The sequence below is a fragment of the Actinomycetospora succinea genome (assembly GCF_004363095.1).
Classification (GTDB): domain Bacteria; phylum Actinomycetota; class Actinomycetes; order Mycobacteriales; family Pseudonocardiaceae; genus Actinomycetospora; species Actinomycetospora succinea.
In genome coordinates this window covers 676,514-731,217 of the sequence record NZ_SNYO01000002.1, presented here as the reverse complement: position 1 = coordinate 731,217, position 54,704 = coordinate 676,514, and the positions used below count along the sequence as shown (strand labels likewise).

Below are 54,704 nucleotides of genomic sequence, written 5' to 3'. Positions count from 1 at the left end.
ACTGGCCTGGTGGAGCGGCGACGAGGGCGCGGTGATCGTGCGGACCCCGCCGCACCGGCCGGTCGCGTCGGCAATGTCGCCGGCGGCCGCGGCGGCCTGGGCCGCGACCGCCCCGCGCCCCGAGCGTGTGCTGGGGCCCGCCGACGTCGTCGAGCACCTCGCGCGGGCCTGGGCCGCGACCGTCGAGGTCGTCGTGGCCGAACGGCTGCACCGCCTCGAGCGGCTCCGCCCGCCCGCCGACCCGCCGCCCACGCGACCGGGCACCGCGGACGACGCGGACCTGCTCTGGGCGTGGCTGCTGGAGTTCCACCACGAGGCGACGCCGGACGACCCGATGCCGCCGCGGGCCGCGGTCGACGCGGCCGCCGCCGAGGGGCGGATCGTCGTCGCGCTCGCCGACGGCGAGCCGGTGGCCTACGCCTCGGCGTCGCCGGTGATGCTGGGGACCGCCCGGATCGGCCCGGTCTACACGCGTCCCGCGCACCGGGGGCGTGGCCACGGCGCGGCGGTCACCGCGGGGGCCGTGCGCCACGCGCTCGAGAGCGGCGCCGAGGAGGTCCTGCTGTTCACCGACCTCGACAACCCGACGAGCAACGCGCTCTACGCGCGGCTCGGGTTCGTCGGCGTCACCGACATCGTCGACGCGCGGTTGGTGCCGGCGACACCCACAGCGCGGAAGAACGTGTAGCTGAAGGTCCCGCCGGGCTCGGTGGTGCGCAGGAGGTCGCGCACGCCGGCGTCGAAGCGCTCGGGGGTGATCAGCCCGGCGGCGACGGCGGGCTCGCGCACCCCGGCGACCATGGCCGTGAAGGTCCGGCGCACGAGGCTGTCGGCGAGGTCGGGGCGCCCGGCGTGGGCATGGGCGGTGCGCGGCACGACGGCGACGTCGTCGAACCCGGCCCCGGCGAGCAGCGGGTGCAGGCGCCGGCCGATCCCGGCGTCGCCGCCCGCCTGGCGCTGGAGCACCTCCTGGCACCGGATCACCGCGCGGGCGTCGGCGCTGTCGGGGTGGAACGCGGTCGCGCCGTGGTCGCCCTCGACGACCGTGATCGTCCCGCCGGGGCGCAGCACCCCGCGCAGCGCCAGCAGCGCCTCCTCGGGCCGCGGCAGGTGCTCGAGCAGGAAGAACACGACGACGTGGTCGACGGGGCCGGGCGGGTCGTGCACGTCGCCCTGCCGCACGTCCACGCGGTCGGCGATCCCGGCGGCCTCGACGCGGGCGCGGGTGGCGGTGACCTGGCCCGGCTCGCGGTCGATCGCCGTGAACCGCGCGCCCGGACTGCGCGCCGCGAGCACGACCGTCTGCGCGCCGACGCCGCAGCCGGGCTCGAGGACGTGGGCGCCGTCGGGGAACGCGACGCCGTCGTGGAGCAGGTCGGCGAGCGTGGCCGCCTGGTCGGACAGCCGCGTCGCTTCGGTCTCGTGGTAGCCGTGGACGTAGGACCCGACCATGGTCATCTCCCGGATCACGGTGGACAGGACGTCGTCGCCGGGCGCGGCGAGGACCTCGGCGAGCCGGTCGCGGACCGTCCGCCGGCGCCGGAGGTCGGCGTCGACCCCGGCGAGGTGGGCCCGCAGGGTCGCGGCGGGGTCGGGGTCGGAGCCGTCGAGCAGGGCCGCCACCTGGTCGAGCCGCAGGCCCAGCGCCCGCAGCGTGATCGCCCGGTGCAGCCGGACGACGTCGGCGGCCGAGTAGAGACGGTGGCCCGCGGGCGTCCGTGACGGCGTGACCACCCCGCGCTCGTCCCAGTGCCGCAGCACGCGCACCGACAGCCCGGTGGCCTCCGCGAGCTCACCGACCGTCCGTCCGGCTGTCATGGCGGGAACGCTAGGGCCTCACATCGTGGGAGGGGCAACCGTCATCTCAGGGTTGACGAATACCCGGATCGTCAACCTATGGTGGACGCATGGCAGACGCCCAGGTCCGTCTCGACGACCTCATCAACGCGATCACGTCGGTCCACTCCGACACCCTCGAACAGCTCCAGGACGCCGTGCTCGCAGCCGAGCACCTCGGCGAGGTGGCCGACCACCTCATCGGCCACTTCGTCGACCAGGCGCGCCGGTCCGGCGCGTCGTGGACCGACATCGGCAAGCGCATGGGCGTCACCAAGCAGGCCGCCCAGAAGCGCTTCGTGCCCAAGGGCTCCGGCGAGGAGATCGACTTCCAGGAGGGGTTCGGTCGCTTCACCCCGCGCGCCCGCAACGTGGTCGTGAAGGCGCAGGAGGAGGCGCGCTCCGCCGGCAACGCCGAGATCACCCCGGTGCACCTCGCGCTCGGCCTGCTGCACGAGCCCGAGTCGCTGGCCGTCCTGACGATGAAGGAGCTCGAGGTCTCGCCCGAGACGGTGCGCCGCACGCTCGTCGAGCAGCTGCCGGCCCGCTCCGACGAGATCGGCGCGCTCATCCCGTTCGACGGCGCGGCCAAGAAGGCGCTCGAGCTGACGTTCCGCCAGGCCCTGCGCCTCGGCCACAACTACGTCGGCACCGAGCACATCCTGCTGGCGCTGCTCGAGCAGGAGGACGGTTCCGGCACGCTGACCGGCCTCGGCCTGGGGCGCGACGCCGTCGAGAGCCACGTCGTGCGGACGCTCTCGATGCTCTCCGGCGTCCCGCAGGACCCTCAGACGCCGTAGACCCGGCTCGGCGTCACCAGCACCGCGGCGCGGCGCTCCCGCGCCATCGTCGCGTCGTACTCGATCCAGTCGTCATGCGTCCCGCCGGCGGCCTGGAAGATCTCCCGCAGCAGCGCGGGGACGTCGTCGATCCCGGTCAGCGCGTCGTCGGGCCCGGCGATCTCGGTGGAGCCCTCGACGGTGGTCCAGCGCCAGCCGGCCCGCACCGTGATCGTCGTCCACGGCCGGACGCGCAGGTGGGCGAGCTTCGCCGACCCGCCCGCCGCCACCAGCGCCACGATCGGCGTGCCGTGCACCGGGTGGTCCATCACGCCGGCGTTGACGACGCTCGACTGGATCGACCCGTCCGCGCGGGCCGTCGAGACGACGACCAGGAAGTGCTCGCCCGCCGCGCGCTCGCGGAAGCTGTCGAGGTCCATGCCGCGAGCCTGGCACGGCCTCAGTCCAGGGCGAACCCGAACGGCAGCTCGAGGCGGTGAGCGGCGAGGAAGTCCGCGTCGGCGAGCAGGTCGCGGGTCGGGCCGTCGGCGACGACCACGCCGCCGTCGATCACCACCGAGCGCGGGCAGAGCTGCAGGGCGTACGGCAGGTCGTGGGTGACCATGAGCATCGTCCGGTCCAGGCCGAGCAGCACGTCGGCGAGCTCGCGGCGGGCGACCGGGTCGAGATGGGTCGACGGCTCGTCCAGCACGAGGATCTCGGGGTCGCAGGCGAGCACGGTCGCGAGCGCCGCCCGCCGGCGCTGGCCGCCGGAGAGGTGCATGGGGGAGCGGTCGGCGAGCTCGGCGACCCCGACGGCGTCGAGCGCCTCCTTCACCCGCAGCGACAGCTCCGGCTCGGTGACCCCGAAGTTCGCGGGCCCGAACGCGACGTCGTCGGCGACCGTCGGCATGAACAGCTGGTCGTCCGGGTCCTGGAAGACGATCCCGACCCGCCGGCGGATCTCCTGGACGTTCTCCCGGGTGACCTCCAGCCCGCCGACCTCGACGCGGCCGGCGCCGGCCCGGTGCACGCCGTTGAGGTGCAGCACGAGCGTCGTCTTGCCCGCCCCGTTCGGCCCCAGCAGGGCGACGCGCTCCCCGCGCTCGATGCGCAGGTCGACACCGAACAGGGCCTGGTGGCCGTCGGGGTAGGCGAACGCCAGGCCTTCGACGTCCAGCGAGGCGGTCACGCCACCCAGTATCCGGACACCGCCAGCAGCGCCGCGACCACGGCCGGGACCAGCGCGAGCGACCAGGTGGCCGTCGACGCCGACGCCGTGGTGAACGCGGGCATGGCGCCGGTGTAGCCGCGGGACAGCATCGCGAGGTGCACCCGCTCGCCCCGCTCGTAGGACCGCAGGAACAGCGCGCCGACCGAGCGCACGGTCGCGCCGAGCTGCCAGACGAAACGCGGGTCGTGGCCCCGCGAGACCCGGGCCAGGCGCATCCGCCGCGCCTCGGCGGCGATGACCTCGAGGTAGCGCAGCATCAGCGTCGCGATCACGCAGACCATCGACGGCACCCGCAGCCGCGAGAGCCCGGAGACGAGGTCGCGCAGCGGGGTGGTGGCCGCGAGCGTCACCGACACCAGCACGCCGAGCGTGCCCTTGACCAGGATGTTCCAGCCCGCGAGCAGGCCGTCGACGGCCAGCGACATCCCCATCCACTCGACCCGCGGGCCGGTGGCGAAGAACGGCAGGAGCACCGCGAGCACGACGAACGGCGCCTCGATCAGCGCGCGCGTCGCGAGCCAGCCCGGCGGGATGCGGGCGGCGACCCAGACACCGACGAGCAGCAGGAACTGCAGGCCGAACACGGCGAACGCCTCGCGCGGCGTCGCCACCACCGCGAGCACGAACAGGAACGCGACGACGATCTTCACGTGCGCCGGGAGCCGGTGGACGACCGAGTCCCCGGCGCGGTAGAGCGGGTGGGCGTGTCCGGCGGCCACTACTCCACCCGGCTCGGCGTCTCGTCGCGCGAGGATCGGCGCCGCAGCAGCCAGAACAGCCCGCCGGCGATCACCAGCGTCGCCAGCACCCCGATGACCCCGGCGACGCCCGTGCTGCCCTCGCTGCCGCCGACGGTGTAGTCGGCGAGCGGGCTGTTCGCGGTCGCGTGCTCGCCCGCGTTCTGCGCGATGCACTCGCCGCCCGCCGGCTCGCCGGACTCGTCGAGCTGGCAGCCGGTCCGGGTCACGGCGTCGAGGCCGTCGGGGCTGCTGCTCGCGGCGTAGGAGACGACGCCGGCCAGCAGCAGGGCGACGACGAGGAAGCCGGCGTAGAAGGCGATGGGCAGCTTCTTCATGCCCGGGCTCCCTTGATCTCCAGCGACGGCGCGGCGGTCCGCGTCAGGTAGACGAGGTCGGGGCGCACGGCGGCGACGGCGCCGACGGTGAGCGCGGTGATGATCCCCTCGCCGATCCCGATCAGCGCGTGGAAGCCGGTCATCAGCCCGAACACGGTGCCGAGCGCGAGGCCCTGGCCGCCGATCGCGTACTCGAGGACGAAGCCGAGCGACGCGACGACCGTGTTCACCCAGGCCGCGACGAACGCCGTGGCGATCAGCCCGCCGCGGCTGCGGACGGCCAGCTTCCGCATCGCGACCGCGACCCCGTAGCCGACGAACGTGCCGATCAGCGCCATGTTCGTGATGTTCGTGCCGAGCGCGGACAGCCCGCCGTCGGCGAAGAGCAGGGCCTGGAGCAGCAGCACGATCGACACGCAGAGGGCGCCGACGTACGGGCCGACGAGGATCGCGCAGAGCGCGCCGCCGAGCAGGTGCCCGCTGACCCCGGGCAGGATCGGGAAGTTCAGCATCTGGACGGCGAACACGAACGCCGCGACGAGCCCGGCCATCGGGGCCGTGCGGTCGTCGAGGTCGCGGCGCGCCTTGGCGACGCACACGGCGAGGCCGAGGACCGCGACGACGCCGAAGATCACCGAGGTCGGCGCGTTCACGATCCCGTCGCTCATGTGCATGGCGACGAGGTCGGTACTCGGGTCCACGAGTCACCCCCGCGTGGTGGTCATGTCCCCCCGGACGAGGGGGACGCCACTGCAGTGTGTCGCAGGTGAAGCGCTGTCGCACTAGTCCTGCGACAACCTGAACCTGGCCGAAAAGAGGGTGTGGCCGGGGCGCTGTCGTGGTCGCCCGATTCCGGCCATGCTCGCTGCATGGCGGAGCAGCGGACGACGTGCGCGGTCGTGGGCGGCGGGCCGGCGGGGATCGTGCTGGGCCTGGTGCTCGCGCGGGCCGGCGTCGAGGTCACGGTGCTGGAGAAGCACGGCGACTTCCTGCGCGACTTCCGCGGCGACACCGTCCACCCGTCGACGATGACGCTCATCGACGACCTGGGGCTCTGGGACCGGTTCACCACGCTGCCGTGGAAGCCGATCGAGTCGGTGCGCGTGGTGCTCGACGTGGGGCCGGCGCAGATCGGGGACCTGACGCGTCTCGGGCGCCTCCCCGGCCGTGCTGCCGTGCCGCACCCGTTCGTCGCGATGGTCCCGCAGTGGCACCTGCTCGACATGCTCGCCGCGGCGGGCGAGGAGGAGCCGACGTTCACGCTGATCCGGAACGCCGAGGTCACCGACCTGGTGCGCCGCGGGGGTCGCGTGACGGGGGTTCGCTGGGGTGACGGGAACGAGCTCGCCGCCGACGTCGTCGTCGCCTGCGACGGCCGCGACTCCCGCGTCCGCGAGCTGTCCGGCCTGCCGCAGCGCGACTACGCCGTGCCGATGGACGTGTGGTGGTTCCGGCTGACCCGCCGGACACGCAGCGCAGCGGAGCTGGACCATGGAGAGAGCGAGGCCGACGACCCGGCCGGCGGGCTCGGCCGCCTCACCGACGACGGCCGCATGATCATCATGTTGGACCGTGGCGACCACTACCAGGTCGCCTACCTCATCGCCCGCGGCACGGACGCCGAGGCCCGGCGCGGCCCGGTGCAGGCGCTGCGCGACGAGCTGCGCCACGCCATGCCCTGGCTCGGCGACCGCGTCGACGGGCTCGCGACCTGGGAGGACGTGAAGCTGCTGCGGGTCACGCTGAACCGGCTGCGGCGCTGGTCGGCGCCGGGCCTGCTGTGCATCGGCGACGCGGCGCACGCGATGTCCCCGGTCGGCGGGGTCGGCATCAACCTCGCCGTGCAGGACGCCGTCGCCACCGCGCGGATCCTGGGGTCGGTGCTCGCCGCCGCGGACCCGGATCCCGCCGCCGTCGACCGCGCCGCGGAGCGGGTGCAGCGCCGGCGGTGGTTCCCGACGGTGGCGACGCAGACCGCGCAGCGCATCGCGCACCGCGTGGTGGTGCGGAACGTCCTGCGCGGCGGCGGGCTGGGCGTCGGGCGGATGCCGGTACCCGTGCGGCTGCTGCAGCGGGTGCCGGCGCTCCAGGTCGTGCCCGCCTACCTCGTCGGGATCGGTTTCCGCCCCGAACGCGCGCCCGGGTGGGCGCGCCGGGCTCAGGACGCGAGCGCGAAGAACTCGAGCGCGTTCCCGTCGGGGTCGGTGAACGACAGCGCCCAGCCGTAGTCGGCCTCGACGACGCCGCTGTGCGTGACGCCGATCTGGTCGAGGTGCGTCTGCCACGCGGCGACCGCCGGCCGGTCGGCGCACGCGAAGCCGACGTGGTCGAGGCCCGGCGCGACGACGTCGAACCGGTCGCCCGAGCGCGCGGCGTCGTGCGCGGTGAGCCCGAACAGCTGCCCGCCGGCCAGCGCGAACACTTTCCGCTCGAACGGGCCGTCGGACAGCGTCATCGCCGGCTCGACGCCGAAGAGCCGCTCGTACCAGGGCTGGCTCGTCGCCAGGTCGGTCACCGACAGCGCGACGTGGGAGATCGAGGGGAGCTCGGGCACGCGCCCACGTTAGTCCGCTCGGACGCCGAATCGCCGGGGCCCGCGCAGGACCGTCGCGACGCGCGGCACGAACCGTCCCGACGGCCGCAGGCGGGGCAGCCGCTGCGCGAGCATCTCCAGCGCCACCTCGCCCTCCATCCGCGCCAGGGAGGCGCCGAGGCAGTAGTGCGCGCCGCCGGAGAACGCGAGGTGCGTGGTCGTCTGCTCGCGGCGCGGGTCGAAGCGGTCCGGGTCGGCGTGCGCCGCCGGGTCGCGGCCCGCGCTCGCGAGCAGCACGAGCACGCCGGTGTCGCGGCGCAGCGTGCGACCACCCAGCTCGACGTCCTCGTGCGCGAACCGTGCCGTGAGCTGCACGGGCGGATCGAAGCGGAGCGTCTCCTCGATCACGGACGCGGCGAGGCCGGGGTCGGCGACGAGGTCGTCCCACGTCCCGCTGCTGTGCAGCGCGCGCACGGCGTTGCCGACGAGGTTGGTCGTGGTCTCGAACCCGGCGATCAGCAGGAGCTGGGCCAGCGAGACGAGCTCGTCGAGGGTCAGCGTCTCCTCGTCGAGCGCGTGCACGAGCTGGGAGATCACGTCGTCGCCGGGGTCGGCGCGGCGGCGCTCGACGAGGTCGGCGAACAGCAGTCGCAGGTCGGCCGTGGCCCGCGACAGCGCGTGGGCGTGGCGCACCGAGCGGACGCCGTCCAGCGCCGCGCCGACGACGCGGCCCCACGCGGCGAAGCGGGGGGTGTCGACGTCGGGGATGGCGAGCAGCTCGGAGATGACGCTGATCGGCAGCGGCGCGGCGAGCGTGCTGACCAGGTCGAAGGGCTCGTCGCGCGGCGCGGCGTCGAGCAGGCGCCCGGTGACGGTGCGGGCGGTCTCGCGGTACTGCTCGAGGCGGCGCGGCGCGAACGTCGGCTGGGCGAGGCGCCGCAGCCGCGTGTGGTCGGGCGCGTCGAGGCCGAGCAGCGAGAGGTCGATGGGCTCGAGGAGGGCGGCCTCGGGGTCGGTCGGGTCCCCGCCCGTGCTCGCGTCGTCGGTCGGGTCGAACGGCATCCGGCCGTCGGCGAGCCGGACCCCGAAGCGGCGGTCGCGCAGCACCGCGGTGCACGCCTCGTGGGTGGCGACCGCGCGGATGCCCGTGCGGCTGCGGGCCACGCCACCCTCGGCCGCGGCGTCGGCGCGGACCCGCGCGTAGGTGGGGTACGGATCGAGGCGCCACGGCCGGTGCATGAGCCGGGCCACGGCGTCGCCGCGCAGGGCCAGCGCGAGCCCGCCGGCGCGCATGACGGCGATGCGGGTGCCGAGGCGGAGGTCCGACCGCCAGCGCGGCAGCGGGCTCGGCGCGGTCCGGGGGTCCGCCTGCTGCGTCGTCACATACTCAGAGTATGACGGTGCGGCGCGTCACGCCTCCCTGCGCTGGACCGGACGTCACGCGGCGCGGAGGGTGGAGTGACCGGTCCCGGACGGCGATGTCCGATCCCGTGGACCACGATGAGCCTCGAGGCGGCACGACGGCAGGGGGAACGGGATCGTGACGAGCACCAGCCCGGCGGTACGCGCGCCGCTCGGCGCCGTCGCCGACCCGGTGCGGCTGCTGCGGTCCTGGAGGCCCGGCGAGGGCTCCTGGTTCTCGGGCCCGCAGGGCGCGCTGCTCACCCGCGGCACCCGCACCCGGCTGCCCTCCGGTGACGCCGACGCGGTGCTGCGCCACCTGCGGGGTCTGCGCGGCGGGCCCACGCTCGCCGTCGGCGCCCTGCCCTTCGACCCCACCGCGCCCGCCCACCTCGTGGTGCCCGAGCACGTCGAGCGCGCCGACCCCCTCGGCGCCGTCCTCGTCGCCGGCCCGGGCGGCGCGCCCGTGTCCGGCACCGCCCACGCCGTCCCCGCCCCGGCGGTCTACGAGAAGATGGTCGCCGAGGCGCTGGCGCGGATGGAGACCGGCGCGCTGGACAAGGTCGTGCTCGCCCGCGCGCTCGAGGTCGTCGCCGACGGGCCGGTCGACCCGGTGCCGATGCTGCGCGAGCTGGCGCGGCGCGACCCCCGTAGCTACCTGTTCGCCGTCGACCTGCCCGCCGACCGGCCCGGGGCGGCGCGCACGCTGCTCGGCGCCAGCCCGGAGCTGCTGCTCTCCCGGCGGGGCACGACCGTGACCGCGAACCCCCTCGCCGGCTCGGCCGCCCGCTCGTCCGACCCCGACGAGGACCGGCGCCGCGGCGAGGAGCTGCTCGCCTCCGCCAAGGACCGCCACGAGCACGCGCTCGTCGTCGCCGACGTCGTCGAGCGGCTGCGCCCTGTCGTCGACGACCTCGAGGTGCCCGACGGCCCGTGCCTCGTGCGCACCCCGACCCTGTGGCACCTGTCCACCACCGTGCGCGCGCCGGCCACCGACCCGGACGCGTCCGCGCTGCACCTGGCCCAGGCCCTGCACCCGACGCCCGCGGTCTGCGGGGTGCCGCGGCCCGCCGCGCACGCCGCGATCACCGAGATCGAGCCGTTCGACCGCGGCTTCTACACCGGCGCGGTGGGGTGGACCGATGCGCGCGGCGACGGCGAGTGGGTCATGGCCCTGCGCTGCGGCGAGGTCCAGGGCGACCGGGTCCGGCTCTGGGCGGGTGCAGGCATCGTGCCCGCCTCGCGCCCGGCCGACGAGCTCGCCGAGACCGCGGTCAAGCTGCGCACGCTGCTCGACGCGCTGGGGCTCGACGAGGGGTGAGCACCTGGGACGAGGTCCGCGCGGGACGCGAGCTGCTCCGCGACGACGACCTGCTCGTCCTCGACAAGCCTGCGGGCTGGTCGGTGATGGGGGAGCGCCACGACACCGACCTGGTCCGCCTCGCCGCCGACGCCGGCGAGAAGCTCTGGCCCGCCCATCGCATCGACAAGGTGACCTCGGGGATCGTGCTCTTCGCGCGCCGCCTCGAGGCGCACGGCGACCTCACCCGCCAGTTCAACGACCGCACCGTCGCGAAGACCTACCTCGCCGTCGCGTCCGGCACCGGGCTGCCCGAGCGGGGCACGATCGAGCTCCCGCTCTCGGTCGGCCGCAAGAACCGGGTGCGCATCGCCGCGCCGCGCGAGGCGATCACCTGCGTCGACGGGGTGTGGACGGTCCCCGACGACGCCGTCCTGCCCGGCGACACCTACCCGTCGACGACGACGTTCGAGGTCCTCCGGCGCGGCGACGACCGGACGCTGCTGGCGGTGACGCCGACGACGGGACGCCGCCACCAGATCCGCGTGCACCTCGCCTGGATCGGCCACGCGCTCGTCGGCGACCCGCTGTTCACCAAGAATCCCGAGACGCGCACGGGCCTGCACGCCTGGCGCCTCGCGTTCACGGGTCCCGACGGCGTCCGCCACGACCTCGAGGCGGCGCCGGGCGAGGACTTCGAGGCCCTGTGCCCTCCGGGCACGTGAGCACTGTGGACGGCTATAGCCGTTCAAAGTGCTCACATGCCGGAGGCACCTAGGCCAGCGCCTCGGCCAGGTTCCCGATCGTCAGCCGCATCTCGTCGGGCGTGACCTCGCGGATGCGCGCGAGCAGGTCGGGGTCGGTCAGCTGCGCCCAGTCGTGGTAGTGCGTGACGACGGTGCGGTCGTCGGTGTCGGACTCGAGCTCCCAGCCCCAGATGTGGCCCGACGGCTGCTGGCCGACGCGCGCCGGCATCCACGCGAGCGCGCGGTCGGGCTCGTAGCGCACGACGTGGTTCTCGACGCGGTAGCGGCCCCGGTCCGGGTGGTCCATCTCCATGACGAACACGTCGCCGACCTCGGTGATCGCGAGGTGGGTGTGCGAGGCGTGGACCGTGCCGCTGCCGTCGAGGTCGGGGTGCCGGTCGGGGTCGGCGAGGAGGGCGAAGACCCGCTCGACCGGGGCGTCGAGGGTGTCGGTCACCGAGATGCGCGTGTCGCTCACCGCGCGATCGTCCCAGGGGTGGTCGTGGTCGGCCCGCGCGCGGGGTACTCCGGGCGCATGACGGCGGAGATCACCCTGCACCGGGGCGACATCACGCAGGCCGAGGTCGACGCGGTCGTCAACGCCGCGAACTCCGGGCTCCTCGGCGGCGGCGGTGTCGACGGCGCGATCCACCGCGCGGGCGGGCCCGCCATCCTCGAGGCCTGCCGGGAGCTGCGGCGCACCACGCTGCCCGACGGCCTGCCGACCGGTCAGGCGGTCGCGACGACGGCGGGCGATCTCCCCGCGCAGTGGGTGATCCACACCGTCGGCCCGGTGTACGCGAAGTCCGAGGACCGCTCGGAGCTCCTGGCCTCGGCGTACCGGGAGTCGCTGCGGGTCGCCGACGAGCTCGGCGCGCGGACCGTCGCCTTCCCCGCGGTGTCGGCCGGCGTGTACGGATGGCCGCTCGGCGACGCCGCCCGGATCGCGGTGTCGACGGTGCGGACCACCGGGAGTGCGGTGCGGGAGGCGCGCTTCGTCCTCTTCAGCGACGAGGTCTACGACGCCTTCGCCCGAGCGGACGAATCGAGTGGGTGAAACGTCCCACCTCTCGAACCCGCTGTGCGCATGACGTTCCAGACCCACAGAGGTTGTGCGCCGAACCGGTTCCGGTGACGTGCCCCTGAGCACCGCGAACGGTGCGTGACTCCGCGGTCACTGCCTCGTTGTGCCGTTCGGATCTCGCGGTGTGGGAGCCGCGGACGCGAGCGAGGGGCAGGACGCCGATGGCGGGCAGGCATCGCAGGGGGGCGCAGCGCGGGGTGTCGTCCGGCCGGATCGCGGTCTCGGTGGCCACGATCGGTCTGGGGGCGCTCCAGCTGGGCGGGGTCGCGCTCGCCGCGCCGGCGGGCAGCGCCGATGGCGTCGGCGGCACGCCGTGCACCGACGCGCGGATCAAGGCGTGCGTCGACCTCTCGGAGAACCGGGCGTGGCTGCTCGACGGCGACGGCAACGTCACCTACGGGCCGGTGAAGAACAGCCACGGCGCCGAGGGCTACGAGACACCGACCGGCGACTTCGTGATCCAGCGCAAGGAGAAGGACCACGTGAGCCAGGAGTACGAGGGCTCGCCGATGCCGTACGCGGTGTTCTTCGACAACAACGGCCGCGCCTTCCACGGCGGCGCCACCGACCGCGAGTCCGCGGGCTGCGTGCGCCTGGGCAAGGAGGACGCGAAGCGCTTCTTCGAGCACCTCAACCCGAACGACCGGGTCCAGATCGTCGAGTAGCGGCCCGGTGACGGTCGTGGCCGGGCGCGGCGGGCGAGGGGCATCCGAGGGGGGTGCCCCTCGCCCGGCCGGTTCGCTAGGCCCGGCGACGCAGCACGAGCGCCACCGCCCCGCCGACGACGACCACGGCGATCACGACGAACACCCAGGCGGGCACGCCGCCCCCGGAGCTGTCGGGACCGGCCGCGGCGGCCGGTGACGGGGGCGCGGTGGGCGCGGCGCCGTCGTGCTGGTGGCCCGAGGCCTGGCCCGCGGGCGGGGCGGCGGCCGTGCCGGCCGGGGCCGACGGCGTCGTCAGGTCGAACGTCACCGACCCGGTCGTCGGGTGGCCGTCGCTCGAGATGATCCGATAGCCGACCTCGTAGCGACCGGCCTGCGGCAGCGGGCCCACCGGGACCGACACGACGCTGCCCTGCGTCGTGGCCTGGCCCTGCTCGTGGTGGGCGCCGTCGGGGCCGACCACCGTGAGGGTGGACAGCTGGCCCTGCGGGTTGTCGCTGAAGGTCACCGACACCTGCGTCGGCGCCGTCGGGACGGTCGAGCCGTCGGCCGGGTCGCTGCCCGTGACGACGTCGTGCGCGCTCGCCGTGCCCGCGGTGAAGAGCAGCGCGGAGAGGGCGAGCAGGCCGGTCAGGAGCGCGGCGAGGACGCCGCGCGGGCGGGTGCGGGCGGACGGGGTCCGCGATGGGGGCATGGGGGTGTCCTTCCGTGTCGGGTGTCGTCGCGGTCGTGCGCGGCGACGGGGGACCCCGACGCGGGTGGAGGGTGACGGCGGCGCGTCGTTCCCGCGGGGCGCGGGCGGGCGCCGGCGGGACGACCGCCTGGGGGGTACTCGGGGCGGGCGGGCCGCCGAGGCGGCGGACCCACACGGCGACCCGGCGACGCACGGCGCGGGCGAGCGCCCGGTCGGCCTGGGCGAGGCCACCGGCGACGAGCACGGCGACCGCCAGGTGCGCGACGAGCATCGCCGACCCGTGCGTGTCGGGGGCGGCGTGCATCGCGTGGTGGTCGTGGCCGCCCGACGGCAGCGCCAGGTGCAGGGCGAGCTGCCCGGCGGCGAGGACACCCGCGAGTCGGATGGTCGCCTGCGGCCGTGCCCCGAGCGCGGCCGTGACGGCGACGACCACGAGCCCCACCGCGAGCGCCGTCGGGCTCGCCGCGACGACGCCGCCGGCCTCCCCGTGCGCGGCGACCCCGAGGACCGCGGCGCAGGCACCGAGCAGCACGGCACGCGCCGGCGTCGCTCGGTCGGGGGTCACGGGCCTCCACGGTAGCCCCGCGCCCGCGGTGCCCAGTCCCGGACGCCAGGTGAGCGGAATTCGCGGTCATAGCCGGGAATTTCGCTCACATGGCGCGCAGGAACGCCGCGATCTCCGCGACCGCGGCCAGCGAGGTGCGCGGGGTCAGGCCGCCGGTGGCGACGTAGCCGTGCGCGGCGCCCAGGTAGCGGGTGTGGCGCACCGGGACGTCGGCGGCGTCGAGCGCCTCGACGAAGCGCTCGCCGTGGTCGCGCAACGGGTCGTGGTCGGCGGTCTGCACGAGCGCGGGCGGGAGCCCGGTGAGGTCGGCGCGCAGCGGCGAGGCGTAGGGGTGCGTGCCGTCGGCGTCGCCGAGGTAGAGCGCGTGGAAGCCGCGGATGTCGGCGGCCGACAGGATCGGGGCCACCGGGATCTCGCGCTCCGAGGGCAGCACGTCGACCATCTCCACGCCCGGGTACACGAGCGCCTGGGCGGCGATCGCCGGGGCGTCGAGGCCGTCGCGTCTCCGGTCGCGGGCCATGAGGCACACGACGGTGGCGAGGTTGCCGCCGGCGCTGTCGCCCATCACCGCGAGACGCGCGGGGTCGACGCCGAAGCGGCCGGGCTCGGCGGCCAGCGCGGCGACGGCGTCGTAGCAGTCCTGCGCCGGGATCGGGAAGCGGTGCTCGGGGGCGAGGCGGTAGTCGACCGAGACGACGACGGCCGACGCCGCGCGTGCCACGTGGGCGCAGAACCACTCGGACTGGTCGAGGTCGCCCTGCACGAACCCGCCGCCGTGGAAGTTGACGACGACGCGGGCCGGCACGTCGCACGACGGCGGCCGGTAGACGCGCACAGCGAGTCCCGCGGGAACCGCCGCCGTCGCCAGCGCCGTCTCCTCGACGACGACGTCGCGGGGCGGCGTGCCGATCACCGCCCGGCCGAGCGCACCGTGCTGCAGGCGCAGGACGGCGGCCCGGGCGGCGGGGACGTCGGCGGGGTCGAGGTGGGCGACCGACCCGCCGAGCCATCGACGGGTGGTGCCCACGACACGCAGACCGAGGGGGAGGCGCACGCCTCACACCTTGGCGGTGACCTCCACGTCGATGTTGCCGCGGGTCGCCTTCGAGTACGGGCAGAGCTCGTGCGCCCGGGCGACGAGCTGGTCGGCGGTCTCCTGGTCGGCGCCCGGGACCGTCGCGGTGATCCAGACCTGGAGCCCGAAGCTGCCGGCGTCGGGCCCGATCCCGACCCGCGCCTCGACGCTCGTGGAGTCGATGTCGACCTTCGCCTGGCCCCCGGCGAGCTTGAGCGCCTGGTGGAAGCACGCGGCGTAGCCGGCGGCGAAGAGCTGCTCGGGGTTGGTGCCCCCGCCCGGCCCGCCGAGCTCCTTCGGCATGGTCATGGCCTCGTCGATGACGCCGTCCGAGCTGCGGACGTGCCCGTTGCGGGCGTCCCCCGACGACGTGGCCTCGGCGGTGTACTTGATGTCCATACGACCCGGCGTACCCGCGATGGGCGGAGCCCACGTGAGTGTTCTGGGTCGCCCTGGCGACCCAGAACACTCACGAGGCCGAAGGCCATGACGGCGCCCGCTTCCCCAGGAACGCCGCGATGCCCTCGCGCCCCTCGGGGGACAGCCCGCGCTCGCCGATGCTCGCGGCCTCCGCGTCGAGGTGGGCGTCGGTGAGCACGCCGTTGGCCTGCCGGACGAGCCGCTTGGTGGCGGCCAGGGCGGCGGGCGGCCCGGCGGCGATCTGCTCGGCGACGGCGTCGGTCGCCAGGCGCAGGGCGTCGTCGTCGACGACCCGGGACGCGAGCCCGGCCCCGAGCGCCTCGGCGGCGCCCATCGGCCGGTTGGTGAGGAACAGCTCCATCGCCCGCGCCCGTCCGACCGCCGCGGGCAGCGTGGCCGTCATGCCGCCGTCGGGGGTCAGCCCGATCGCGGTGTACGCCGGGCGGATGCGGGCGCCCTCGCCGAGCACGATGACGTCCCCGCACAGGGCGAGCGAGAGCCCGATGCCCGCCGCCCAGCCGTTCACCCCGACGACGACGGGCGCCGCGAGGTCGAGCAGCGCTCGCTCGCCGGCGTGGATCGCGTCGGCGAGCTCGGTGAGGCTGCGGTCGGGTTCGGCGGCGAAGCCGGAGATGTCGCCGCCGACACAGAAGTTCGCGCCCTCGGCGACGATCTCGACGCACCGGGCCTCCGTCGCCGGCCCGGTCAGCGCCGCGAGGAACTGCCGCCCGAAGGCGTGGTCGACGGCGTTGTGACGCTCCGGGCTCGTGAACACCAGCCGGCAGACGCCGGCCTCCTGCTCCACGCGGATCCGTTCGGGGTCGCTCACCGGAACTCCTCCCTCTCGTGCGGCACGGCCGCCGGGATGCTGCCACGCTCGGGCCGCCCCCATCGGCCGAGATCATCGAGGACGTCGACGTGCCCGACCTGCACATCCCCGCGTCCGCGGGCAGCCACCAGTCCGCGTACCTCGCGCTCCCCGCCGTCGGCGACGGCCCGTTCCCCGGCGTCGTGGTCCTGCAGGACGCCTTCGGGGTGGGAGAGAACATCAAGGACCACGCGGACCGGCTCGCCTCGGCGGGCTACGTCGCCGTCGCGCCGGCGATCTACACCGCGCGCGGTGGCGGCCCGCGCTGCGTGGCGGCGACGCTGAAGGCGATGAACTCCGGTGAGGGTCCGGTGTTCGACGACATCGAGGCGGCGCGCGAGTGGCTCGCCGGCCGCGAGGACTGCACGGGGAAGGTCGGCGTCATCGGGTTCTGCCAGGGCGGCACGTTCGCGCTGCTCTCGGCGGCGCGCCACGACTACGCCGCCGCGGCCCCGAACTACGGCATGGTCCCGGAGGACACGGCCGACCTCGCCGGCATCTGCCCGGTGGTCGCCAGCTTCGGCGGCCGGGACTCGATGCTGCGCGGGCACCCCGAGCGCCTCGAGGCGGCGCTGACCGGGTCCGGGGTCGACCACGACGTGAAGACCTACCCCGAGGCCGGCCACAGCTTCTTCGAGCGCTTCCCGGCCAACGGCCTGCTCGTGCGCTTCGCCGGCGCGGGCTTCCACCGGCCCAGCGCGGAGGACGCCTGGGGGCGCATCCTGCGCTTCTTCGAGACGCACCTGAAGGACGCCGCATGAGCGAGCCGCTCGAGAGCTACCTGATCGACATGGACGGGGTGCTCGTCCACGAGGAGAACGCCCTGCCGGGCGCCGACGAGTTCATCCGCCGGCTCGACGAGGCGGGCAAGCGCTTCCTCGTCCTGACCAACAACTCCATCTACACCCCGCGCGACCTGCAGGCGCGCCTGCACGCGAGCGGCATCGACATCCCGGCGCAGAACCTGTGGACCTCGGCCCTGGCCACCGCGCAGTTCCTCGACTCGCAGCGGCCCGACGGCAGCGCGTTCGTCGTCGGCGAGGCCGGGCTGACCACCGCCCTGCACGACGTCGGCTACATCCTCACCGACCGCGACCCCGACTACGTCGTCATCGGCGAGACCCGCACCTACTCGTTCGAGGCGATCACGCGGGCGATCCGGCTCATCGAGGACGGCGCGCGCTACATCGTCACCAACCCCGACGCGACCGGGCCGTCGCCGGAGGGGACGCTGCCCGCGGCCGGGTCCGTCGCCGCGCTCATCACCCACGCCACGCGCCGCGACCCGTACTTCGTCGGGAAGCCGAACCCGCTGATGATCCGGGCGGGCCTCAACACCATCGGCGCGCACTCCGAGACCACGGCGATGATCGGCGACCGGATGGACACCGACATGGTCGCGGGCATGGAGGCCGGGCTGCACACGATCCTGGTGCTCTCGGGGGTCACCGACCCCACCGAGATGGACCGCTTCCCGTACCGCCCGCAGCAGGTCGTGCAGAGCGTCGCGGACCTCGAGGTAGGCGTGCGCGGGTGACCGGGTACCTGCTCGACATGCCGGAAGACTTCGAGGACCTGCCGTCCACCCTGCAGCGCTCGCCCGAGAGCGCGCGGAAGACGTACGCGGAGGCGAAGGAATCCGCGGAGGAGACCTACGGCAAGGGCGAGCGCGCCAGCCGTACGGCGTACTCGGCGCTGAAGCACACGCACGAGAAGGTGGGCGACCACTGGGAGCAGAAGGAGGAGAAGGGCCCCTCCGACTCCCGGGCGCGCAGCGGCGGCCAGGACCCGGGCGGTTCGAGTGCCGGTGGTGTGGACGCCAACGCCAGCAAGGAGCACCTGTACGAGAAGGCCCAGCAGCTGGACATCGAGGGCCGGTCCGACATGACCAAGGACGAGCTCGTCGACGCCCTGCAGAAGGAGAGCGACCGCGAGACGCGCAGGGCGCGGGGTGACTGAGCAGCCCACCGTCGCGCCCCCCGGCGCGCGTCCCGCGCTCGGCTGGCTCGAGCTCGTCGTCGGGGCGCTCGCCTACGTCGTCCTGCAGCTCGCCCTGTTCGTCGCGATCGGCCTGCTCTCCGAGGGCACGCCGCCCGCGCCGCTGCTGGTGGCCGTGTCCGCCGCGTCCGCGCTCGGCGCGGTGGCGATCGCGCTGTCCCTGCGGGTGCGCTCGGCGGCGGCCGTCGGTCTCGTGCACCCGACCCTGCGCGGGATCGGGCTCGGCGTCGGCGTGGGCGTGCTGGTGTGGCTCGCGTCGCGCGTCCTGATCGTCGTCTACGTCGCGCTGACCGGAGACCGCTCCGACCCGCAGGAAGCGCTGACGCTGTTCAGCGGCCCCGTCGCGGCGGCGCTCGTCGTCGCGATCGGCGGCCTGCTGGTGCCGCTCGGCGAGGAGCTGCTGTTCCGGGGGCTGGGCTACGGCGTGCTGCGCCGGGTCGGGCGCGTGTTCGCGGTGATCGTCACCGCGGCCGTCTTCGCGCTCGCGCACGGTCTCAATGTCGTGTTCGCGGCGGCGTTCGTGCTCGGCGTCGTCAACGCCGTGCTCTACGAGCGCACGGGGTCGATCTGGCCGCCCGTGGCGACCCACGCGACGTTCAACCTGATCTCGTTCGCCCTGGTCCTGGCGGTCGGGAGCCAGACCTAGTTCTTCTGCTCGGTCGGCCGCACGAGCACCTCGTTGACGGCGGTGCGGGCCGGGCGGGTGACCATGTAGACCACGGCGTCGGCGATGTCGTCGGCGTGGAGAAGCCCCAGTTCGGAGGCCTGCGAGGCGTCGGGCTTGTTGTCGTCGCCGGTGTTGGTCAGCTCGGTGTCGACCAGGCCCGGCTCGACGAGCCCGACGCGCACGTGCTGCTCGGCGAGCTCCTGGCGCAGCGCCTCGGAGAACGCGCCGACGGCGTGCTTGGTGGCCGCGTAGACGTTGCTGCCGGGCCCGGTCACGCTCCGCCCGGCGACCGACGAGACGGTCACGACGTCGGCGATCCCGCGGCCGCCCTGCGCGGCCTGCGCGAGGTGGCCGAGCGCCGCGTGGGTGGTCGAGAGCACGCCGTGCAGGTTGACGTCGACCATCTTCTGCCACTCGGCGAGGTCGGCGTCGCGGGCGAGGTCCATCGAGCCGTAGCCGGCGTTGTTGACGAGCACGTCCACGCCGCCGCGCTGCCGGGCGACCTCGTCGACCGCGCTGCGCACGGCGTCGGCGTCCGCGACGTCGACCTCGTGCACGCTCGCGCCGGTCAGCTCGCCCGCGAGGTCCTCGAGCTTGTCGCGGCGCCGCGCGAAGAGCGCCACGCCGGCGCCCTCGGCGGCGAGCGCGCGGGCGGTCGCCGCCCCGATGCCGCTCGAGGCGCCGGTCACGATCGCCGTGGTCCCGTCCAGTCGTCCTGCCATGCGGGAGGGGTGTCTGCGGCGTCCGGCGGCGAAACGGTGCGCGGTCGTGCTCACAGGGGAGGAGGCGTACTCGCGGGCCCGAGGTGGAACCCGGCCCCGTGACGACTACGACCGACATCGACATCGAGGTCCACGACCCGGCCACCGGCGAGCTCGTGGGACGGGTCCGGCCCGCGGACGCCGGCGAGGTCGACGAGGCCGTCGGCCGGGCCCGCGCGGCCCGTGACGGCTGGGCGCGCACCCCCGCCGCCGACCGCGCCGGGCTCGTCCGGGACGCCGCGGGCGCGCTGCGCGCCGTCGCCGAGGAGCTCGCCCGGCTCAACGAGACCGAGACCGGCCGGCCCTACGACGACGGCCTGGGCGGGGTCCTCGCGGCCGCCGGGACGCTCGAGCAGTACGCCGAGCTCGGGCCGGTGCACCGCGGCCGTTCGCTGCAGGGGTCGTGGTCGGCGACCGACCTCATGGTCCCCGAGCCGCGCGGGGTCGCCGCGGTGATCACGCCGTGGAACGACCCGGTCGCCGTCGCCGCGGGCCTCATCGGCGCCGCGCTCGTCACCGGCAACACCGTCGTGCACAAGCCCAGCGAGCGCTGCCCGCACCTCGGGCGCCGCTTCGCCGAGCTCGTCGCGTCGTTCCTCCCCGAGGGCGTCCTCGAGATCGTCGACGGCGCCGGGCCCACCGGTGCGGCGCTGTGTGGCCACCACGACGTCGACCTCATCGCGCACGTCGGCTCGATCGCCGCGGGCCAGGCCATCCGCCAGGCCGCGGCGGGCACCGGCGCGCACGTCCTGCTCGAGAACGGCGGCAACGACCCGCTGGTGATCGACGCCGGCGTCGATCCGCGCTGGGCCGCCGAGCAGGCCGCGCTCGGGTCGTACGCCAACGGCGGGCAGGTCTGTGTGTCGGTCGAGCGCATCTACGTCGCCGCGTCGGTGGCCGAGCCGTTCCTCGACGCGCTCGCCGAGGAGGCCGGGCGCTGGGTGTACCGGCCGTCGGCGGCGGGCGAGAAGGCGCTTGGCCCGCTCGTCGACCGCCGCCACCGCGAGCACGTGCACAGCCACGTCGCCGCCGCGGTCGCCGACGGCGCCACCGTGCACGCGGGCGGGTTCCTCCCGGACGGCGACGGCGCGTTCTACCCGGCGACCGTGCTGTCCGGGCTGACCCCGGCGATGTCGATCCTGCGCGAGGAGACGTTCGGTCCCGTCGCGCCGGTGCGCGTCGTCGAGGACTTCGCGCAGGGCCTCGCCGAGGCCGCCGACGACCCGCACGGGCTCGCCGCCACCGTGCTGACCGGCGACATGGCGCACGCCCAGCAGGCGTGGCGCGAGCTCCGCGTCGGCAGCGTGAAGATCAACGGGGTGTTCGGCGGCGCGCCGGGCGGCGCGGCCCAGCCCCGCGGGACGTCGGGCACCGGGTTCGGCTACGGGCCGGAGCTCCTCGACGAGATGACCACCACGAAGGTCGTCCACTGGTCCCCGCTGCCGTAGCGGCCCCGCCCCGGACGAACGAACGGCGCTCTCGCTGCTTGCGAAGCAGCGAGAGCGCCGTTCGTTTCTCGTCGGCCTCGGCGACCGGAGCACCGCCCTGCTCCGCGCCGCACTACGTGAGCGATCTTCCCGGCTATACCCGGGAAAATCGCTCACATGGGGTCAGCGCATCAGCGCCACGAGGTCGCCCGGGAGCTGCTCGAGGGTGCGGTCGACCTGGTCGTCGGGGAGCCACTCGCGCAGGAGCCGCAGGACCTGCTCCACCTGCGCCTCGACCTTCTCGGCGTCGACGGACGTCACGTGCCCGCTGACCGCGTCGACGAACGCGTCCTTGCCCACCGCGCGGGCCGCGTCGTCCTTCGGTCGCTGGGCACGCAGCTCCGCGGAGAGCTCCGGCGGCAGGCTGATCGTGAGCTCCTGGGCGAGGCCGCTGCTGAGGGCCTTGCCGAGCTCGTTGAGCGTGCTGCGGACGAGGACCTCGGCCTCCGACGGCGTCTCGAGCCCGAGACGCCGCTGGACCTGACCGCTGAACGCGGCGAGGGTCTGGCTGGAGTTCGCGGGATTCGGGTCGTTCGGGTTCTCGTCGCCCTGGATCGGCGGTGTCGTCATGGGTCCTGGGCACCCGTTCACCCCGGCGCGTCAAACCCCTCCTGCTCCGCGCGCCGCAGCCCCTCGGTCCAGCGCGCCCGGCGCTCGTCGTCGGACTGCTCCCACCACGCCGTGCCCCGTTCGCCCAGCGCGGTCTTCGCGGCGTGCACCCGGGCGCGGGCCGCCTTCTCGCCCTCGCCGGTCTTCTTGGCGGTCCCCACGTCCCGGCGCGCCGCCATCAGCCAGCGCCGCAGGACGGCCGCGTCGTGCTCGGGGATCAGCGGATCGGTCGCCCGCCAGCGCCGGCCGTCGACGACGATGTACCGCCCGTCGTCGGTGTGCTCGACCACTACACCGCCACCGCCCGCAGCCGCCGGGCCGCCGCGAGCACCTCGTCAGGGCCGATCGCCAGGCACTCCTGGCCGAACGGGCACACGAGCTGGCGGCACGGCGCGCACGACACCGGCCGCGTGAGCACTTCGGCGCGGGTGGTGCGCGGCCGGTACTGGTCGACGGTCTCGGTGCCGGCGAACAGCTCGACGACGGGCGCGCCCACGGCGTCGGCGAGGTGCACGCCGCCCGAGTTGTTGGCGACGACGACCTCGGCCCCGGCGAGCAGCGCGGCCAGGTCGCCGAGCCCGAGCCCGCCCGCCAGCGGCACCCCGACGTCGCCCGCGACCGCCTCCACCAGGTCGCGCTCGCGCTCGGTCCCGCTGACCACCACCGTCAGCCCGTCCTCGGCGAGCCCCCGGACGACGGCTGCGAACCGCTCGGCGGGCCAGCGCCGCGACGGGCAGCTCGCCCCCGGCGCCACGACGGCGTAGCGCGCACCGACCACCGCCAGGGGCGTCGCGGCGTCCTCGGGGACGCGGACCCGCAGCGCCGTCCCCCGCGACGGCACACCGACGGCCGCGAGCAGGCCGAGCATGCGGTCGACCTGGTGCTCCTCGTCCGGCGGCGACGGCACCCAGTGGGTGAGCAGGCCCCCGCCGAACTCCTTCGACAGCCCGACGCGCACCGGGATCCCGGCCCGCCGGGCGACCTCGGCGGCGGGCCACGGCGACTGGGAGAACGACGTCAGCACGACCGCGGCGTCGTACCCGCGCTCCGCCAGCTCGGCGACCAGCGCGGCGTCCGGATCGTCGCCCGGGACGAGGTCGAGCTGCTGCCACGACACGGACGCGGTGACGACGCCGTCGACCTCGGGCAGCAGGTCGGCGGCGGCCGCGCCGGCGGGGGAGGCGAGCAGGTCGAGGCGCGCCGCCGGCGCCGCGGCGCGCAGGGCGCGGAAGACGGGCCCGGTCATGAGGACGTCGCCGACGTTGTCGGGGCGCACGACGAGGATGCGGCGCGCGGCGGCCCAGTCGGGGTCACCCTGTCCCGGGCGGTGCGCGGCGGGATGGCGGAGGTCCACGGCCGCGTGTACCCGGACCTCCTGGCAGGCTCACCCGGGTGTCGTGGTTCCACGCGAGGCCCGTGGCCCGCGACGTCTGGCTGGTCGCCGAGCCGGGGCACGTCAACTCGTGGCTGGTCGCCGGGCGCGACCGCGCGGTGCTCGTCGACAGCGGTCTCGGCATCGCCCCGATCCGCCCTGTCGTGGCGGCGCTGACCGACCGGCCGATCGACGTCCTGCACACCCACGCGCACTTCGACCACGTCGGCGGCGACGCCGAGTTCGACCGGGTCGCGATCCACCCCGCCGGCGTCGCCGAGCTCCGCGCGGGCGCCGACCCCGCCGAGCGCGCCCGCTACCTGGCCTACACCCGCCGCATGCTCGCCGCGGCAGGGCGGTACCGGGCACTGGACCACGAGTTCTTCCACCTGCTCTCCGCCGACTCCGACCCGCGCCCGCTGCCCCCGGACGTCGACGCGACGTGGGCGCCCGGCCCGGCGCCGGAGCCCGATCTGCTGACCGACGGCGACGAGATCGACCTCGGCGGGCGCACCCTGCGCGTGCTGCACACCCCCGGCCACACGCCCGACTCCGTCTGCTTCCTCGACGAGCACGACGGCCTGCTGCTCGCCGGCGACACGGTCAACACCGGCCCGATCTACGCGCAGGCCCCGGAGTCCGACCTGGCGGCGTTCGCGGCCTCCACCGCCCGCCTCGCCGAGCTCGACGTCCGCCTGGTGCTCATGGCGCACTTCGGGCGCGGGGTGGCCGAAGGGCACCACGTCCGCGAGGTCGCCGACGCCTTCGCCCGGCTGCGCGCCGGCGACGCGGTCGTGCGCCCGGCGCGGGACTGCGACGACGACCCGGTGCGCGAGGCCGTCTTCGACGCCTGCTCGATCTACGTGCCGGCGGACGGCTGATGCGCTGGGAGCTCCCCGACGGCGTCGAGGTGCTCGTCGAGGAGCCCCGCCTCGCCGTGGCGCGGCGCGCGGTCGCGGCCCGCGCGGACCTCGAGGCGCGGGCGCTGCGGTTCCTGCGCGGCTGGTTGCACGACGGGTTCGAGCCCGACCGGGGCGGGTTCGAGCTCGTCACGCTCGAGGTCACGTCGTCGCGGGAGGAGGGCGCCGACGTCGTGCTGCGCTTCGTCTTCACCCTCGCCGCCGACCCGCACGAGTACGGCTACACCTGGTTCGAGGTGCTGCTCGACGAACAGGACGCGCCGCTCGACCCCTGGTGGCCGGTGGGGATGCGCCTCGGGTTCTGGTGAGGGGCCATCCGGGTAACGCCGCCCGGTGACACGCCTCCGCGTCGCGCTCGTGCACGGGCGCGCCGATCCCGCCCACGACGGGGTCGCCGACTACACGGTGCACCTCGCCGACGCGCTCGACCGCCAGGGCGTCGACGTCGTCGACGTCCCGGTCGACCCCGGTCCGCTCGGGCTGGTGCGGGCGGCGCTCTACCTGCGGGCGAGCCGCGCCGACGTCGCACACGTGCAGTTCGCCCCGTCGGCGTTCGGCTTCTCGGGCGCGCCGGGGCTGCTCGGTGACCTCGCGGGGATGCCACTGGTGACGACGGTGCACGAGTACGGGTGGTGGTCGTGCGCGCCGCGGGTGCCGGACGCGGTGTGGACGTTCCTCGAGCGCCGCCGCCTCGCCGACCGCGAGACCGGTCGCCTCGTCCCGCGCAGCGCCGCGGTGCTGACGACCAACGGCGACCACGCCGCGACCCTGCGGGAGCGCTGCGGGGTCGAGGCCCGGCGCGCCCCGCTGCTGCCGAACGTCGAGGTCGACGCCGGCGCGCCGGACCGCGCCACCACCCGCCGCGCGCTCGGTGTCCCCGCCGACGCCGAGCTGGTCGTGTTCTTCGGGTTCGTGCACCCGGTCAAGGGGCTGCGCTACCTCGTCGACGCCGTCGCCCGCCTCGCCGACGAGCACCCGGCGCTGCACCTGCTCGTGCTCGGCGGGTTCACCTCGCTCGCGCTGCCGTCCGACGAGGCGGCGGCGTTCCGCGACGAGCTGACCGCGCACGTCGCCGCCGCCGGCGCGCAGGACCGGGTGACGATCACCGGGCACCGACCCGCCGGCGAGGTCTCCGCCGCGCTGCAGGCCGCCGACGTCGCGGCGTTCCCCTTCACCGCCGGCGCGACCCTCAAGAGCGGGGCCCTGCTCGCGGCCCTGGACCACGGGCTGCCGACGCTGGTCACGCGCCGCTCCGACGCCCCCGACGACCCCGATCTCGTGGACGGCGAGACGGTGGTCGTCGCGCCGGAGGTCCGCGACGTCGACGTGCTCGAGGTCGGTGTGCGCCGCCTCCTGGACGACCAGGACCTGCGCGGTCGCGTCGCCGCGGGCGGGCACGCGTTGGTCCGGGGCCACGACTGGGACGCGCTCGCGGCGTCGCACGTGGCCACGTACCGGGAGGTGGCGCGGTGAGGATCCTCGTCGTCGACCTGCTGGGCGGACTCGGCGACCTGATCATGGTGCTGCCGAGCGTCCACGCGCTCGCCGACGCCCACCCCGGCGCTGATCTCACCGTGCTCACCCACGCGCCCGGCGCCCCGCTGCTCGCGCACGACCCCGCCGTCACCGCGGTCCGCACCGCCGAGAAGCACGACGAGCGCGCGGCCGTCGAGGCGGCGCTCGCCGACCTCGCCCCCGATCTCGTCGTGACGACGACGCGCTTCGACGGCATCGGCGAGCTGGTCGACGCCGACGCCCAGGCCCGCGGCATCCGGGCGGTGTCGAACCTGTGGCGCCGCCCGCCGGCGGACGAGAAGGTGGGCGAGCGCTACCAGCGGATCCTCGCCGCCGAGGGCGTCATCGCCGACGCCGTCCGGCCGCCCCGCGTCGTCCTCACCGACGCCGAGCGCTCGGCCGGACGCGAGTCCCTGGTGCGAGCGATGCGGCATCGCTGGCGCTCATCGCCAGGATCGCCACATGCTCGCTCGCGCGACACGCCGACCGTCCTCGTCCCCGACGCCGGCATGGCCGTCAAGCGCTGGCCCGCGCGTCGCTGGGCCGCGCTCGCCGCGAGCCTCCCCGGTCCCGTGCTCTCGGTCGGCCCGGTCGACGGCGCCGCCGAGCTCCCGCCCACCGACCTCCGCGGCCTGGCGTCCCTGTTCGCCGCGGTCGGCGAGGCGGGCGGCGTCGTCGTCGGACCCGACACCGGTCCGGTGCGCCTGGCCGCGGCCGTCGGCGCGCGCACCGTCGCCCTGTTCGGACCGACCGCGGCGTCGCGCTACGGCCTCGAGGAGGGCACCAACCTGCAGGGCCTCCCGGAGTGCCCGCACCGCATGCCCACCGCGATCACCGAGCAGGTCTGCTGGTGGGAGGCACGCTGCCCGCTCGCGAGCGAGCCCGCGTGTCTCCTCGATCTCCCCGTCGACCGGGTACGGGAGCAGGTCGTCGCCGGCGGGTAGAAACGAGGACATGCGCTACCTCGACCTCCCGACGGCCAAGAAGTGGTCCGCGATCGGCCTGGGCACCTGGCAGTTCGGGTCCCGCGAGTGGGGCTACGGCGCCGACTACGCGCAGGGCCCGGACAGCGAGGCGTCGCGGATCGTCGCCCGCGCGCTCGAGCTCGGCGTCACGGTGTTCGACACCGCCGAGGCCTACGGCTTCGGGCGCAGCGAGCGCATCCTCGGCGAGGCCCTCGACCGCGCGGACGCCGACCCGCAGACCACCGTCGTCGCCACCAAGATCTTCCCGGTGCTGCCCGTCGACCAGGTCGTCGTGCAGCGCGGCACGTCCAGCGCGGCCCGGCTGCGCCGCAAGATCGACCTGTACCAGGTGCACCAGCCCAACCCGGTGATCGGCGACACCACGACCATGGCCGGCATGCGGACGCTGCAGGCCGCGGGCGTCGTCGACGAGGTCGGCGTCAGCAACTACGGCCTCGACCGCTGGCAGGGCGCCGAGACCGCGCTCGGCACGCAGGTGATCTCCAACCAGGTCGAGTACAGCCTCGTCGCCCGCGAGCCCGACCGCGACCTGCTGCCCTACGCCCGCACCGCCGGGCGCGGGATCCTGGCCTACAGCCCGCTCGCCCAGGGCCTGCTGTCGGGCAAGTACGACGCCGACCACCGTCCGGAGAACTTCGTGCGCTCGTTGCGCCCGGTGTTCCTGCCCGAGAGCCTGCGCCGGATCACCCCGCTGATCGAGACGCTGCGCGCGGTCGCCGACGCCCACGACGCGACGCCCTCGCAGATCGCGCTGGCGTGGACCATCCACCAGCCGGTCGTCGTCGCGATCCCCGGCGCGTCCAGCGTCGCCCAGCTCGAGAGCAACTGCGCCGCCGCCGAGATCACCCTCGCCGACGACGAGTACACCGCGCTCACCGCGGCCGCGGAGTCGTTCACGCCGGTGTCGGGGTTCTCGGCGCTCGCCGGCATCGCCCGCGCACAGATCGGCGCCGGTCGCTAGAGCTGCGCCAGCATCGTCCGGTTGCGCGTGCCGGTCTTGCGCAGCAGCGAGCCCACGTGCTTCTCGACGGTCTTCGCCGAGATGGCGAGGGCGCGGGCGATCTGGCGGTCGGTGAAGCCCCGCGCGACGAGCGTGCGCACCTCGCGCTCGCGCGGGGTGATCGCCGACGCCCCGGTGGTGCGGGACGGTGCGGCGAGGCGTTCGAGCTGGTCGTCGGCGAGCAGGGTCTCGCCGCGTCCGGCGGCGCTGACGACGGCGACGAGCCGGGTGTCGTCCGCGTCCGGGTCGACGCAGCCCTTGACGCCCGCGCCGACGGCGACCCGGAGCCGCTCGTCGGGGCAGTCGCCCGCGAGGAGCACGACGGCGGGCGGGTCGGGCAGCGCGGCGAGGCGCTCGAGCATGGCGAGGAGGTCGTCGCCGAGCAGGTCGTGCTCGACGACGAGCACGTCGGGACCCAACAGGCGGCAGGTGCCGACGAGGTCGTCGGCGCCGTCGACCTCCGACACCATCCCGAGCCCCGGCGCCCCGAGCTGCAGCAGGCGCACGACGCCCGCGCGCACCACCGGGCGGACCGCGGCGACGAGCACGCCGGTCCGCGTGCGGCCGGGGACGGGCGGGGGTGCCGACGAGCAGGGCAGCGTCAGGCGCAGGCGGGTGCCGCGGCCGGGCGCGCTGTCGATCTCGAGCTCGCCGTCGAAGCGCCGCGCGCGGGCGGCCATGGCGCGCAGTCCGAGGCGGGCGCCCGCGGTGGCGTCCTGACGCTGGGCATTCTCGGCGGTGTCGAACCCGCACCCGTCGTCCTCGACGAGCACGGTCAGCGTCCCGGGGCCGTGCAGCACCCCGACCCGCACGCACTCCGCGCCTGCGTGCACCGCGGCGTTGAGCAGCGCCTCCTGGGTCATGCGGAAGACCTCGTCGGCGATCTCGTCGGGGATGCTCCCGGCGCCGACGGTGACCAGGTCCGCGCGGGTGGGCGCATAGGCCTCGACCCAGTCGAGCTCCTGGCGCACGGCCTGCTCGAGCGTGCGGCCGGCGAGGACACCGCTGTCGGCGAGCGCGAGGGCGGCGTAGTCGGCGAAGAGCTCGGCGAGGTGCACGTCGGCGTCGGAGAAGCCGCCGTCGCGTCCCGCGGTGGCGAGGCAGGCGCCGACGATGCGGGGACCGCGCCGCACCGGCACGGCGAGGACCGCGCCGTCGAGCACCGGGTCGCCGGACGCGAGGAGCCGGGCGACGACGTCGTCGGGCGCCGTCCCGTCGCCGGCGACGACGGACCACGACCGGGCGGCCTGGTCGATGCGCACCACCCAGCCGGTGCCGCCGGTGAGCGTGCCGAGGTGGTCGGCGAGGCGGCTGAGCAGGGGATCGGTGTCGACGGGGCGGGACGCGGGGTGGGACGTGGCGGACCGCGGCGGCGTGCCAGCCCCCGGCATCACCGGGAGCGTGTCCCACGCTGCTGCTGCGGTCACCGGCAGTCCTCCTCGACGTCGGACACATGATGCATACAAGATGCATCGATGTGGTGAGAGTAGGGTCACGCGAACTCGACGGCAAGGGCGGTGCGGTGACGGGGATCAGCGGGCTCTCCGCGAAGGAACGCGCGTACCGCGACACGAAGGCCCGGATCCTCGACGGATCGCTGCCCGGTGGTGATCTCATCACCGAGGGGCAGGTCGCGGACACGCTGGCGATGAGTCGTACGCCCGTCCGAGAGGCGTTCCTGCGGCTGGAGGCCGAGGGGCTGCTCCGGTTGTTCCCCAAGCGCGGCGCACTCGTCGTCGCGGTCTCCCCCAGTGAGGTGGAGGCCGTCCTCGAGGCGCGGGAGCTCGTCGAGGGCCACGCGCTCACCAAGCTCTGTGCCGCGCCCGAGGCGGACCGCGCCGTCGTGGCCGGCGCGCTGCACGCCGTGCTCGACATCCAGCGGGCCGCGCTCGCCGCCGGCGACGAGCAGGCGTTCGCCGAGGCCGACCGCCGCTTCCACATCACGCTCGTCGAGAGCGTGCACAACCCGATCCTGCTCGAGCTCTACGCGTCACTGCGCGACCGCCAGCTGCGCATGAACCTCGGCTCGCTGGAGAAGGGGCCGACGCGGCCGCAGGCGATCCTCGCCCAGCACGAGGCGATCGTCGACGCGCTCGGGATCGGCGACGCCGAGCAGGCGCGCGCCCGGCTGCGGGTGCACCTCGACGCCACGCGCGTGTCGGTCGTCGGTCGTTAGCCGCCGACGCGACGACCCCTCCCGCTCCTCCGTCGCGGGACGGGCAGTCGCCGGCGGCGGCGTGGGCCGTTGAGGCAGGTCCGAGCGGTGTAGGGGAGATCCCCCATGCCCGGGGGTGGGGACAGTCCCCGTGGTCCGGGACGGAGCCGAGTACCTAGCGTCCTGCGCGCCGGGCAGCAGCTCGGCCGCCCCGCCCGACCGTGCACCACGGAGCCCGGTCGGGCGCGGGGCGACCACCCCCTGGCCCTGACCGGAGGTCCCGCATGCCCGGACTGACCCTCGCCGACGCCCGTCGGATGCTCGACGCCGGGCTCGCGGAGGCCGACAAGATCGGCCAGCCCATGAACGTCGCGATCCTCGACGCCGGCGGTCACCTGGTCGCGTTCGCCCGCCAGGACGGCGCCATCCGCGCGAGCATCGACATCGCCCAGCGCAAGGCGTCGACGTCGATCCTCATGGAGGCCCCGACCGCGGCCCTCATGTCCCTGGTCCAGCCGGGCGCCGAGCTCTACGGCCTCGAGCAGACCGCCGGCGGGCTGGTCGTGTTCGGCGGGGGCGTCCCCGTGTACCGCGACGGCGACCTGGTCGGCGCCGTCGGCGTCAGCGCCGGTTCCGCCGAGCAGGACGTGCAGGTCGCCGAGGCGGCGGCCGCCGCGATCAAGGCCTGAGCTCCACCCCCTCGCCGATCGATCCCCGCCAGGAGCAGACACCCGTGTCCCGTCCCGCAGGACAGTCCGTCTCACCCCTCACCCGTGAGCTCGTCGGCGAGTTCGCCGGCACCTTCATCCTGATCATCTTCGGCACCGCCTCGGTGGCGCAGATGGTCGTGTCCGGCGGCGACGCCGGCGACTGGGCCACCCTGACCTGGGGCTGGGTCGCCGGCCTGATCATGGGCATCTACGTGGCCGGCCGCCTCGGCGCGGGCCACCTGAACCCGGCGGTCACGATCGCCATGGCGGTCTACCGCAACCTGCCCTGGCGCAGCGTCCTGCCCTACATCGTCGCGCAGACCCTCGGGGCGTTCCTCGCCGCGCTGGTGACCCGCGGCGTGTACTCGTCGGGCATCGCCGAGGTCGACCCCGGCCTCACCACCGCGTCGCAGACGATCTTCTCGACGCTGCCGAACCACGGCATCGGCACCGCGTTCTTCGACCAGGTCGTCGGCACCGCGCTGCTCGTGTTCGTGCTGTTCGCGCTGATCGCGACCCTGCAGGGCGCGGCCGGCCAGCTGCTCCCGCTGATGGTCGGCTTCCTGCTGCTCGGCATCGGCTTCGCCTGGGGCACCAACGCCGGCTACGCGATCAACCCCGCCCGTGACTTCGGCCCGCGCCTGGCCCAGTGGCTCACCGGCTACGACGGCGCCTGGGGCACGGCCGACGGCACGCCCTACTGGTGGCTGCCCATCGTCGCGCCGATCGTCGGCGCGCTCATCGGTGGCGGCCTGTACGTGCTGATCATCGAGCGTCTCGAGGTGCCCGCCGAGGTCGACTCGCCGGCGCCCGCCCCGACGCCCGAGTCCGCCGAGGCCGGCGTCAACGCCGACCCCCGCCACCCGATCACGGCCGCCGACGTCGTCGTCCCCGACGCGTCCGCCACCTCGAAGGAGGCCAACCGATGACCACCGCGAACACCGACCTCACCGCCGCGGACTACCCGCTGTCGGTCAACCGCCCGGACCTGCTGCACACGCCCACCGGCAAGACCCTCGACGACCTCACGATGGACGCCGTCGTCGCCGGGGACATCACGGCCGAGGACCTGCGCATCAGCCCGGACACGCTCAAGCTGCAGGGCCAGCTGGCCGCCGCGGCCGGCCGGCGCCAGCTCGCCGACAACTTCACCCGCGCCTCGGAGATGACCGCCATCCCCGACGCCGAGGTGCTCGACATGTACAACTCGCTGCGCCCGAACGCCTCGAGCGCGGCCCAGCTCGAGGAGCTCGCGTCCCGGCTGGAGAACACCTACTCGGCCACCACGTGCGCCGCCCTCGTCCGCGAGGCCGCGCAGGTCTACGCGGCCCGCAACCTGCTCGCCGAGGAGGCCTGAGATGACCGCGGTAGAACCCCGCTCGGACAGCACCGTGCGGACGTCCAAGCGCACCGAGATCCTCGAGGCCCGTCCGGTCAACCTGGACGGCTTCGTCGAGGAGTGGCCCGAGAAGGGCCTCGTCGCGATGGAGTCCGACTTCGACCCGCAGCCCAGCGTGCGCGTCGAGGACGGCCGGATCGTCGAGCTCGACGGCCGGACGCGCGACCAGTTCGACTTCATGGACACGTTCATCGCCGACCACGCGATCGACGTCGACACCTGCGAGGCCGCCATGGCGACCGAGTCGGTGGAGATCGCGCGGATGATCGTCGACCCGCGGACCTCCCGCGCCGACGTGGTCGCGCTCGGCCGCGGCCTCACGCCCGCCAAGATCCTCGACGTCGTCAAGCTGATGAACGTCGTCGAGATCATGATGGGCATCCAGAAGACCCGCTCGCGACGCACGCCGGCCAACCAGGCCCACTCGACGAGCGCGAAGGACAACCCGATCCAGGTCGCGGCCGACGCGGCCGAGGGCGCGGTGCGCGGGTTCGCCGAGCTGGAGACCACCCTCGGCGTCGTGCGGTACGCCCCGCTGGTGGCGATCGGCCTGCAGGTCGGCGGCCAGGTGGGGCGCGGCGGCACCCTCACCCAGTGCGCGCTCGAGGAGGCCACCGAGCTCGACCTCGGCATGCGCGGCATCACCGCCTACGCCGAGACGATCTCGATCTACGGCACCGAGTCGGTGTTCGTCGACGGCGACGACACCCCGTGGTCGAAGGCGTTCCTGGCCTCGGCCTACGCCTCGCGCGGCATCAAGATGCGCTTCACCTCGGGCACCGGCTCCGAGGTGCAGATGGGCAACGCCGAAGGGCGCTCCATGCTGTACCTGGAGATCCGCTGCATCCTCATGGCCAAGGGCGCCGGGGTGCAGGGCCTGCAGAACGGGTCGATCTCGTGCATCGGCGTGCCCGGCGCGGTGCCCGGCGGCATCCGCGCGGTGGCGGCGGAGAACCTCGTCGCCAGCTGGATGGACCTCGAGTGCGCCTCGGGCAACGACCAGTCGTTCTCGCACTCGCCGATGCGCCGCACCAGCCGGTTGCTGCCGCAGATGCTGCCCGGCACCGACTTCGTGTGCTCCGGGTACTCGGCGGTGCCGAACAAGGACAACATGTTCGCCGGCTCGAACCTCGAGACCGACGACTACGACGACTGGAACGTCATCCAGCGCGACATGCAGGTCGACGGCGGCCTGCGCCACGTGCGCGAGGACGTCATCCTCCAGGTCCGCAACAAGGCCGCCCGTGCGATGCAGGCGCTGTTCGCGGAGCTCGACCTCCCGGCGATCACCGACGAGGAGGTGGAGGCCGCGACCTACGCGAACTCCAGCGACGACTACCCGGACCGCGACGTCCTCGCCGACCTCGAGGGCGCGCGCAGCGTCATGGACCGCGGGATCACCGGCATCGACCTGGTGCGGGTGCTCGAGCGCGCCGGGTTCGGCGACGTCGCCGAGAACTACCTGAAGGTCCTGCGCCAGCGCGTCTCCGGCGACCTGCTGCAGACCGCCGCCGTGCTCGACGCCGGGTTCGTCCCGCGGGCGGCGATCAACGACGCCAACGACTACGCGGGCCCCGGCACCGGATACCGCCTGACCGGCGAGCGGTGGGAAGAGCTCAAGAAGCTCCGCCACGTCACCTCCGCCGAGAACCCCGAGGAGGAGGTCGTATGACCACGACCGAGTCGGTCCGCACGCTCTCGCTCACCGAGATCGGGCCCGCCGAGCGCGGCACCCGTCCCGACGAGGTCGTCATCGCGCTCTCGCCGGCGTTCGGCGACCCGTTCACCAAGACGATCGTCGACGTGCCGCACGCCGAGGTGATCCGCCAGCTGCTGGCGGGCATCGAGGAGCGCGGCGGCTCGGCGCGGGTCATCAAGGTCTACAAGACCGCGGACCTCGCGGCGATCGCGCACTTCGGGGCCAAGCTCTCGGGCTCGGGCATCGCGGTCGGCGTGCTGTCGCGGGGCACCACGGTGCTCCACCAGCGCGACCTCGCGCGGCTGTCGAACCTCGAGCTCTTCCCGCAGGCGCCGTTGCTCGACGCCGAGGTGTTCCGCATGATCGGGGCGAACGCGGCGCAGTACGCCCAGGGCCAGTCGCCCCGGCCGGTGCCGACGCGCAACGACCAGATGGCGCGCCCGCGCTGGCAGGCCAAGGCGGCGCTGCTGCACCTCAAGGAGTTCGACTGCATCGACAAGGACCGCAACGCGGTCGAGGTCGAGCCGGTCATCACCAAGGTCGACTAGCAGGTCCGGGGGAGCGAGGGTCACGCTCGCTGCGTGGGACGCAGCGGGGGTGACCCTCGCTCCGTGTGACGAGGTGGGAAGGGACAGGCGTGTCGCTGGTCATCGGCGTCGACATCGGCAACTCCACGACCGAGGCGTGCATCGCGGAGGTCGAGGGGTCCGGGATCGATCGGCTCGCCTCCTCGCTCACCGCGACGACGGGGGTGAAGGGCACCCCGGCGAACACCGCCGGGGCCGTCACGGCCGTCCGGCGTGCCCTCGAGGCCGCCGGGCGGCCCTCTGACGCCCTCGCCACCGTGCTCCTCAACGAGGCCACGCCCGTGATCAGCGGGCTCGCCATGGAGACGATCACCGAGACGATCATCACCGAGTCCACGATGATCGGGCACAACCCCGACACCCCGGGCGGCGAGGGCCTCGGCGTCGGGACGACGGTGACCCTCGAGGCGCTCGGGGAGGTCGAGGCGGGCGCGCCCGCGGTCGTCGTGGTCGGCGCGGGCGCGGACTTCGACGACGTCGCGGGCGCGCTGAACCGGGCGCTCGAGCGCGGCGTCGACGTCGTCGCCGCGGTGATGCACGGCGACGACGCGGTGCTCGTCGTCAACCGGCTCTCGCGGCGCATCCCGGTGGTCGACGAGGTGTCGGCCGTCGACCGGGTGCCGCTCGGGATGCTCGCGGCGGTGGAGGTCGCGCCTCCCGGGCGCACGATCCGCACGCTCTCGGACTCCTACGGGCTGGCCTCGACGTTCGACCTGGACGCCGAGCAGACCCGCCAGGTCTCCCCGGTGGCCCGGGCGCTCTCGGGCAACCGGTCCGCCGTCGTCGTGCGGACCCCCGCCGGCGACGTCACCGACCGGCGCATCCCCGTCGGGACACTCACGCTGACGGGCTCCGGGCGCACGCTCGACGTCGGGGTCGACGGCGGCGCGGACGCGATCATGGAGGCGATCGGGCGCGTCGCCCCGCTCACCGACGTGCACGGCGAGGCCGGCACGCACGTCGGCGGCATGCTCGCGAACGTCCGGGACACGATGACCGACGTGACCGGGCAGCCGGCCTCGGAGATCCGCATCCGCGACGTCCTCGCCGTCGACACCCTGGTCCCGGCCACGGTGCGCGGCGGGCTCGCGGGCGAGGTCTCGAAGGAGAACGCGGTCGCGCTCGCGGCGATGGTGCGCACGAGCCGCAGCCGCATGCAGGCGGTCGCCGACGCGCTGTCCACCGAGATCGGCTGCGAGACGATCATCGGCGGGGTCGAGGGCGAGGTCGCCGTGCGTGGCGCGCTCACGACGCCGGGGTCGTCGGTGCCGATCGCGATCATCGACATGGGCGGCGGCTCCACCGACGCGGCGCTGCTCGACCGCGACGGCGCGGTGTCCGCCGTCCACGTCGCCGGCGCGGGCGAGCTCGTCACCAAGCTGATCGACTCCGAGCTGGGCCTGGAGGACCGCGAGGCCGCGGAGTCGGTCAAGCGCCACCCGCTGGCCAAGGTCGAGAGCTTCTTCCACGTGCGCCACGAGGACGGCACGGTGCAGTTCTTCACCGAGCCGCTGTCCCCGCACGTGTTCGCCAAGGTGGTCACCGTGACCCCCGACGGGCTCGCGCCCGTGCCGGTGCGCGGCCCGCTGGAGGAGGTCCGCCGGGTCCGGCGCGAGGCCAAGCGGCGGGTGTTCGTCGTCAACGCGCTGCGGGCGCTCGTGCAGGTGGCGCCGCAGGGGTCGCTGCGCCTGCTCGGCTCGGTGGTGCTGCTGGGCGGGTCCGCGCTGGACTTCGAGATCCCCGGCATGGTCGCCGACGCCCTCGCGCCCTTCGGCGTGGTGTGCGGCATCGGGAACGTGCACGGCACCGAGGGCCCGCGCAACGCCGTCGCCGCCGGGCTCGTCGACGCCTACGCGGGGACGGCGGCCGGGCCGACGCCCGTCGAGGAGGTCGCGTCGTGAGCAGCCCGTTGTCCGGGGTCGCGGCGTCCGGCGGCCCCGGCTGCCACGGGCGCATCGACCGCGCCGACGATCCTGCGCTGCCGCCCGCCGTGCTCGTCGCGGTGCACGACGACGCGCCGGACGGGGTCGTGCGCGAGGTGTGCGCCGGCGCCGAGGAGCAGGGCATCCCGACCGCGCTGCTCGGCTCCGTGGCCCCGGGCGCCGACGCCGCCGGGCGGCACGCGGCGTCGGAGTCGCGGCTCGAGGTCGGGGTGGGCGTGGGTGTCGACGGTGCCGTCGTCGTGCGGCACGCGCTGGTCTCGGACGCGGTGCTGGGTCTCGCCGCCGGGGCATCGGCCGCCGCCCTGCGCGTGCTCGGCGCCGACGCCGCCCGGATCGTCGCGGGGCTGCCGCTGCGGACGCTGCCGGCCGCGGGGTGAGCAGCTACTGGCTGGTATCGCTCGCTGAGCGAGCGATACCAGTCAGTAACGCCCGGCTCAGGCGCTCGTGCGCTCCGCGGCCTGGTCGTCGAGGGCCTCGCGCAGCGCGCGCTGCCCGGTCTCGATGCCCCGGCGCAGCACGTCCGGTTCGGTCTCGAGCGGGTTGATCGTGTCCGCGCCGGTCGGCGGGCGGACCTCGAACAGGTGGGGCTCCTCGCCCGGCGACGCGGTGGCGTGGGCGAGGCGGGAGTCGTCGGCGCGGCGGTTCTCCAGCCGCGTGCCGATGACGTGCACGAGGCCCGGCACGTTCACCGCGCCCAGCCGCGAGACCAGGGCGCGCTCGAGGCGGGTCACGTCGATCGCGGTCTGGTCGGCGCGGCGGGTGCGCAGCACGAGGACGTGCGTGGCGCCCTGGGACAGCGCGGTGCGGAACGGGATGGGCTCGGCGACCGCGGCGTCGACGTAGCGGCGGCCGTCGATCTCGATGGGCAGCCCGGCGAGCACCGGCACGGCGGCGCTGGCGCGCAGGGCGAGCTGGAGGCTGGCCTTGTCCACGAGGGTGTCGTGGAGGTCGACGGCCTCGCCGGTCTCGACGTCGGTGGCGATGGGGTGCAGGGGGACGTCGGCGTCGAGGACGGCCTGCCAGTCGAACGGCACGACCTCCTCGCCGACCGTGTTGATGAGGTACTCGACGTCGACCACCGGCTGGCCCCGCAGCCCGCGCCCGGGCCGGGTGACGCGCTCCATGAGCCCCGGGCGGTACCAGCCGGCGCAGCAGTGCGCGGCCTGTGCGCCGATCAGCCAGCTGCCGGCGAGCGCGCCGGCCGAGGAGCCGTAGACGGCGTCGAAGCACTCCGCGAACCCGAGCTCCTCGAGCGCGAGCACCATGCCGCTGGAGTACGTCGCACGGCTGCCGCCGCCCTCGACCGCGAGGGCGACGCGGTAGGGGTCGGTGCGGGTGTGCGGTCGCGTGCCCTCGGCGCGACGGGCCGCGAGGACGTCGATGACGGGGTGGACACGCACCGGAGCATCATGCCGCCTTCACACGGCGCTGCGCCGGACGGGCTATGTGAGCGCTTTCCCACGCCATAGGGCCGGAAAGCACTCACGTACGGGACCGGCGCTCCAGCACGACGCGGTCGATCTCCTGGCCGGTGTCGGTGGTCGCGCGGACGGTCAAGGAGGTCGTGGCTCCGGGGAAAGGAGGCGGCGCCACGTCCACCGTCACGTACGCGTAGTCGAGGTAGCGGGCCTGCGACCAGTCGATCTGCTCCGGCTGCTTCGCGTCCTCGCCGAGCGCGACGTAGCTCGCGACGGAGACCCCGCTGTCCGGGCCGGTGTTGCCGCGGTAGCGGTCGCTCTCGCCCGGTTGCCAGCGGTAGCGGGGACGCCCGCCCGAGCCGACGCACACGTAGGTCGTGCCGTCGGTCTCCGGGCGCACGGTCGCGCCGTCGGGGGCCTGCGCGCCGGAGCGCCCGCGCCGGATCGGGTTCGTGCGCTCGTACTGGTGGTTGTGGCCCTGCAGCACGAGGTCGACGGCGAACTCGTCGAACACCGGCGCCACGGCCGCGCGCACCCCGGCGTCCGAGGCGTGCGACTCCGACGTCGCGAACGCGCAGTGGTGGAAGAACGTGACGACGAAGTCGACGCCCGGGTCGGCGCGCAGCGCGGTCAGCGTCTCCCGCAGCCACGTCGTCTGGCTCCCGCCCGAGTAGCCCGCGTTCGTCGGGATCTCGGTCGACAGGTCGTTCGCGTCGAGGCTGATCACGCCGACGTTGCCGTGGCGGAACGTGTACACCGACGGGCACGCCGACGGCCCGTTCCGCGGCAGGTCCAGGCGCGCCGCGTGCCCGCCGTAGCCGTGGGAGGCGCCGCCGGGGGCGTGGTTGTCGTCGTAGAGCGCCTCCATGTCGTGGTTGCCGGTCGCGAACATCCACGGCGTGGAGGCGGCGCTGCGCTCGATCAGCCCGAAGTACGTGGTCCACACCGTCGGGTCGAAGCTGTCGAACCCGCTGCCGCCGTCGCTGCGCTCCGGGAGCCCGTGGCCCGACGGGTCGGCGTAGCAGATGTCGCCCGCGAGCAGGTGGAACGCGGGGCGCTGGGCGGCGACTCTGTCGACCAGCGATGTCGACGGCGTCATCGTCCGGCGGGTGTCGTCGGCCTCGTAGGTGTTGGCGAACTCGTCGCGCCCGCCCGGCGGCACCGTGTCGACGCCCTGGTCCGCGAACGCGGTGAAGCTCCACGGGGCCGTCGACCCCGGCCCCGGGGCGGTCGTGAAGTCGGCCTCGGCGGTCGTCGTGCCGTCCGGGAGCCGGAAGCGGTAGCGGTAGCGCTCGCCGGGCGCGAGGCCGTCGGCCCGCGCGTGCACGAAGAACTGCTCGCTGCCCCGGATGGCGCCGTCGGCCTGGGGCACCTGCGAGACCAGGCGGCGGACCTCCACCGGCAGCGTCGTCCCGAACGAGCTGTCGCGGCCCAGGTCGACGACGAGCGGCCCCGGTGGCGGCGCCGCGGTCAGCTCGCCCGCGAACGCCATCTGGCGCTGCGGGTCGGCGCCGTAGGCGAGGTGCCGGCCGACCACCGCCACCGGCGCCTGCGTGGCCTGCGCGCAGGCCGTCAGCGTCCACGGCGCCGACGCCAGCCCCATCGCCGCGACGACCCCTGCGCCGCCGCGCAGGGCGGTGCGCCGGCTCACCGGGTGGCGGCGCAGGTAGGACGTCAGCCACTCGTGCTGCTCGCCGACGGACATGCGGGCGGCCAGGTCCGCGGGGACGCCGACGTCGGGGGCGCCGCCGCGCGGGGTGTAGGTCACGGGAGGGCACGTTCGCCGGTCACGGCGCGCAGGGCCAGACCCCGCGGTGGACGCGCGGTGAACAGGCGCTGACGCTCGGTGGGGAATCGGGCGAATCGGCGCCCCTCGTCGGGCCCGCGGCGTGATCGGCGAGACTGCGGGCGTGAGCCTCGCGACCGGGATCCTGCGGCGGGCGCTGCGCCTGCCCGCGCCGCGCACGCCCCGGGTGGCGGTCGACCGCGACGTCGCGGTCCCGATGCCCGACGGCGCCGTGCTGCGCCACGACCTCTACCGGCCCGCCGGCGTGCACCGCGGCCCGGTCGTCATCGTGCGCAGCCCGTACGGCCGCGCCGGCTGGGTGGGCGCCGTGTTCGGGCGCCTGGTCGCGGAGCGCGGGCTGCAGGTCGTGGTGCAGTCGGTGCGCGGCACGGCCGACTCGGGAGGGGAGCTCTCGCCGTTCGACGAGGCCGACGACGGCGCCGCCACCGTCACCTGGGTGCTCGACCAGCCCTGGTGCGACGGGCGCCTCGGGACGCTCGGGCCCAGCTACCTCGGGCTGACGCAGTGGGCGCTCGCGCCCGCCGCGGGGCGCTCGCTGCGGGCGATGGGCACGCTGGTGACGGCGTCGTCGTTCCGCGACCAGACCTACGCCGGCGGCGCGTTCTCGCTGGACAACGCCCTGTCGTGGACCTCGATGATGCGCACGATGGCCGCCGGGCCGTGGGCCCGGTCGACGCGGCTGCTGCGCGGGCGCAAGAACATCGTCGAGGCCCTCGACGCGCTGCCGCTGGGCAGCGGCGACCAGCGCGCCACCGGCGGCGAGGTCGACTGGTACCAGCACTGGCTGCGCGAGTCGGCGCCCGACTCCGCGTACTGGGCGGCCCGCGACTACACCCGCGGCGTCGCCGACGTCGCCCGCGCCGACGTCGCGGTGACGATGCTCGGCGGCTGGCAGGACATCTTCCTGCCCTGGCAGCTCGCCGACCACGCCGCGCTGCGCGCCGCCGGCGCCCGGCCGCGCCTGGTCGTCGGCCCGTGGGTGCACACGTCCGGGCCGGGCCTGGCCGCCGGGCTGCGCGAGGCCCTCGCCGCGTTCGAGCGCGCGTTCGACGGCACCCACGGCAGCGGCGGCGTCGCCGCGGCGACCACCGAGGAGGCGCCGGTCGCGGTCACGCTCTCGGGCGACGGCGGCACCCGCCACCTCACCGACTGGCCGCCGCCCGGCGCCGCGGAGCGCACCTGGTATCTGCGCGCCGACCACTCGCTATCGGTGCAGCCGCCGCCCGACCGCACCGGCGGCGCCGTCCACTGGCCCGGCACCCAGGTCGACTACGACCCCGCCGATCCCACGCCCGCGGTCGGCGGCCCGATCCTCACCGGGAAGTCGGGGCCCCGCGACCAGACCGACCTCGAGGCCCGGCCCGACGTGGCCGTGTTCACCTCGGACGTGCTCGCCGAGGACCTCGTCGCCCTCGGGCCCGTGTCGGCGACCGTGCACCTGCGCGCGGCGACCGAGCACCTCGACGTGTTCGTCCGGGTGTGTGACGTCGATCCGCGGGGCCGCTCGGTGAACGTCACCGACGGCCTCGTCCGCCTCGCCCCGGACGCGCCCGCGCGAGCCACGGACGGCTCCCGCGCGGCGACCGTCGAGCTCTGGCCCACCGGGCACCGGTTCGCCGCCGGGCACCGGATCCGGCTGCAGGTCAGCGGGGGTGCACACCCCCGCTTCGCCCGCCACCCGGGCACCGGGGAGCCGCTCGGGGAGGCGACGACACTCGTGCGCCAGCCCCGGGAGGTGCTCCACGACGCCGCGCACCCCACGGCCGTGACGCTGGCGGTGGAGCCGCGGCACTGAGCTGTCGACGAGTGGGCGGGTCGGTGAGCGGCGGCGCCGTCCGCCGGCTGCGGCGCAGGTCACACCGTCCGTCGGGCTCCACGCGCACTTGGTCGACATCACCGTCGTCGTGGGTGAAGACGTCGACGTCCGCGTCGATCCTGGGGACATGGCCGTCCTGCCCACCGAGCGGGTCGGCGCGGCGTCCGCTCCCCCGGGACGGCTCGCCGCGCCGGCGTCTCCCACCCCTGCGTCTCCGTCCGCGGCGAGCGGCGGTGGCGCGCGCCCGCGTCCCGTGCACGGCGTGCGCACGTCCGACGGCGTGCCGCTGCACGTCGAGATCCGGGGCCATCAGGGCCCGATCGTGGTGCTCAGCCACGGGTTCACGGTCGACTCCGACGAGTGGTCGCCGCAGATCGCGGCGCTCGCGCACCGCGCGCGGGTCGTGACCTGGGACCAGCGCGGCCACGGCAAGTCGGGCTGGGGCGACCCCGCGAACGCCACGATCGACCAGCTCGGCCAGGACCTCGCCGCCGTCGTCGACGCCGTGTCGCCGTGCGGGCGCGTCGTGCTGGGCGGGCACTCCATGGGCGGGATGACGGTGCTCGCGCTCGCGCGTCAGCACCCGGAGTGGTTCGGCACTCGGGTGGCGGGCGTGTTCCTCGTCGCCACCTCGGCGGGCCAGATGGTCTCCGACGGGCCGCTGGGCGTCCTGCACGCGGCCGCGCGGCGGGCCGGCCTGCTGCCCGCGGTCCTCGAGGGCGCCCGCCGGGCCGCGCCGATCGCCGACGCCCTGCCGTGGCGCGACTCGGCCGTCGGGCGCTGGCTGGTGCGCCGCCTGGCGTTCACGCCCGACGCCACCGACGAGGAGGTGCGGCGGCTGCAGGCGGTGACCGAGAGCCTGCCGCTGCCGGTGAGCTCGGCGTTCACGTCGTCGCTGCTCGCGCACGACGAGTCGGCGTCCCTGACGGCGCTGGCGCGGGTGCCGACGACGGTCGTCGCGGCCACCGGCGACCGCCTGACGCCGGCCGCGCACGGGCAGCGCATCGCCGACGCGCTCGGCCCGCGGGCGCGGTTGGTGCTGGTCGAGGACGCGGGGCACGCCGTCAACCAGACCCACCACGAGGTCGTGGACGCGGCGCTGCTCGATCTGGTCGACGGGCTGCGCCACCGCTGAGCCCCTGGTCACGGGCGAACTCGTCCGAACTGGTCCGACGAGGTGTGGGGACCCGTCCCACGGGGCACAGGTGCAGTACGTAAGAAAGTCCGGTTCAGACACAAGCCGGGTCAGCTCACACATCACGAGCCCCCGCCTGGTCCGCCGAGACGGTCTAGTGCCCGGGGCCCCATCCGGGGGTGACCGATGGCCGGCCGCAGCAGCGATTACGACGAGTACGTCCCGCTCCTCCAGGAGTTCGCCGAGCTCTCCGAGGACGATCCGCGTCGCGAGACCGTCAAGGAGAAGCTCGTCGTCGGGTTCCTGCCCGTCGCCCGCAACATCGCCCGCCGGTTCGCCCGGCGCGGCGAACCCACCGACGACCTCGAGCAGGTGGCCTCTCTCGGCCTGCTCCACGCGCTCGACCGGTTCGACCCGGGTCGTGAGCGCGACTTCCTGTCCTACGCCGTCCCGACGATCATGGGCGAGGTGCGGCGTCACTTCCGCGACTCCGCCTGGTCGGTCCGCACGCCGCGCAGCGTGAAGGACCGCTACGTCGCCGTCGGGTCGGCCACCGCGACCCTGTCGCAGAAGATCGGGCGCGCCCCGACGGCCGCCGAGCTCGCCGAGCACCTGGGCATGAGCCGCGACGACGTGGCCGAGGCGGTCGCGGCGCACGGGTCCTACCAGCCGGCGTCGCTCGACGAGTCGCTCGGCGAGGGCGACGGCTCCGCGCTCGTGGACATCCTCGGCGTCATGGACGGCGAGCTCGACCGGGTCGAGGTCCGCGCGCTCGTCGGCAACCTCGTCCGCGACCTGCCCGAGCGCGAGCGCACGATGCTCGCGCTGCGGTTCGTCCACGAGAAGACCCAGGCCGAGATCGCCGCGGTCCTGTGCATCTCGCAGATGCACGTCTCGCGGCTGCTGTCGCGGACGCTGGCCGCGCTGCGCGAGCAGATCGAGCGCGAGACCGGGGCCGAGCAGCTCGTGGCGGTCTGACCCGACGTCGGCCCGCCTCCGCGGGCCGGATGGTGGCGTTGCCGGCGCGTGCCCGTCGAGGAGTGGTGGCCTGGGCGGGACGCGCCGGCACGCGCCTGCCCGCGCATGTGAGCACTTTCCGGGCCTCCGGCACCGGAAAGTGCTCACATCGCGATTGCCCGTCCCGCGAGCCGGACATCTCCCCGGCATGGCGCCACCACTGCCCGCCCACGAGCTGTCGCCGTGGCACGACCCCGAGCACGCCGAGGAGCCCGACACCTACCCCGCCCTGCGCGGCGACCGTCGCGTCGACGTCGCCGTGGTCGGCGCCGGGATCACGGGGCTGACGACGGCGGTCCTGCTGGCGCGCGAGGGGCTGCACGTCGCGGTCGTCGAGGGCCGGCGGATCGGGGCGGTCGCCACGGGCAACACCACCGCGAAGATCTCGCTGCTGCAGGGTACGCGCACCGCGACGCTCGACCGGCTCCACTCGCCCGAGACCGTCGACGCCTACCTCGCGGCCCACCGCGCCGGTTTCGACTGGCTGCTCGACCGGGCCCGTCGCGCCGACTGCGACCTCGAGCGCCGCGACGCCGTCACGTTCGCCACGAGCGGGCGCTCGTCGGCGGGCGCGGAGCTCGTGAGGCGCGAGGCGGCGGTGCTGCGCCGCGCCGGGCTGCCCGCCGAGCTGGGCACCGACGTCGGCCTGCCGTTCGGGGTGTCGGAGGCGGTGACGCTCGCCGACCAGGCGCAGTTCGACCCCATGCCCTACCTCGCCGACCTCGCCCAGGAGCTGCACGAGGGCGGTCATCTCGTCTGCGAGAACACGCGGGTGCGCAGCGTCTCGCTGCTCGGCGCGCCGCGCGTGCGCACCGACCACGGCGAGATCCGCGCCGAGCGGGTCGTCGTCGCGACCGGGGTACCGGTGCTCGACCGCGGGCTGTACTTCGCGCGCGTCGAACCCTCGCGCTCGTACGCCCAGGCGGTCCGGGTGGACGGCGAGCTGCCCGAGAGGATGTACCTCTCCGCCGACGACCCGTCGGTCTCGCTGCGCACCGCGATCGTGGAGGGCGACCGGCGCCTGCTCAGCGGCGGCTTCGGGCACCGGGTCGGCGCGAGCACGCCCACGTCGTCGCACGAGCGCGCGCTCGCCGACTGGACCGCCGCGCACTTCCCGGTCCGCGAGATCACGCACCGCTGGTCGGCGCAGGACTACCTGCCCGAGGACGGGCTGCCGTTCGTCGGCCCGATGCGCTGGCAGCCGCGCATCCTCGTGGCGACGGGCTTCGCGAAGTGGGGCATGACGGGCGGGACCGCGGCCGCGCTGGCGCTGCGCGACCACGTCGTCGGCCGCACGAACCCCTGGTCGCACGCCCTGCGCGCCGACCGGGCCCCGACCGCCTCGGCGCTGCCGAGCCTCGCGCGGGCGAACGGCGAGGTGGGGCGGTACATGGCGACCGGCTGGGCGCGCCCGCACCTGCCTTCCGGCGAGGCGCTGGCGGAGGGCGAGGGCCGCGTGGAGACGACCTCGCGCGGGAAGATCGCGCGCTGCCGCGTCGGCGGCGTGGAGCACGCGCTCGGCGCGGTGTGCCCGCACCTCGGCGGCATCGTGGCGTGGAACGACGCCGCGCAGAGCTGGGACTGCCCGCTGCACGGCTCACGCTTCGCCCCCGACGGCGCCGTGCTCGAGGGCCCGGCGACGGCGGGCATGGCCGACCCGCCCGGCCTCGCCCGCGTCGTGGCGCCGCGGTCCTGAGAGCACTGGATCCGGAGTACGAGCGATGCGGCATCGCTGGCGTGTGACGCCAGGATCGCCACATCCTCGCCGGCGCGACACGCCGGGGCTCGCGACGCACGGGGTGTTGTCAGCCTGGCGGCCACGCTGACGTCAGGTGTCAGGAAAGCCCCCACGATCAGTCGGGTCGCTCCTCGCTGTCGGTGCGCCACGGCGACCGCTGCGGCCGCTGTTCACGGAGCAGCCTCGCCTCGGGGGGCGGGCGGCGTCGCGGGGCGGGGCCGCGGGACCGCGTCCCGCACAGGTCCTGTGCGGGCTGGGGGTCGAGATCGTCGGCGTCCTCCGGTCGGTGCGGCCCTTCGAGCGGATCCGTCGAGGACTCCGCCCGCGCTCGTCGTGTCCACCAGTGACGCACGTCCTGTCCCTCCTCCCGGTCCGTCGCGGCTGTCCGCCGGTGCTCAGGACGCTACGGAGCGCGGGCGCGGGACGGATGGGGGAGAACCACCAGGGAGGTCGGGGAAACCCCCGAACCGTGGCGTGATCGTGGGGGATTTCCTGACACCTGACGTCAGCGTGGCCGCCACGCTGACACCACCCCGTGCGTCGCGAGCCGTCGGCGTGTCGCGCCGGCGAGGATGTGGCGATCCTGGCGTCACACGCCAGCGATGCCGCATCGCTCGCACGCCCCCTCGAACGAGGGCCTACTCCCGGGACCGGGTCGGGCGGCGGCCGGTGAGGTCGACGACCGCGCGTTGGGCCGCGTTCAGCAGCGCGCCTTCGACGCTCCAGCCCGCGCGGACCTCGCCCGAGGCGCCGGGGAGGCGCTGGGCGGCGTCGCGGTGCACCGCGGTCATCAGTTCCAGCGCCGCCGACCCCGGCGGGTGGCGGTCGGCGCGCGGCGACAGGGCGCCCGGGTCGTCGCGGATCTCCTCGAGCGCTTCGGCGAGGTGGTCGAGCAGGTCGGCGAACGACCCCACGAACAGCGGGTCCAGGTCGGCCTCGTCGGCGTCCTCGGCCGCGTCCACCACCGCCTCGCACAGGTCGTCGACGTGCCCGGCGACCTCCACCACCGCGTCCGCGGCAGGCGCGAGGACCACGGTCGGCGTCGGGGTCCGCAGGCGCCGTCGCAGCGGGTTCAGGCGCAGGCTCTCGCGTGCCCAGGCCACGCTGTCCCGCGCGCGGCGGGCCTCGCCGTCGAGGCCGCGGGCGCGGTGGTGCCAGTCGTGGGCGAGGTCGGAGCGGGCCTCCTGGTCCTCGCGCAGCGACGCCGCCATGCCGCGCAGCAGGTCGGCGAGCCGCGCCGTGACGCCGGCGAGCGCCGCCGTCGCGTCGCGCTGGTAGACGGGCGGCAGCACCAGCATGTTCACGACGACGCCCACCACGGCGCCCACCCCGATCTCGGCGAGGCGCACGACGGCGTCGACCGGTGAGCTCGCCGCGGGCCCGGCCTGGCTGACGAGGATCAGCGCGGTCAGCGCCACCCACTGCCCGTGCTCCCCGAACACGCGCAGCCGCCCCACCAGGAGCCCCACGAGCACCACGAGGACGAGGCCGACGACCACCGAGCCCGTCAGGAGCGAGGACCCGAGCGCGAGCAGCACGCCCGCCCCCACCACGGCGAGCTGCTGCCCGGCGTCGCGCACCGAGCGGTACACCGTCACCTGGACGACGAGGAACACCGCGGCGTAGGGCGCGAGGAACGGCTGCGGCGCCTGGAGCACCCAGCGGGCGAGCAGCCACGCCAGCCCGGCGGCGACGGCGGCCTTGGCGGCCTGGATGACGGCCTCGCGCTCGGGACCGCTCCCGCGCCCGGCGCGGACGAGGAACCACACCGGGCGCAGGACCTGACGGCGTGCCCGGCGAGCGAGCGTGCGCGGAGAAGGCGCCATGGGGCACGGTGTTCCCACCCGCGCCGCCGGCGCGAAACGACCAGCGGACGATCGAGCGGCGAGGTGCACCGATGAGCCCGGGGAGCGACACCGACACCGAGACCGGCGAGGAGCTCCCCACCTCGCTCGAGGACGCCGCCGACCTGCTCTACGGGATCGGGCGCGAGGAGTTCATCCCCGTCCGTGACGCGATGGTCAAGGACGTGCGCAAGGCCGGCGACCGCGAGCTCGCCAAGGACATCGCGGCGCTGCGCAAGCCGTCGGTGGCCGCGTGGGTCGCCAACCGGCTGGCCCGCGAGTACCCCGAGGAGATCGAGGGCCTCGAGGAGCTCGGCGGGTCGCTGCGCGAGGCGCAGGAGAAGCTCGAGGGCGACGCGCTGCGCCAGCTCTCCCGCCAGCGCCACGGGCTCATCAACGCGCTGGTCGAACGGGGCAGGCGCATCGCCCGCGAGGAGGCCGTGCGCCTCGGCGACCCGGCGGTCCGGGAGCTGGAGCGCACGATCGGCGCCGCGCTCGCCGACCCCGCGGCCGCCCGGGCCCTCGCGGGCGGGCAGCTCGCCGGCGGCATGGAGGCGGGCCCCGGGCTCGGCGAGGGCGGGATCAGCGCGGCCCTCGGCGGCCCGGCGTCCGGCGCCCGCGCGGCCCGGCGCGACGGCCCCAGCCGCCCCACCCGCGTGCGCCCCGACCGTCGGGCGCCCCGCCCGGCGCCCGAGCCGGACGAGGACGACGCCGACGAGCTGCACGAGGACGACACCGACGACACCGACGACATCCGGGACGACCAGGAGACGCGCGAGCGCGAGGACCGCGAGCGCGCCGAGCAGGAGGAGCGCGAGCGCGCCGAGCGGGAACGCCGGGAGCGCGAGGAGCGCGAGCGCGCCGAGCAGGCCGCCCGAAAGGCCCGCGAGCGCGCCGACGACCTCGCCGAGCAGGCTCGCGAGGCCTCCGAGGCCGCCGACGCCGCCACCGGGGAGGCGGAGGAGGCCGACGCGACCGTCAGCGACCTGCGCGCCCGCCTCGACGCGGCCGAGGAGGCCCGGCGCGCCGCGTGGGAGCGGTCCGACACGGCCGGCCGCGAGCGCGACACCCGCCGCCGCGAGGCCGACCGCGCCCGCGAGGACGCCGACACCGCCGAGCGGCACGCTCGCACGGTCGGTGCCCGGACCTGACGGACGACGCGCGAGCGGGCAAGCTCCGCACCATGAGCGCACCGACGGGCGGCGGCAGCAGTGAGACCTCGGGCGGGCACGCCCCGCCGCTGATCTACAAGCTCGGTCACGAGGAGCTCGTGATCCGCCGCCGCTACGAGGTGCTGTCGATCGTCAACGACATCCTCGTCGGTCTCTGGTTCCTCGTCGGGAGCATCCTGTTCTTCTCCGCCGAGACGACCTACGTCGGCACCTGGTTCTTCGTCATCGGCAGCGTGGAGCTCCTGATCCGGCCGGTGATCCGCTTCGCCCGCCGCGTGCACCTGCAGCGCGTGCCCATGGCCTCGGCCGTGCCGACGGACTACGGGCCCGACTTCTGAGGTTTCGCCGGCCGCGGCATCCGGCGACATCCCCTCGGTGACGACCGAGGGAGTGGAGGAGGCCGCCGAGCACGCGGTGCACGAGGCCGCCGACCGGACCGTGCACGGCGGCGGCGACGCGCCCAGCCGCCTCGTGGAGGTCCTGGGACGGGCGGGCCTGGTCGCCTACGGCGTGGTGCACCTGCTCGTCGCCGGTCTGGGCCTGCGGCTGGCGTTCGGCAGCGCCGCCGAGGTCGACCAGCAGGGCGCGGTCTCGGCGGTCGCCTCGGTGGGTGTCGCGGGCGTCGTCGTCCTCGTGCTGTTCGTGGCGGGGCTCGTGGCGTTCGCGGCGTGGCAGGTCACCGCGGCCGTGGCCGGCTTCCGCTGGGTCTCCGGCGGCGAGCGCTTCCGCAAGCGGGTGGGCGCCGCGTCGAAGGCGATCGCGGTGCTCGCGATCGCGGTCGTCGCCGCGCGGACCGTCCTCGGCGACGCCGCGAGCGGCCGCGCCGGCCCGCAGCGTCTCGTCGCCTCGCTGCTCGCCCTCCCTGCCGGGAACCTGCTGGTGGGCGCCGTCGCGATCACCATCTTGGTGATCGCCGGCACCATGGTCTACACCGGGATCGCCCGCACCTTCATGGGCGACCTCATCGACGACCTGCCCACCTGGGCGCACCGGGCCGGGGTCGTGCTCGGCGCCGTCGGCAACATCGCCCGTGCCTTGGCGTTCGGCGCCGTCGGCGTGCTGTTCGCCGTCGGGGCCGTGCAGGCCGATCCCGAGCGCGTCGGCGGCCTCGACCAGGCCCTGCGCGCCGTCGTCGGACGCTGGCAGGGGGTGACACCCCTGGTCGCGATCTCGCTCGGCCTCGCGGCGTTCGGGCTCTACTGCGGTCTCGACGCCCGCTACCGCAGGGCCTACTAGGCGGCGGCGCGGGCCGCGAGCTTGTCGAGGCGCCGCGACGTCGGCCACTTGACGTGCGAGACCCAGCCGAGCTTCTCGAACAGCCAGATCGTGCGCGCCGAGATGTCGAGCTGCCCGCGGCCGACGCCGTGGCGGGCCGAGGTGGGGTCGGCGTGGTGCAGGTTGTGCCACGACTCGCCCATGCTCGGGATCGCGAGCAGCCAGACGTTCGTCGACCGGTCGCGCGCGCCCCACGGACGCTCGCCGACCAGGTGGCAGATCGAGTTCGTGGACCAGGCGACGTGGTGGGTCAGGCCGACCCGCACGAGGCTCGCCCAGAAGAACGCCGTGAGCGCGCCCCACCACGACCACGTCACCAGCCCGCCGATCAGCGGCGGCGCGGCGAGGCTCGCCACCGTCAGCCACGTGAAGGCGCGGTGAACGAAGCGCATGTCCGGGTCGGCGAGGAGGTCCGGGGTGAAGCGCTGCTGGTTTGTCAGCGAGCGCTCGAAGATCCAGCCCATGTGCGCGTGCCAGAAACCGCGCACGAGCGCCGCCGGCGAGGTGCCGAACGCCCAGGGCGAGTGCGGGTCGCCCTCCTTGTCGGCGAACAGGTGGTGACGCCGGTGGTCGGCGACCCAGTGCCGGATCGGGCCCTGGACGGCCATGCTGCCCGCGACACCCAGCGCGATCCGCAGGCCGCGGCGGGCGCGGAAGGCGCCGTGGGTGAAGTACCGGTGGAACCCGACGGTGACGCCGAGCATCGTCAGCACGTAGAAGCCGGCGGTCAGTCCCACGTCCAGCCAGCTCAGCCCCCAGCCCCAGGCGAGCGGGACCGCGGCGATCAGCGCGACGAACGGCACGAACGCGAACAGGTAGACCATGACGTGCGGCGCGATGTGGCGCTCGTGGTCGGAGAGGTCGCCCTGCGGGGCCGCAGGGCGGTCCACGGCGGGGCCGGCAACGGGGTCGACAGGCGGGTCGGCGGGGGGAGAGGCCGGACCGGACGTCATGCGGGGAAGCTCCCGAGGGGGCGGGCGGTCCTCGGCGACGGGCTCGTCGGCCGGAGGCGGACACGAAGCGGAGCGGAGCTGGACCATCGAAAGTTGAATGTGCGACTCCACCCTGACACGGCGTCCGGGATACCGAGCGCCGAGGCCCCGGGCCGTGGCACGAGCGCCCCACGAGGTTGGCCCGACGGACGCTGGGCGCTCACCCGGACGTCGCAGGCGCGCCCGATCACGCGCGCGCCGATGTGACGAGGTCGTCGTCCTCGCGGAGCTCGGTGATCACCGGCGGCGCCATGTCGCCACCCGCCGACACGTCCTTCTCGATCTCGGCGCGGAACCGGGCGAGGGCGTCGGTGTCACCGAACGCGAGCAGGACGAGGACCCGGTCCTCCTCGGACCGGAACACCCGGGCCTCCCGGCACTCGCGCGCCGGGCCGTCGTCGGCGAGGGACTCCTGGAAGGCCTGGCGGAAGTGGTCGAACCCCTCGGTGGGGAAGTCGACGAGGGCGTGCGCGGTCATCGGGCACCTCCTGCGGTCGGGAACGACCCGGGGTGCCCGATGGACACGCTGCCGAACTCGTGACTCAGCTCGCCGGTACGGCCGCGTACCCGGTAACGGCGAGCTCGAGGCGGCCGTCGCGCACCCGCGTGCGGAACGTCGGCTGCGGCGCGGTCGCGGGGCCGTGCACGACCGCGCCGTCGTCGAGCCGGAACACGCTCCCGTGCCACGGGCAGACGACGCACGGCGGGCCGTCCCCGTTCGTCACCCGGCCCTCGTGCAGCGGCGCCGAGGCGTGCGCGCAGCGGTCGGCGAGGGCGTGGACCTGCTCGCCGCGGCGGACGACGAGCACGCCGACGTCGCCGATGATCCGGCGCGTGGGCTCGCCCTCGGGCAGCTCGGCGACGGTGCCGACGTCGGTCCAGTCGCCGGGGCCGATGTGCGGGTAGCCCTCGGCGTGGTTGGCGCCCATGGCCTGGTGATAGGCCATGTGGCCGCCGAGGGCGGCGCCGGCGCTGCCGACGGCCAGGGCGGCCCAGCCGATCAGGGCGCCGCGCCCGCCCCGGCCGCGCAGACGGGCGACGAGGGAGGCGGCGTACCCGGCGAGCATCACCCCGTTCGCCGCGGCGTGGACGACGCCGACGCGCTGCTGCTCCTCGTGCCCGTCGGCGTAGTCGGCCCATCCGGCCGCGGCCGTCGGGACGGCCGAGACGAGCCCGAGGGCGATGAGCGCGGTCGCGGGGCGGCGAGTCCGGGGGACGACGTCGAGCACGCCCGCGGAGACGAAGCTGCCGAGCGAGAGCTGGGCGAGCATCGGGTGCAGCGGGTGGCCGAGCCAGACCCCGTGCAGCGCGTCCTTCACGTCCTGACGGCGCAGCACCTTGTGCACGGCGTCGCGCAGCGGCGCGGCGACCTTGTCGAGGGCGGGCGACTTGGCGAGGCGGTCGATGTCGTCGAACGGGCGCACGGGGGCCTCCGGGTGGTGGTGGTCCCCGGGTGTCGCCGATCACCGCCCGGCGGCAAACCCCTCCTCGAGCACGTACGGCGCGAGCGGCGGCTCGGCGAGCACGTGCGGGTAGAGCGCGACCTGGGCGCCGATCCCCGCGGTGTAGGTCGCGAGACGCCCCGGGAAGGTCACCGGGTCGACGCCCTCGTGGAACGGCGCGAGGCACACCGACCGGTCGACGCGCGCCGCGCGGGCCGGCCCGTCGTGGTCGAGCGCGTCCACCACCAGGGCGTACGCGACGGCGTCGAACGAGCCCATCGACAGGTGCTCGGCGACGTGGCCCGGGCAGACGTCGAACGTCGAGATGTTGGCGCGCCGGCCCTCGCCGGTGGTCAGCGCCGAGCTCGGGCGCGGACCCAGGTTGGGGGTGACGACCTCGTCGGTCGGGGTCCACATCTGGGTGTAGTCGATGCCGGCGAAGGTCTCGGTGCGCGAGTTCAGCGCGGTCGTGAACGCCGAGAGCGTCTGCTGCTGCCAGAACGCCGGCGCGCAGCCCGCGGCCGCGCACACCGGGTAGGCGTCGAGCGTGCCGTGGTTCGACGGGTCGATGCCGATCACCTCGGCCACCTGGTCCCGCGTGTCCGGCCAGAACCGCAGCGCCCAGCGGCCGATCATGCCGCCCTGGCTGAAGCCGACGACGGCCACGCGCTGACCGCTGCGCTCGTGCATCGCCCGGATCGCCGCGACGACGTACTCCGCGGAGACCTGGATGTCGCTCATCGCGTGGTTCGGCAGCGTGACCGTGCAGTACGGGCGGTCGTCGGCGGCGAAGGCGCGCTCGTAGTTCCAGGAGAAGTTCTCCTCGGCGGTCAGCGTCGTGCCCGGGATCAGCAGCACCGGCGGGCGCCGCGCGCCGTCGACCGACGCGGTGCAGTCCAGCGCGTCGGCGAGCTTCCCCTCGGCGACCCGCAGGGCCGGGCCCGGTCGGTCCAGCGGCGCGTACTCGCGCTCGGGCTGGGGGATCGGCAGCGGCAGCTGCGGACCGGGGTCGGCGATCGCGGGTGCCCCGAGCGCGACGAGCGCCAGCACCACGCCGGCCACGAGACCCCAGACCTTCATCGCGCGCCCTCCCGTCGAGGGCGACTCGATCAAGACACCCGGACGGACCAACGACGGGCGGTGCCGCGGGTCACGGCGAGGCGTCGGCCGGCGCGGTCGGGAGCGGGGTGACGACGCCCGCGGGCCGCCGCCGGGCCGAGGGGGCACCGAGGGCCCGCGAGATGCCGCGGGCCGCCGCGCGCACCGCGGGGACGATCATCCGCGGCTCCGCGCCCGCGCTGGGCACGACGACCGACAGCGACGCGACGACCCGCTCGTCCTCGCCGCGCACCGGGGCCGCGACCGACAGCGAGAGCAGGTCGACCATCCCGTCGCACACCGCCACGCCCTCGCGGCGCACGGCGGCGAGCGTGCGGCGCAGGTCCCCGGAGTCGGTGATGGTCCGCGGGGTGAGCGCGGGCAGCGGGCCCGCGAGCACCTCCTCCTGCACCGCGGGCGGCGCGAAGGCGAGCAGCACCTGCCCGACACCGGTGGCGTTCAGCGGCATCCGCCCGCCGACCCGGCTGAACACGCGGACCGCCTCGGGGTGCGCGAGCCGCTCGACGTAGACGACCTCGTGCCCGTCGCGCACCGCGAGCTGCACGTTCTGCCGGGTCGCCTCGTAGAGGTCCTCGAGGTAGGGCATCGCGCGTTCCCGCAGGCCCAGGCTGCGCGGGGCGAGCGCGCCGACCTCCCAGAGCCGCAGGCCGATCCGGTAGCGCCCGTCCTCGCCGCGCTCGAGCGCACCCCAGGCCGCGAGCTCGCCGACGAGCCGGTGCGCGGTCGAGAGCGGCAGCCCCGCGGTGCGGGCGATGCCCGAGAGCGTCAGCGACTCGGCCCCGGGGCCGAACGCGGAGAGGATCCCGAGAACGCGCTCGGTGACCGAGGGTCCGCTCTGACCGCCCTGCGTCGGGCTCACCGTGGCTCCTTCCGGTCACCGGAAGCTCGATTCTGGCACGGCGGGCCGAGCAGGCACCCTGGCCCGGGTGAGCGCACCCCAGCAGCCCGCGACGCAGCGGGAGGTCTCCGTCGAGATCGCCGCCGCCGCCGGCGCACCCCCGCGCCCCGACGGCCACCCCGACCGGGCCTACGCGCCGTACCGCAGCACCGCGCTGCGGTCGCCGCACCAGCCGCTGGTCGTCTCGCCGCCGAGCCTCACCGAGCTCGCCGCGCCGGTGTTCGGCGCGCGGGACGTCGCGCCGATCGAGGCCGACCTGACCCGCCACCACGCGGGCGAGCCGCTCGGCGAGCGGATCATCGTGACCGGCCGGGTGCTCGACGGGGACGGCCGTCCGGTGCGCAACCAGCTCCTCGAGATCTGGCAGGCCAACGCGTCCGGGCGCTACCGGCACGACGGCGACCAGCACCCGGCGCCGCTCGACCCGAACTTCACCGGCGGCGGGCGCGCGCTCACCGACGACGACGGCCGCTACCGCTTCGTGACGATCAAGCCCGGCGCGTACCCGTGGCGCAACCACACCAACGCCTGGCGGCCCGCGCACATCCACTTCTCGCTGTTCGGCACCGCGTTCACCCAGCGCCTGGTGACCCAGATGTACTTCCCGGGCGACCCGCTGTTCGGCCTCGACCCGATCTTCCAGTCGGTCACCGATGAGAAGGCCCAGCAGCGGCTGGTCGCGACCTACGACCACGACGTCACCCAGCCCGAGTGGGCCCTGGGCTACTCCTGGGACATCGTGCTCGACGGTGCCCACGCCACGCCGGAGGACCGCGACTGATGTCCGAGGTGACCCCCTCCCAGACCGTCGGCCCGTTCTTCGCGTTCGGCCTGCCCTTCGACGGCGGCGGCGACGTCGTCCCGACCGGCACGCCCGGCGCGATCACGCTGTACGGCACGGTGCGCGACGGCAGCGGCGCCCCGGTCCCCGACGCGCTGCTCGAGTTC

Annotated in this window: 61 protein-coding genes (2 of these 61 running past the window's edge); 35 read left to right on the top strand and 26 right to left on the bottom strand. The window is 75.2% G+C overall.

The window, feature by feature from the left end; translation table 11 throughout:
* A protein-coding gene (locus tag EV188_RS09895; protein WP_133826039.1) for a GNAT family N-acetyltransferase crosses the window boundary here: on the top strand, positions 1 to 688 show its 3' portion. Its footprint begins 149 nt before the window's first position; 688 of the gene's 837 nt are visible here — the last part of the coding sequence; its start codon lies beyond the left edge, outside the window; the stop codon is at positions 686 to 688.
* Here EV188_RS09895 and EV188_RS09890 read toward each other — a convergent pair.
* Complete coding sequence (locus tag EV188_RS09890; RefSeq protein WP_133826038.1) at positions 601 to 1,818, bottom strand: MerR family transcriptional regulator; 1,218 nt, start codon at positions 1,816 to 1,818, stop codon at positions 601 to 603. The two genes, EV188_RS09895 and EV188_RS09890, sit on opposite strands and share 88 nt — an antisense overlap.
* Before the next feature lie 89 nt (positions 1,819 to 1,907).
* Here EV188_RS09890 and EV188_RS09885 point away from each other — a divergent pair, with 89 nt between their 5' ends.
* Entirely contained in the window at positions 1,908 to 2,636 is a 729-nt protein-coding gene (locus tag EV188_RS09885) for a Clp protease N-terminal domain-containing protein (protein WP_133826037.1), read from the top strand.
* Here EV188_RS09885 and EV188_RS09880 read toward each other — a convergent pair.
* The 5 genes from EV188_RS09880 to EV188_RS09860 are packed head-to-tail and all read right to left on the bottom strand — an operon-like array spanning position 2,624 to position 5,598.
* Complete coding sequence (locus tag EV188_RS09880; RefSeq protein WP_133826036.1) at positions 2,624 to 3,055, bottom strand: pyridoxamine 5'-phosphate oxidase family protein; 432 nt, start codon at positions 3,053 to 3,055, stop codon at positions 2,624 to 2,626. The two genes, EV188_RS09885 and EV188_RS09880, sit on opposite strands and share 13 nt — an antisense overlap.
* Positions 3,056 to 3,075: 20 nt before the next feature.
* Positions 3,076 to 3,807 (bottom strand): energy-coupling factor ABC transporter ATP-binding protein, encoded by a 732-nt coding sequence (locus EV188_RS09875; protein ID WP_133826035.1) that lies wholly within the window; start codon positions 3,805 to 3,807, stop codon positions 3,076 to 3,078.
* Complete coding sequence (cbiQ, locus tag EV188_RS09870) at positions 3,804 to 4,568, bottom strand: cobalt ECF transporter T component CbiQ (RefSeq protein WP_133826034.1); 765 nt, start codon at positions 4,566 to 4,568, stop codon at positions 3,804 to 3,806. Before cbiQ ends, EV188_RS09875 begins: the two co-directional genes overlap by 4 nt.
* Positions 4,568 to 4,924: a PDGLE domain-containing protein gene (locus tag EV188_RS09865; RefSeq protein ID WP_133826033.1), complete on the bottom strand. Its 357-nt coding sequence runs from the start codon at positions 4,922 to 4,924 to the stop codon at positions 4,568 to 4,570. The genes cbiQ and EV188_RS09865 overlap by 1 nt, the downstream gene beginning before the upstream one ends.
* On the bottom strand, positions 4,921 to 5,598 hold the full coding sequence (locus EV188_RS09860) for an energy-coupling factor ABC transporter permease (RefSeq protein WP_133826356.1): 678 nt from the start codon (positions 5,596 to 5,598) through the stop codon (positions 4,921 to 4,923). The genes EV188_RS09865 and EV188_RS09860 overlap by 4 nt, the downstream gene beginning before the upstream one ends.
* Positions 5,599 to 5,793: 195 nt before the next feature.
* Here EV188_RS09860 and EV188_RS09855 point away from each other — a divergent pair, with 195 nt between their 5' ends.
* On the top strand, positions 5,794 to 7,152 hold the full coding sequence (locus tag EV188_RS09855; RefSeq protein WP_133826032.1) for an FAD-dependent oxidoreductase: 1,359 nt from the start codon (positions 5,794 to 5,796) through the stop codon (positions 7,150 to 7,152).
* Here the strand turns inward: EV188_RS09855 and EV188_RS09850 are convergent.
* The gene (locus EV188_RS09850; RefSeq protein ID WP_166659803.1) at positions 7,083 to 7,478 is read right to left on the bottom strand and encodes a VOC family protein; all 396 of its coding nucleotides are present in this window, start codon (positions 7,476 to 7,478) and stop codon (positions 7,083 to 7,085) included. The genes EV188_RS09855 and EV188_RS09850 overlap by 70 nt on opposite strands.
* 9 nt (positions 7,479 to 7,487) lie before the next feature.
* Positions 7,488 to 8,840: a cytochrome P450 gene (locus EV188_RS09845; protein WP_243741579.1), complete on the bottom strand. Its 1,353-nt coding sequence runs from the start codon at positions 8,838 to 8,840 to the stop codon at positions 7,488 to 7,490.
* 157 nt (positions 8,841 to 8,997) lie between these two features.
* Between EV188_RS09845 and EV188_RS09840 the strand changes: the two genes are divergently transcribed.
* Together EV188_RS09840 and EV188_RS09835 are read left to right on the top strand one after the other, a co-directional pair.
* Positions 8,998 to 10,179: an isochorismate synthase gene (locus EV188_RS09840; RefSeq protein ID WP_208114092.1), complete on the top strand. Its 1,182-nt coding sequence runs from the start codon at positions 8,998 to 9,000 to the stop codon at positions 10,177 to 10,179.
* Positions 10,176 to 10,883 (top strand): RluA family pseudouridine synthase, encoded by a 708-nt coding sequence (locus EV188_RS09835; RefSeq protein WP_133826030.1) that lies wholly within the window; start codon positions 10,176 to 10,178, stop codon positions 10,881 to 10,883. The genes EV188_RS09840 and EV188_RS09835 overlap by 4 nt, the downstream gene beginning before the upstream one ends.
* 49 nt (positions 10,884 to 10,932) lie before the next feature.
* On the opposite strand, the gene EV188_RS09830 is transcribed toward EV188_RS09835, so the two are convergent.
* Positions 10,933 to 11,382 carry an SRPBCC domain-containing protein gene (locus EV188_RS09830; RefSeq protein ID WP_133826029.1) on the bottom strand — a complete coding sequence of 150 codons (450 nt, stop codon included), beginning with the start codon at positions 11,380 to 11,382 and terminating at the stop codon, positions 10,933 to 10,935.
* 57 nt (positions 11,383 to 11,439) lie between these two features.
* Here EV188_RS09830 and EV188_RS09825 point away from each other — a divergent pair, with 57 nt between their 5' ends.
* Entirely contained in the window at positions 11,440 to 11,961 is a 522-nt protein-coding gene (locus EV188_RS09825; RefSeq protein WP_133826353.1) for an O-acetyl-ADP-ribose deacetylase, read from the top strand.
* Positions 11,962 to 12,212: 251 nt separating this feature from the next.
* Complete coding sequence (locus EV188_RS09820) at positions 12,213 to 12,653, top strand: L,D-transpeptidase (RefSeq protein ID WP_243741578.1); 441 nt, start codon at positions 12,213 to 12,215, stop codon at positions 12,651 to 12,653.
* A gap of 76 nt (positions 12,654 to 12,729) precedes the next feature.
* On the opposite strand, the gene EV188_RS09815 is transcribed toward EV188_RS09820, so the two are convergent.
* Entirely contained in the window at positions 12,730 to 13,347 is a 618-nt protein-coding gene (locus EV188_RS09815) for a copper resistance CopC family protein (RefSeq protein ID WP_133826027.1), read from the bottom strand.
* Positions 13,348 to 13,411: 64 nt separating this feature from the next.
* Between EV188_RS09815 and EV188_RS09810 the strand changes: the two genes are divergently transcribed.
* Positions 13,412 to 13,927 (top strand): hypothetical protein, encoded by a 516-nt coding sequence (locus EV188_RS09810; RefSeq protein ID WP_133826026.1) that lies wholly within the window; start codon positions 13,412 to 13,414, stop codon positions 13,925 to 13,927.
* 70 nt (positions 13,928 to 13,997) lie between these two features.
* On the opposite strand, the gene EV188_RS09805 is transcribed toward EV188_RS09810, so the two are convergent.
* From EV188_RS09805 to EV188_RS09795, 3 genes are all read right to left on the bottom strand, one after another.
* Positions 13,998 to 14,966, bottom strand: coding sequence for an alpha/beta hydrolase (locus EV188_RS09805; protein WP_133826025.1), 969 nt, complete (start codon positions 14,964 to 14,966; stop codon positions 13,998 to 14,000).
* Positions 14,967 to 14,969: 3 nt separating this feature from the next.
* Positions 14,970 to 15,386, bottom strand: coding sequence for an organic hydroperoxide resistance protein (locus tag EV188_RS09800; RefSeq protein WP_133826024.1), 417 nt, complete (start codon positions 15,384 to 15,386; stop codon positions 14,970 to 14,972).
* A gap of 70 nt (positions 15,387 to 15,456) precedes the next feature.
* The gene (locus tag EV188_RS09795; protein WP_166659802.1) at positions 15,457 to 16,236 is read right to left on the bottom strand and encodes an enoyl-CoA hydratase/isomerase family protein; all 780 of its coding nucleotides are present in this window, start codon (positions 16,234 to 16,236) and stop codon (positions 15,457 to 15,459) included.
* 89 nt (positions 16,237 to 16,325) lie between these two features.
* Between EV188_RS09795 and EV188_RS09790 the strand changes: the two genes are divergently transcribed.
* Genes EV188_RS09790 through EV188_RS09775 form a run of 4 tightly spaced genes read left to right on the top strand, consistent with a single transcriptional unit; the run spans position 16,326 to position 18,919 of the window.
* A complete protein-coding gene (locus tag EV188_RS09790) occupies positions 16,326 to 17,036 on the top strand; it encodes a dienelactone hydrolase family protein (protein ID WP_208114091.1) in 711 nt (236 codons plus the stop codon).
* Positions 17,033 to 17,812, top strand: a complete 780-nt coding sequence (locus EV188_RS09785) for an HAD-IIA family hydrolase (RefSeq protein ID WP_133826022.1) — start codon at positions 17,033 to 17,035, stop codon at positions 17,810 to 17,812. The genes EV188_RS09790 and EV188_RS09785 overlap by 4 nt, the downstream gene beginning before the upstream one ends.
* 17 nt (positions 17,813 to 17,829) lie before the next feature.
* Entirely contained in the window at positions 17,830 to 18,234 is a 405-nt protein-coding gene (locus tag EV188_RS09780; RefSeq protein WP_133826351.1) for a ChaB family protein, read from the top strand.
* On the top strand, positions 18,227 to 18,919 hold the full coding sequence (locus tag EV188_RS09775; RefSeq protein WP_133826021.1) for a CPBP family intramembrane glutamic endopeptidase: 693 nt from the start codon (positions 18,227 to 18,229) through the stop codon (positions 18,917 to 18,919). Before EV188_RS09780 ends, EV188_RS09775 begins: the two co-directional genes overlap by 8 nt.
* Here EV188_RS09775 and EV188_RS09770 read toward each other — a convergent pair.
* Complete coding sequence (locus EV188_RS09770) at positions 18,916 to 19,662, bottom strand: SDR family oxidoreductase (protein ID WP_133826020.1); 747 nt, start codon at positions 19,660 to 19,662, stop codon at positions 18,916 to 18,918. The genes EV188_RS09775 and EV188_RS09770 overlap by 4 nt on opposite strands.
* A gap of 98 nt (positions 19,663 to 19,760) precedes the next feature.
* Between EV188_RS09770 and EV188_RS09765 the strand changes: the two genes are divergently transcribed.
* Positions 19,761 to 21,149, top strand: a complete 1,389-nt coding sequence (locus EV188_RS09765) for an aldehyde dehydrogenase family protein (protein WP_208114090.1) — start codon at positions 19,761 to 19,763, stop codon at positions 21,147 to 21,149.
* 162 nt (positions 21,150 to 21,311) lie between these two features.
* On the opposite strand, the gene EV188_RS09760 is transcribed toward EV188_RS09765, so the two are convergent.
* From EV188_RS09760 to EV188_RS09750, 3 genes are read right to left on the bottom strand one after another with little or no spacing between them, the layout of a single operon-like run.
* Positions 21,312 to 21,758: a DUF2267 domain-containing protein gene (locus tag EV188_RS09760; RefSeq protein ID WP_133826019.1), complete on the bottom strand. Its 447-nt coding sequence runs from the start codon at positions 21,756 to 21,758 to the stop codon at positions 21,312 to 21,314.
* Between the two features lie 17 nt (positions 21,759 to 21,775).
* Positions 21,776 to 22,087, bottom strand: coding sequence for a hypothetical protein (locus EV188_RS09755; protein ID WP_133826018.1), 312 nt, complete (start codon positions 22,085 to 22,087; stop codon positions 21,776 to 21,778).
* A complete protein-coding gene (locus EV188_RS09750; protein WP_133826017.1) occupies positions 22,087 to 23,151 on the bottom strand; it encodes a glycosyltransferase family 9 protein in 1,065 nt (354 codons plus the stop codon). Before EV188_RS09750 ends, EV188_RS09755 begins: the two co-directional genes overlap by 1 nt.
* Positions 23,152 to 23,189: 38 nt before the next feature.
* Between EV188_RS09750 and EV188_RS09745 the strand changes: the two genes are divergently transcribed.
* The 5 genes from EV188_RS09745 to EV188_RS09725 are packed head-to-tail and all read left to right on the top strand — an operon-like array spanning position 23,190 to position 27,551.
* The gene (locus EV188_RS09745) at positions 23,190 to 24,050 is read left to right on the top strand and encodes an MBL fold metallo-hydrolase (protein WP_133826016.1); all 861 of its coding nucleotides are present in this window, start codon (positions 23,190 to 23,192) and stop codon (positions 24,048 to 24,050) included.
* Entirely contained in the window at positions 24,050 to 24,397 is a 348-nt protein-coding gene (locus EV188_RS09740; protein WP_133826015.1) for a hypothetical protein, read from the top strand. The genes EV188_RS09745 and EV188_RS09740 overlap by 1 nt, the downstream gene beginning before the upstream one ends.
* A gap of 25 nt (positions 24,398 to 24,422) precedes the next feature.
* Positions 24,423 to 25,562 (top strand): glycosyltransferase family 4 protein, encoded by a 1,140-nt coding sequence (locus tag EV188_RS09735; RefSeq protein WP_133826014.1) that lies wholly within the window; start codon positions 24,423 to 24,425, stop codon positions 25,560 to 25,562.
* A complete protein-coding gene (locus tag EV188_RS09730; RefSeq protein ID WP_208114089.1) occupies positions 25,559 to 26,548 on the top strand; it encodes a glycosyltransferase family 9 protein in 990 nt (329 codons plus the stop codon). The genes EV188_RS09735 and EV188_RS09730 overlap by 4 nt, the downstream gene beginning before the upstream one ends.
* A 10-nt stretch (positions 26,549 to 26,558) precedes the next feature.
* Positions 26,559 to 27,551, top strand: coding sequence for an aldo/keto reductase (locus EV188_RS09725; RefSeq protein ID WP_133826013.1), 993 nt, complete (start codon positions 26,559 to 26,561; stop codon positions 27,549 to 27,551).
* On the opposite strand, the gene EV188_RS09720 is transcribed toward EV188_RS09725, so the two are convergent.
* A complete protein-coding gene (locus EV188_RS09720) occupies positions 27,548 to 29,017 on the bottom strand; it encodes a helix-turn-helix transcriptional regulator (protein ID WP_133826012.1) in 1,470 nt (489 codons plus the stop codon). The two genes, EV188_RS09725 and EV188_RS09720, sit on opposite strands and share 4 nt — an antisense overlap.
* Before the next feature lie 95 nt (positions 29,018 to 29,112).
* Between EV188_RS09720 and EV188_RS09715 the strand changes: the two genes are divergently transcribed.
* The 8 genes from EV188_RS09715 (at position 29,113) to EV188_RS31490 (ending at position 36,460) form a co-directional block, all read left to right on the top strand.
* A complete protein-coding gene (locus EV188_RS09715; RefSeq protein ID WP_243741577.1) occupies positions 29,113 to 29,766 on the top strand; it encodes a GntR family transcriptional regulator in 654 nt (217 codons plus the stop codon).
* A 263-nt stretch (positions 29,767 to 30,029) separates the two neighbouring features.
* Positions 30,030 to 30,434, top strand: coding sequence for a GlcG/HbpS family heme-binding protein (locus tag EV188_RS09710; protein WP_133826011.1), 405 nt, complete (start codon positions 30,030 to 30,032; stop codon positions 30,432 to 30,434).
* A gap of 44 nt (positions 30,435 to 30,478) precedes the next feature.
* Positions 30,479 to 31,384: an MIP/aquaporin family protein gene (locus EV188_RS09705; RefSeq protein ID WP_133826010.1), complete on the top strand. Its 906-nt coding sequence runs from the start codon at positions 30,479 to 30,481 to the stop codon at positions 31,382 to 31,384.
* Positions 31,381 to 31,812 carry a diol dehydratase small subunit gene (locus tag EV188_RS09700; RefSeq protein WP_133826009.1) on the top strand — a complete coding sequence of 144 codons (432 nt, stop codon included), beginning with the start codon at positions 31,381 to 31,383 and terminating at the stop codon, positions 31,810 to 31,812. The genes EV188_RS09705 and EV188_RS09700 overlap by 4 nt, the downstream gene beginning before the upstream one ends.
* Before the next feature lies 1 nt (position 31,813).
* Positions 31,814 to 33,526 (top strand): propanediol/glycerol family dehydratase large subunit, encoded by a 1,713-nt coding sequence (locus EV188_RS09695; protein ID WP_133826008.1) that lies wholly within the window; start codon positions 31,814 to 31,816, stop codon positions 33,524 to 33,526.
* Positions 33,523 to 34,101, top strand: coding sequence for a propanediol/glycerol family dehydratase medium subunit (locus EV188_RS09690; RefSeq protein WP_133826007.1), 579 nt, complete (start codon positions 33,523 to 33,525; stop codon positions 34,099 to 34,101). Before EV188_RS09695 ends, EV188_RS09690 begins: the two co-directional genes overlap by 4 nt.
* 89 nt (positions 34,102 to 34,190) lie before the next feature.
* On the top strand, positions 34,191 to 36,041 hold the full coding sequence (locus EV188_RS09685) for a diol dehydratase reactivase subunit alpha (RefSeq protein ID WP_133826006.1): 1,851 nt from the start codon (positions 34,191 to 34,193) through the stop codon (positions 36,039 to 36,041).
* The gene (locus EV188_RS31490) at positions 36,038 to 36,460 is read left to right on the top strand and encodes a glycerol dehydratase reactivase beta/small subunit family protein (RefSeq protein ID WP_208114088.1); all 423 of its coding nucleotides are present in this window, start codon (positions 36,038 to 36,040) and stop codon (positions 36,458 to 36,460) included. The genes EV188_RS09685 and EV188_RS31490 overlap by 4 nt, the downstream gene beginning before the upstream one ends.
* Positions 36,461 to 36,517: 57 nt before the next feature.
* Here the strand turns inward: EV188_RS31490 and EV188_RS09675 are convergent, their stop codons facing one another.
* Positions 36,518 to 37,483 (bottom strand): patatin-like phospholipase family protein, encoded by a 966-nt coding sequence (locus EV188_RS09675; protein ID WP_133826004.1) that lies wholly within the window; start codon positions 37,481 to 37,483, stop codon positions 36,518 to 36,520.
* An 82-nt stretch (positions 37,484 to 37,565) separates the two neighbouring features.
* The gene (locus tag EV188_RS09670) at positions 37,566 to 39,269 is read right to left on the bottom strand and encodes a metallophosphoesterase (RefSeq protein WP_208114087.1); all 1,704 of its coding nucleotides are present in this window, start codon (positions 39,267 to 39,269) and stop codon (positions 37,566 to 37,568) included.
* A 142-nt stretch (positions 39,270 to 39,411) separates the two neighbouring features.
* Between EV188_RS09670 and EV188_RS09665 the strand changes: the two genes are divergently transcribed.
* The 4 genes from EV188_RS09665 to EV188_RS09650 all read left to right on the top strand — a co-directional run bounded on the left by EV188_RS09665 (position 39,412) and on the right by EV188_RS09650 (position 44,972).
* Positions 39,412 to 41,103: a CocE/NonD family hydrolase gene (locus tag EV188_RS09665; RefSeq protein WP_208114086.1), complete on the top strand. Its 1,692-nt coding sequence runs from the start codon at positions 39,412 to 39,414 to the stop codon at positions 41,101 to 41,103.
* A gap of 148 nt (positions 41,104 to 41,251) precedes the next feature.
* Complete coding sequence (locus EV188_RS09660; RefSeq protein WP_133826003.1) at positions 41,252 to 42,259, top strand: alpha/beta fold hydrolase; 1,008 nt, start codon at positions 41,252 to 41,254, stop codon at positions 42,257 to 42,259.
* Between the two features lie 186 nt (positions 42,260 to 42,445).
* Positions 42,446 to 43,237 carry a SigB/SigF/SigG family RNA polymerase sigma factor gene (locus EV188_RS09655; protein ID WP_133826002.1) on the top strand — a complete coding sequence of 264 codons (792 nt, stop codon included), beginning with the start codon at positions 42,446 to 42,448 and terminating at the stop codon, positions 43,235 to 43,237.
* 187 nt (positions 43,238 to 43,424) lie between these two features.
* The gene (locus tag EV188_RS09650; RefSeq protein ID WP_133826001.1) at positions 43,425 to 44,972 is read left to right on the top strand and encodes an FAD-dependent oxidoreductase; all 1,548 of its coding nucleotides are present in this window, start codon (positions 43,425 to 43,427) and stop codon (positions 44,970 to 44,972) included.
* A gap of 680 nt (positions 44,973 to 45,652) precedes the next feature.
* On the opposite strand, the gene EV188_RS09645 is transcribed toward EV188_RS09650, so the two are convergent.
* The gene (locus EV188_RS09645; protein WP_133826000.1) at positions 45,653 to 46,840 is read right to left on the bottom strand and encodes an aromatic acid exporter family protein; all 1,188 of its coding nucleotides are present in this window, start codon (positions 46,838 to 46,840) and stop codon (positions 45,653 to 45,655) included.
* Between the two features lie 71 nt (positions 46,841 to 46,911).
* Here EV188_RS09645 and EV188_RS09640 point away from each other — a divergent pair, with 71 nt between their 5' ends.
* The 3 genes from EV188_RS09640 to EV188_RS09630 are packed head-to-tail and all read left to right on the top strand — an operon-like array spanning position 46,912 to position 49,266.
* The gene (locus tag EV188_RS09640) at positions 46,912 to 48,009 is read left to right on the top strand and encodes a hypothetical protein (protein WP_133825999.1); all 1,098 of its coding nucleotides are present in this window, start codon (positions 46,912 to 46,914) and stop codon (positions 48,007 to 48,009) included.
* 32 nt (positions 48,010 to 48,041) lie between these two features.
* Positions 48,042 to 48,368: a YrhK family protein gene (locus EV188_RS09635; protein ID WP_133825998.1), complete on the top strand. Its 327-nt coding sequence runs from the start codon at positions 48,042 to 48,044 to the stop codon at positions 48,366 to 48,368.
* A gap of 37 nt (positions 48,369 to 48,405) precedes the next feature.
* Entirely contained in the window at positions 48,406 to 49,266 is an 861-nt protein-coding gene (locus tag EV188_RS09630; protein ID WP_133825997.1) for a DUF1206 domain-containing protein, read from the top strand.
* On the opposite strand, the gene EV188_RS09625 is transcribed toward EV188_RS09630, so the two are convergent.
* From EV188_RS09625 to EV188_RS09605, 5 genes are all read right to left on the bottom strand, one after another.
* Complete coding sequence (locus EV188_RS09625) at positions 49,263 to 50,129, bottom strand: acyl-CoA desaturase (protein ID WP_424922923.1); 867 nt, start codon at positions 50,127 to 50,129, stop codon at positions 49,263 to 49,265. The genes EV188_RS09630 and EV188_RS09625 overlap by 4 nt on opposite strands.
* Positions 50,130 to 50,484: 355 nt before the next feature.
* Positions 50,485 to 50,775 (bottom strand): hypothetical protein, encoded by a 291-nt coding sequence (locus tag EV188_RS09620; protein ID WP_133825995.1) that lies wholly within the window; start codon positions 50,773 to 50,775, stop codon positions 50,485 to 50,487.
* Positions 50,776 to 50,839: 64 nt separating this feature from the next.
* Complete coding sequence (locus tag EV188_RS09615) at positions 50,840 to 51,721, bottom strand: Rieske (2Fe-2S) protein (protein ID WP_133825994.1); 882 nt, start codon at positions 51,719 to 51,721, stop codon at positions 50,840 to 50,842.
* A 39-nt stretch (positions 51,722 to 51,760) separates the two neighbouring features.
* Positions 51,761 to 52,819, bottom strand: a complete 1,059-nt coding sequence (locus tag EV188_RS09610) for an esterase/lipase family protein (RefSeq protein WP_133825993.1) — start codon at positions 52,817 to 52,819, stop codon at positions 51,761 to 51,763.
* A gap of 70 nt (positions 52,820 to 52,889) precedes the next feature.
* Positions 52,890 to 53,717, bottom strand: a complete 828-nt coding sequence (locus EV188_RS09605) for an IclR family transcriptional regulator (RefSeq protein WP_133825992.1) — start codon at positions 53,715 to 53,717, stop codon at positions 52,890 to 52,892.
* Positions 53,718 to 53,832: 115 nt separating this feature from the next.
* On the opposite strand from EV188_RS09605, the gene pcaH reads away from it, so the two are divergent.
* On the top strand, positions 53,833 to 54,537 hold the full coding sequence (gene pcaH, locus EV188_RS09600; RefSeq protein ID WP_133826345.1) for a protocatechuate 3,4-dioxygenase subunit beta: 705 nt from the start codon (positions 53,833 to 53,835) through the stop codon (positions 54,535 to 54,537).
* Positions 54,537 to 54,704, top strand: partial view of a protocatechuate 3,4-dioxygenase subunit alpha gene (gene pcaG, locus EV188_RS09595; RefSeq protein WP_133825991.1) — the beginning only. Its footprint extends 438 nt past the window's final position; the window shows 168 of its 606 coding nt (coding positions 1-168); it begins with the start codon at positions 54,537 to 54,539; the stop codon falls past the right edge of the window. The genes pcaH and pcaG overlap by 1 nt, the downstream gene beginning before the upstream one ends.

Bases quoted from the DNA above. Each gene is read 5' to 3' on its own strand.
- EV188_RS09890 (WP_133826038.1), bottom strand. From the start codon at position 1,818: ATGACAGCCGGACGGACGGTCGGTGAGCTCGCGGAGGCCACCGGGCTG.
- EV188_RS09885 (WP_133826037.1), top strand. From the start codon at position 1,908: ATGGCAGACGCCCAGGTCCGTCTCGACGACCTCATCAACGCGATCACG.
- EV188_RS09880 (WP_133826036.1), bottom strand. From the start codon at position 3,055: ATGGACCTCGACAGCTTCCGCGAGCGCGCGGCGGGCGAGCACTTCCTG.
- EV188_RS09865 (WP_133826033.1), bottom strand. From the start codon at position 4,924: ATGAAGAAGCTGCCCATCGCCTTCTACGCCGGCTTCCTCGTCGTCGCC.
- EV188_RS09860 (WP_133826356.1), bottom strand. From the start codon at position 5,598: ATGCACATGAGCGACGGGATCGTGAACGCGCCGACCTCGGTGATCTTC.
- EV188_RS09855 (WP_133826032.1), top strand. From the start codon at position 5,794: ATGGCGGAGCAGCGGACGACGTGCGCGGTCGTGGGCGGCGGGCCGGCG.
- EV188_RS09825 (WP_133826353.1), top strand. From the start codon at position 11,440: ATGACGGCGGAGATCACCCTGCACCGGGGCGACATCACGCAGGCCGAG.
- EV188_RS09815 (WP_133826027.1), bottom strand. From the start codon at position 13,347: ATGCCCCCATCGCGGACCCCGTCCGCCCGCACCCGCCCGCGCGGCGTC.
- EV188_RS09800 (WP_133826024.1), bottom strand. From the start codon at position 15,386: ATGGACATCAAGTACACCGCCGAGGCCACGTCGTCGGGGGACGCCCGC.
- EV188_RS09785 (WP_133826022.1), top strand. From the start codon at position 17,033: ATGAGCGAGCCGCTCGAGAGCTACCTGATCGACATGGACGGGGTGCTC.
- EV188_RS09780 (WP_133826351.1), top strand. From the start codon at position 17,830: ATGCCGGAAGACTTCGAGGACCTGCCGTCCACCCTGCAGCGCTCGCCC.
- EV188_RS09770 (WP_133826020.1), bottom strand. From the start codon at position 19,662: ATGGCAGGACGACTGGACGGGACCACGGCGATCGTGACCGGCGCCTCG.
- EV188_RS09760 (WP_133826019.1), bottom strand. From the start codon at position 21,758: ATGACGACACCGCCGATCCAGGGCGACGAGAACCCGAACGACCCGAAT.
- EV188_RS09740 (WP_133826015.1), top strand. From the start codon at position 24,050: ATGCGCTGGGAGCTCCCCGACGGCGTCGAGGTGCTCGTCGAGGAGCCC.
- EV188_RS09725 (WP_133826013.1), top strand. From the start codon at position 26,559: ATGCGCTACCTCGACCTCCCGACGGCCAAGAAGTGGTCCGCGATCGGC.
- EV188_RS09710 (WP_133826011.1), top strand. From the start codon at position 30,030: ATGCCCGGACTGACCCTCGCCGACGCCCGTCGGATGCTCGACGCCGGG.
- EV188_RS09700 (WP_133826009.1), top strand. From the start codon at position 31,381: ATGACCACCGCGAACACCGACCTCACCGCCGCGGACTACCCGCTGTCG.
- EV188_RS09695 (WP_133826008.1), top strand. From the start codon at position 31,814: ATGACCGCGGTAGAACCCCGCTCGGACAGCACCGTGCGGACGTCCAAG.
- EV188_RS09690 (WP_133826007.1), top strand. From the start codon at position 33,523: ATGACCACGACCGAGTCGGTCCGCACGCTCTCGCTCACCGAGATCGGG.
- EV188_RS09660 (WP_133826003.1), top strand. From the start codon at position 41,252: ATGGCCGTCCTGCCCACCGAGCGGGTCGGCGCGGCGTCCGCTCCCCCG.
- EV188_RS09655 (WP_133826002.1), top strand. From the start codon at position 42,446: ATGGCCGGCCGCAGCAGCGATTACGACGAGTACGTCCCGCTCCTCCAG.
- EV188_RS09650 (WP_133826001.1), top strand. From the start codon at position 43,425: ATGGCGCCACCACTGCCCGCCCACGAGCTGTCGCCGTGGCACGACCCC.
- EV188_RS09645 (WP_133826000.1), bottom strand. From the start codon at position 46,840: ATGGCGCCTTCTCCGCGCACGCTCGCTCGCCGGGCACGCCGTCAGGTC.
- EV188_RS09640 (WP_133825999.1), top strand. From the start codon at position 46,912: ATGAGCCCGGGGAGCGACACCGACACCGAGACCGGCGAGGAGCTCCCC.
- EV188_RS09635 (WP_133825998.1), top strand. From the start codon at position 48,042: ATGAGCGCACCGACGGGCGGCGGCAGCAGTGAGACCTCGGGCGGGCAC.
- EV188_RS09625 (WP_424922923.1), bottom strand. From the start codon at position 50,129: ATGGTCTACCTGTTCGCGTTCGTGCCGTTCGTCGCGCTGATCGCCGCG.
- EV188_RS09620 (WP_133825995.1), bottom strand. From the start codon at position 50,775: ATGACCGCGCACGCCCTCGTCGACTTCCCCACCGAGGGGTTCGACCAC.
- EV188_RS09610 (WP_133825993.1), bottom strand. From the start codon at position 52,819: ATGAAGGTCTGGGGTCTCGTGGCCGGCGTGGTGCTGGCGCTCGTCGCG.